This is a genomic window from Actinomadura sp. WAC 06369 (assembly GCF_003947565.1).
GTDB classification, from domain to species: Bacteria; Actinomycetota; Actinomycetes; order Streptosporangiales; family Streptosporangiaceae; genus Spirillospora; species Spirillospora rifamycini.
The window spans coordinates 1-57,671 of the sequence record NZ_QHJN01000004.1; the positions used below are offsets into that span (position 1 = coordinate 1).

Annotated in this window: 48 protein-coding genes (1 of these 48 running past the window's edge); 28 read left to right on the plus strand and 20 right to left on the minus strand. The window is 73.8% G+C overall.

The window, feature by feature from the left end; genetic code table 11:
• From DMH08_RS01890 to DMH08_RS01905, 4 genes are all read right to left on the minus strand, one after another.
• Positions 1-1,860: DUF4132 domain-containing protein (locus tag DMH08_RS01890; protein WP_148108576.1), on the minus strand; the 1,860-nt coding region annotated here is incomplete at its 3' end.
• A gap of 26 nt (positions 1,861-1,886) precedes the next feature.
• Positions 1,887-4,091 carry a DUF4132 domain-containing protein gene (locus tag DMH08_RS01895; RefSeq protein WP_125611248.1) on the minus strand — a complete coding sequence of 735 codons (2,205 nt, stop codon included), beginning with the start codon at positions 4,089-4,091 and terminating at the stop codon, positions 1,887-1,889.
• Entirely contained in the window at positions 4,088-5,986 is a 1,899-nt protein-coding gene (locus tag DMH08_RS01900) for a DUF4132 domain-containing protein (RefSeq protein WP_125611250.1), read from the minus strand. Before DMH08_RS01900 ends, DMH08_RS01895 begins: the two co-directional genes overlap by 4 nt.
• The gene (locus DMH08_RS01905; RefSeq protein ID WP_158642236.1) at positions 5,986-8,208 is read right to left on the minus strand and encodes a DUF4132 domain-containing protein; all 2,223 of its coding nucleotides are present in this window, start codon (positions 8,206-8,208) and stop codon (positions 5,986-5,988) included. The genes DMH08_RS01900 and DMH08_RS01905 overlap by 1 nt, the downstream gene beginning before the upstream one ends.
• A 125-nt stretch (positions 8,209-8,333) precedes the next feature.
• Here DMH08_RS01905 and DMH08_RS01910 point away from each other — a divergent pair, with 125 nt between their 5' ends.
• Positions 8,334-9,722, plus strand: a complete 1,389-nt coding sequence (locus DMH08_RS01910; RefSeq protein WP_125611254.1) for an alkaline phosphatase PhoX — start codon at positions 8,334-8,336, stop codon at positions 9,720-9,722.
• A 170-nt stretch (positions 9,723-9,892) separates the two neighbouring features.
• Here the strand turns inward: DMH08_RS01910 and coaA are convergent, their stop codons facing one another.
• A complete protein-coding gene (gene coaA, locus DMH08_RS01915; protein ID WP_199747570.1) occupies positions 9,893-10,831 on the minus strand; it encodes a type I pantothenate kinase in 939 nt (312 codons plus the stop codon).
• Between the two features lie 122 nt (positions 10,832-10,953).
• Here coaA and glmS point away from each other — a divergent pair, with 122 nt between their 5' ends.
• Both glmS and DMH08_RS39930 read left to right on the plus strand, forming a co-directional pair.
• Positions 10,954-12,798 carry a glutamine--fructose-6-phosphate transaminase (isomerizing) gene (gene glmS / locus DMH08_RS01920; RefSeq protein ID WP_125611256.1) on the plus strand — a complete coding sequence of 615 codons (1,845 nt, stop codon included), beginning with the start codon at positions 10,954-10,956 and terminating at the stop codon, positions 12,796-12,798.
• 140 nt (positions 12,799-12,938) lie between these two features.
• The gene (locus DMH08_RS39930; protein ID WP_158642237.1) at positions 12,939-13,649 is read left to right on the plus strand and encodes a DUF6082 family protein; all 711 of its coding nucleotides are present in this window, start codon (positions 12,939-12,941) and stop codon (positions 13,647-13,649) included.
• Between the two features lie 90 nt (positions 13,650-13,739).
• Here the strand turns inward: DMH08_RS39930 and DMH08_RS01930 are convergent, their stop codons facing one another.
• On the minus strand, positions 13,740-13,958 hold the full coding sequence (locus tag DMH08_RS01930; protein ID WP_026404106.1) for a DUF397 domain-containing protein: 219 nt from the start codon (positions 13,956-13,958) through the stop codon (positions 13,740-13,742).
• Positions 13,959-14,000: 42 nt separating this feature from the next.
• A complete protein-coding gene (locus DMH08_RS01935; protein WP_034519614.1) occupies positions 14,001-14,861 on the minus strand; it encodes a helix-turn-helix domain-containing protein in 861 nt (286 codons plus the stop codon).
• A gap of 225 nt (positions 14,862-15,086) precedes the next feature.
• On the opposite strand from DMH08_RS01935, the gene DMH08_RS01940 reads away from it, so the two are divergent.
• The 8 genes from DMH08_RS01940 (at position 15,087) to tsaD (ending at position 23,186) form a co-directional block, all read left to right on the plus strand.
• Positions 15,087-16,562, plus strand: coding sequence for an NAD(P)H-hydrate dehydratase (locus DMH08_RS01940; RefSeq protein ID WP_125611260.1), 1,476 nt, complete (start codon positions 15,087-15,089; stop codon positions 16,560-16,562).
• Positions 16,563-16,617: 55 nt separating this feature from the next.
• A complete protein-coding gene (gene alr, locus DMH08_RS01945; protein WP_026404108.1) occupies positions 16,618-17,742 on the plus strand; it encodes an alanine racemase in 1,125 nt (374 codons plus the stop codon).
• A 13-nt stretch (positions 17,743-17,755) separates the two neighbouring features.
• A complete protein-coding gene (locus DMH08_RS01950; RefSeq protein ID WP_125611262.1) occupies positions 17,756-18,838 on the plus strand; it encodes an alpha/beta fold hydrolase in 1,083 nt (360 codons plus the stop codon).
• A 95-nt stretch (positions 18,839-18,933) separates the two neighbouring features.
• A complete protein-coding gene (gene tsaE / locus DMH08_RS01955; RefSeq protein WP_051301117.1) occupies positions 18,934-19,362 on the plus strand; it encodes a tRNA (adenosine(37)-N6)-threonylcarbamoyltransferase complex ATPase subunit type 1 TsaE in 429 nt (142 codons plus the stop codon).
• 131 nt (positions 19,363-19,493) lie between these two features.
• Complete coding sequence (locus DMH08_RS01960) at positions 19,494-20,894, plus strand: hypothetical protein (protein ID WP_125611264.1); 1,401 nt, start codon at positions 19,494-19,496, stop codon at positions 20,892-20,894.
• Positions 20,895-20,956: 62 nt separating this feature from the next.
• Positions 20,957-21,619, plus strand: a complete 663-nt coding sequence (tsaB, locus tag DMH08_RS01965) for a tRNA (adenosine(37)-N6)-threonylcarbamoyltransferase complex dimerization subunit type 1 TsaB (protein ID WP_026404112.1) — start codon at positions 20,957-20,959, stop codon at positions 21,617-21,619.
• Positions 21,616-22,152, plus strand: coding sequence for a ribosomal protein S18-alanine N-acetyltransferase (rimI, locus tag DMH08_RS01970; protein WP_125611266.1), 537 nt, complete (start codon positions 21,616-21,618; stop codon positions 22,150-22,152). Before tsaB ends, rimI begins: the two co-directional genes overlap by 4 nt.
• Complete coding sequence (tsaD, locus tag DMH08_RS01975) at positions 22,149-23,186, plus strand: tRNA (adenosine(37)-N6)-threonylcarbamoyltransferase complex transferase subunit TsaD (protein ID WP_233617353.1); 1,038 nt, start codon at positions 22,149-22,151, stop codon at positions 23,184-23,186. The genes rimI and tsaD overlap by 4 nt, the downstream gene beginning before the upstream one ends.
• 28 nt (positions 23,187-23,214) lie before the next feature.
• On the opposite strand, the gene DMH08_RS01980 is transcribed toward tsaD, so the two are convergent.
• From DMH08_RS01980 to DMH08_RS01990, 3 genes are all read right to left on the minus strand, one after another.
• A complete protein-coding gene (locus DMH08_RS01980) occupies positions 23,215-24,216 on the minus strand; it encodes an aminoglycoside phosphotransferase family protein (protein ID WP_125611268.1) in 1,002 nt (333 codons plus the stop codon).
• Positions 24,217-24,469: 253 nt separating this feature from the next.
• Positions 24,470-26,032, minus strand: a complete 1,563-nt coding sequence (locus tag DMH08_RS01985; RefSeq protein WP_051301113.1) for a hypothetical protein — start codon at positions 26,030-26,032, stop codon at positions 24,470-24,472.
• Positions 26,033-26,715: 683 nt separating this feature from the next.
• Positions 26,716-27,951, minus strand: a complete 1,236-nt coding sequence (locus DMH08_RS01990) for a class I SAM-dependent methyltransferase (protein ID WP_125611271.1) — start codon at positions 27,949-27,951, stop codon at positions 26,716-26,718.
• 256 nt (positions 27,952-28,207) lie between these two features.
• Here DMH08_RS01990 and groES point away from each other — a divergent pair, with 256 nt between their 5' ends.
• From groES to DMH08_RS02015, 5 genes are all read left to right on the plus strand, one after another.
• A complete protein-coding gene (gene groES, locus DMH08_RS01995; protein WP_026402970.1) occupies positions 28,208-28,516 on the plus strand; it encodes a co-chaperone GroES in 309 nt (102 codons plus the stop codon).
• Positions 28,517-28,598: 82 nt separating this feature from the next.
• Positions 28,599-30,224 (plus strand): chaperonin GroEL, encoded by a 1,626-nt coding sequence (gene groL, locus DMH08_RS02000; protein ID WP_026402971.1) that lies wholly within the window; start codon positions 28,599-28,601, stop codon positions 30,222-30,224.
• 196 nt (positions 30,225-30,420) lie between these two features.
• Positions 30,421-31,068: a sigma-70 family RNA polymerase sigma factor gene (locus DMH08_RS02005; RefSeq protein WP_425248258.1), complete on the plus strand. Its 648-nt coding sequence runs from the start codon at positions 30,421-30,423 to the stop codon at positions 31,066-31,068.
• Positions 31,069-31,199: 131 nt separating this feature from the next.
• Positions 31,200-31,823, plus strand: coding sequence for a hypothetical protein (locus tag DMH08_RS02010; protein ID WP_125611273.1), 624 nt, complete (start codon positions 31,200-31,202; stop codon positions 31,821-31,823).
• Positions 31,824-32,035: 212 nt separating this feature from the next.
• Positions 32,036-33,331 (plus strand): FAD-binding oxidoreductase, encoded by a 1,296-nt coding sequence (locus tag DMH08_RS02015; protein ID WP_125611275.1) that lies wholly within the window; start codon positions 32,036-32,038, stop codon positions 33,329-33,331.
• A gap of 41 nt (positions 33,332-33,372) precedes the next feature.
• On the opposite strand, the gene DMH08_RS02020 is transcribed toward DMH08_RS02015, so the two are convergent.
• Positions 33,373-33,759, minus strand: a complete 387-nt coding sequence (locus tag DMH08_RS02020) for a DUF5319 domain-containing protein (RefSeq protein WP_026402974.1) — start codon at positions 33,757-33,759, stop codon at positions 33,373-33,375.
• 243 nt (positions 33,760-34,002) lie between these two features.
• Here DMH08_RS02020 and guaB point away from each other — a divergent pair, with 243 nt between their 5' ends.
• The 3 genes from guaB to glpD all read left to right on the plus strand — a co-directional run bounded on the left by guaB (position 34,003) and on the right by glpD (position 38,641).
• Positions 34,003-35,499, plus strand: coding sequence for an IMP dehydrogenase (guaB, locus tag DMH08_RS02025; RefSeq protein ID WP_026402975.1), 1,497 nt, complete (start codon positions 34,003-34,005; stop codon positions 35,497-35,499).
• Between the two features lie 122 nt (positions 35,500-35,621).
• Positions 35,622-36,734: a GuaB3 family IMP dehydrogenase-related protein gene (locus tag DMH08_RS02030; protein WP_026402976.1), complete on the plus strand. Its 1,113-nt coding sequence runs from the start codon at positions 35,622-35,624 to the stop codon at positions 36,732-36,734.
• Between the two features lie 167 nt (positions 36,735-36,901).
• Entirely contained in the window at positions 36,902-38,641 is a 1,740-nt protein-coding gene (glpD, locus tag DMH08_RS02035) for a glycerol-3-phosphate dehydrogenase (RefSeq protein ID WP_034518355.1), read from the plus strand.
• 39 nt (positions 38,642-38,680) lie between these two features.
• Here glpD and DMH08_RS02040 read toward each other — a convergent pair whose 3' ends face one another.
• Entirely contained in the window at positions 38,681-39,382 is a 702-nt protein-coding gene (locus DMH08_RS02040) for a TetR/AcrR family transcriptional regulator (RefSeq protein WP_125611277.1), read from the minus strand.
• Between the two features lie 267 nt (positions 39,383-39,649).
• Between DMH08_RS02040 and DMH08_RS02045 the strand changes: the two genes are divergently transcribed.
• Genes DMH08_RS02045 through DMH08_RS02055 form a run of 3 tightly spaced genes read left to right on the plus strand, consistent with a single transcriptional unit; the run spans position 39,650 to position 43,798 of the window.
• Positions 39,650-41,230, plus strand: coding sequence for a succinic semialdehyde dehydrogenase (locus DMH08_RS02045; protein WP_026402978.1), 1,581 nt, complete (start codon positions 39,650-39,652; stop codon positions 41,228-41,230).
• A 15-nt stretch (positions 41,231-41,245) separates the two neighbouring features.
• Entirely contained in the window at positions 41,246-42,997 is a 1,752-nt protein-coding gene (locus DMH08_RS02050) for an FAD-dependent oxidoreductase (RefSeq protein ID WP_125611279.1), read from the plus strand.
• 60 nt (positions 42,998-43,057) lie between these two features.
• On the plus strand, positions 43,058-43,798 hold the full coding sequence (locus DMH08_RS02055) for a DNA alkylation repair protein (RefSeq protein WP_125611281.1): 741 nt from the start codon (positions 43,058-43,060) through the stop codon (positions 43,796-43,798).
• A 16-nt stretch (positions 43,799-43,814) separates the two neighbouring features.
• Here the strand turns inward: DMH08_RS02055 and DMH08_RS02060 are convergent, their stop codons facing one another.
• On the minus strand, positions 43,815-44,804 hold the full coding sequence (locus DMH08_RS02060) for a zinc metalloprotease (RefSeq protein ID WP_051300802.1): 990 nt from the start codon (positions 44,802-44,804) through the stop codon (positions 43,815-43,817).
• Between the two features lie 264 nt (positions 44,805-45,068).
• Between DMH08_RS02060 and guaA the strand changes: the two genes are divergently transcribed.
• A complete protein-coding gene (guaA, locus tag DMH08_RS02065) occupies positions 45,069-46,643 on the plus strand; it encodes a glutamine-hydrolyzing GMP synthase (protein WP_125611283.1) in 1,575 nt (524 codons plus the stop codon).
• Between the two features lie 105 nt (positions 46,644-46,748).
• Here guaA and DMH08_RS40770 read toward each other — a convergent pair whose 3' ends face one another.
• The 3 genes from DMH08_RS40770 to DMH08_RS02080 form a co-directional block, all read right to left on the minus strand.
• Positions 46,749-46,988 (minus strand): hypothetical protein, encoded by a 240-nt coding sequence (locus DMH08_RS40770; protein WP_199747571.1) that lies wholly within the window; start codon positions 46,986-46,988, stop codon positions 46,749-46,751.
• 353 nt (positions 46,989-47,341) lie between these two features.
• Positions 47,342-47,884: a carboxymuconolactone decarboxylase family protein gene (locus tag DMH08_RS02075; RefSeq protein WP_026402983.1), complete on the minus strand. Its 543-nt coding sequence runs from the start codon at positions 47,882-47,884 to the stop codon at positions 47,342-47,344.
• A gap of 138 nt (positions 47,885-48,022) precedes the next feature.
• A complete protein-coding gene (locus DMH08_RS02080) occupies positions 48,023-48,583 on the minus strand; it encodes a peroxiredoxin (RefSeq protein ID WP_026402984.1) in 561 nt (186 codons plus the stop codon).
• Positions 48,584-49,447: 864 nt separating this feature from the next.
• Between DMH08_RS02080 and DMH08_RS02085 the strand changes: the two genes are divergently transcribed.
• From DMH08_RS02085 to DMH08_RS02100, 4 genes are all read left to right on the plus strand, one after another.
• Complete coding sequence (locus DMH08_RS02085) at positions 49,448-50,734, plus strand: helix-turn-helix domain-containing protein (protein ID WP_125611285.1); 1,287 nt, start codon at positions 49,448-49,450, stop codon at positions 50,732-50,734.
• A gap of 93 nt (positions 50,735-50,827) precedes the next feature.
• Positions 50,828-51,472 (plus strand): toll/interleukin-1 receptor domain-containing protein, encoded by a 645-nt coding sequence (locus DMH08_RS02090; RefSeq protein ID WP_125611287.1) that lies wholly within the window; start codon positions 50,828-50,830, stop codon positions 51,470-51,472.
• Positions 51,469-53,778 carry a hypothetical protein gene (locus DMH08_RS02095; RefSeq protein WP_125611289.1) on the plus strand — a complete coding sequence of 770 codons (2,310 nt, stop codon included), beginning with the start codon at positions 51,469-51,471 and terminating at the stop codon, positions 53,776-53,778. The genes DMH08_RS02090 and DMH08_RS02095 overlap by 4 nt, the downstream gene beginning before the upstream one ends.
• Positions 53,778-54,542 carry a hypothetical protein gene (locus tag DMH08_RS02100; RefSeq protein ID WP_125611291.1) on the plus strand — a complete coding sequence of 255 codons (765 nt, stop codon included), beginning with the start codon at positions 53,778-53,780 and terminating at the stop codon, positions 54,540-54,542. The genes DMH08_RS02095 and DMH08_RS02100 overlap by 1 nt, the downstream gene beginning before the upstream one ends.
• Before the next feature lie 50 nt (positions 54,543-54,592).
• Here the strand turns inward: DMH08_RS02100 and DMH08_RS02105 are convergent, their stop codons facing one another.
• The 4 genes from DMH08_RS02105 to DMH08_RS02115 all read right to left on the minus strand — a co-directional run bounded on the left by DMH08_RS02105 (position 54,593) and on the right by DMH08_RS02115 (position 56,893).
• The gene (locus DMH08_RS02105; RefSeq protein WP_125611293.1) at positions 54,593-55,627 is read right to left on the minus strand and encodes an ABC transporter permease subunit; all 1,035 of its coding nucleotides are present in this window, start codon (positions 55,625-55,627) and stop codon (positions 54,593-54,595) included.
• On the minus strand, positions 55,624-56,001 hold the full coding sequence (locus DMH08_RS42570; RefSeq protein WP_325052902.1) for a hypothetical protein: 378 nt from the start codon (positions 55,999-56,001) through the stop codon (positions 55,624-55,626). Before DMH08_RS42570 ends, DMH08_RS02105 begins: the two co-directional genes overlap by 4 nt.
• 83 nt (positions 56,002-56,084) lie before the next feature.
• Entirely contained in the window at positions 56,085-56,504 is a 420-nt protein-coding gene (locus DMH08_RS42575) for an ATP-binding cassette domain-containing protein (protein WP_325052903.1), read from the minus strand.
• Positions 56,501-56,893, minus strand: coding sequence for a GntR family transcriptional regulator (locus DMH08_RS02115; protein WP_026402990.1), 393 nt, complete (start codon positions 56,891-56,893; stop codon positions 56,501-56,503). The genes DMH08_RS42575 and DMH08_RS02115 overlap by 4 nt, the downstream gene beginning before the upstream one ends.
• A gap of 109 nt (positions 56,894-57,002) precedes the next feature.
• Between DMH08_RS02115 and DMH08_RS02120 the strand changes: the two genes are divergently transcribed.
• Positions 57,003-57,671 carry the 5' portion of an ATP-binding cassette domain-containing protein gene (locus DMH08_RS02120; protein WP_125611295.1) on the plus strand. Its footprint extends 72 nt past the window's final position, so 669 of the gene's 741 nt are visible here — the first part of the coding sequence; its start codon is at positions 57,003-57,005; the stop codon falls past the right edge of the window.

Sequence of the window (57,671 nt, forward strand, 5' to 3'; positions counted from 1 at the left end):
GCCCCACGGTGCGAGGTCGAAGCGGAGCGGGTGCGGGATCGTCACCCGGGCGTCCTCCGGTAGGACGAACGCGTTGTCGTGGACGTCGGCGCACGTGCCGTCCTCGGCGACGCGGAAGGCGGTCGCGTCGGCGGCCCACACGAGGCGGCGCACGACGTGGCGGAGCAAGGGGTGCTCGGCGAAGATCGTGCGGAATTCGTCGGGGGTCCACGACCGTCCGCCGATCATCGCCTGTTCGAGGCGCTTGATCTGCTCGGACGCGACCGCCCGGGCCCCCTTCTTCAGTTCGGCGAAGCGCTTGTAAGCGGCGGGTGCCAGCTCCGGGTCGTCCTTGACGCCCGGCTTCGGCAGGGTCTTGCGGCCCTTGCCCGCTTCGTCCGTCACGAACGGTTTGAGGTGCTCGTCGAACCCGACGACGAACGAGCGGCGCCCGTAGTCGAGCGTCATCGTGCCGTCGGCGTCCAGTCCCAGGGGCGGGACGAGCCGGTCGGCGAGCTGCTCGGTGGTGTAGCCGCGCTCCTTCGCGACCCGCTCCAGGGCCGACTTCGCGAACCGCCGGAGCCGCTTCTGGTCGGCGGCCTTCTCGGCGAGGATGTCCAGGTGCCGCAGGGCGGTGGGTGTGCCGAGGCGGGTGAACAGGCTCAGCACCTCCGTGCCGCCCCGGTTCCAGGTGTCCCAGTTGTCCCAGCGCTTGGCGATCGGGCCCATCAGGTCGGCCGCCCGGTCGTCCCCGAACCGGACGATCGCGTACCCGGCCGCGGGGGACGCCCACGACTTCGTGTACCGGTCGGCGACGTACAGCGCGTAGGCGAAGTCGGCGAGCGACCCGGGATCGAGCGCCTCGACGACCGGCTCGATCCCCGGATAGGTGTTGTCCACGGCGGCGATGGCCAGCAGCGTGATGAAGTGCCGGGTCGCGGACGCGGGCAGCGCGTGCTCGCGGCCGCGCAGCAGCACCTGCGGCAGCTGCCCGGGGTCGAGTTCCGCAGGGACGTCCGGCAGCGGGTCGGGGTAGAGGTCGAGCGGGTCGGTGGTCAGGGCCGAGATGGCGGCCGCGGCCTCGTCCCCGTAGGACCGCGCCGCCTCCACGATCGCCTCGTGCCCGTGCTCCTGCGCGACGAAGCGCAGCAGCTCCTCCGCGCGCCGGCGGGTGGGGCCCGGCTTGCGGAGCGCGGCCGGGACGGTCACGCGCGCGGCGTCGACCCCGTGCAGCTCGCACCAGGTGCGGACACGGTCGCCGTTCCTCCACTCCCCGAAGTGCTTGACCATGACCTGGGCGACCTTGGCGTCGAGGAAGGGCTCGATCCCGTGGAAGAGACTCCTGTTCTTCGCCCCGTGCAGAAGGAACGGGTAGGCGTCGAGCTCGTGGCGGGCCGCGACTCCCCGGTACAACAAGTGGGACGAGTAGGCGTGGCCCCGCCAGGCGACGTACTTCTTGAAGTCGCCGTGGTACGCCTTGTCGAAGCGTGTCACGACGTCCCAGTAGCGCTCGTCGGCGAAGAGCCGCTTCCCGTACTCCGTCGGCGCCTGCATGGCGAGGGCGATGAACGCCCGGTACGTCTCGGCGGGGTCCTCCTCCAGCGCGGCGCCGCTCGCGAACGTCTCGGCGAGCGCTGCCCAGTCGGTGTCGTCCGGCAGCGCCTTGCCACCGAACAGTTCGTCCTCGGGGTTCAGCCATTCCTCGCGCATGCCCGGGGCCCAGCGCACCGTCGTGGGCTCCTTGGACGCCTTGACCTTGAGGACGACCGGTTCCGCGGGGGCCTGCGGACGGGCGCCGTCGCCGGCGGCCCAGGGCGGCCGGACCAGCAGGGGCGGAAGGGCGCTGTCGGGGGCTTCGGGGAAGCTGGGCGTGTCTGTCATGTTTCCTGTTTCGTGGTCGGGAGCGTTCACAGGCGGGTGCCGGTGAGGCGGGCGAGGTCGGCGAGCACCTCGGACGCGGCGACGGGATCGAGGTCGCCGAACGTGACGACTTCGCGGGAGTGGGTTCCGGACAGCGCGATGACCTCGCGGAACGTCTGCTCGGGGTAATCGGCGGGGCTGAGGACGCAGATGCCGGGGCTGAAGAACGCCATCACCCGCCGGCCGTCGCCGGTCGTGCAGATGATCTGGCGCCGGAACCCGCCGTCCTCCGTCTTGCCGAGCTCCCAGCCGCGCGACGTCATGCCCATGACCTGGCCGAAGTGGGCGGTCGCGCCCTCGAATCGCTCGAGCTGCGTCGCGCCCCGCTCGTCCTCGGTCAGGGTGTGGACGGGACGGGCGAGCTGCTCGAACGGCTGCAGGAGCTCGTAGTCGGCGAACACCCCGTCCCACGGTGCGAGGTCGAAGCGGAGCGGGTGCGGGATCGTCACCCGGGCGTCCTCCGGTAGGACGAACGCGTTGTCGTGGACGTCGGCGCACGTGCCGTCCTCGGCGACGCGGAAGGCGGTCGCGTCGGCGGCCCACACGAGGCGGCGCACGACGTGGCGGAGCAAGGGGTGCTCGGCGAAGATCGTGCGGAATTCGTCGGGGGTCCACGACCGTCCGGTGACCATCGCCCGTTCGAGGCGCTTGATCTGCTCGGACGCGACCGCCCGGGCCCCCTTCTTCAGTTCGGCGAAGCGCTTGTAAGCAGCGGGGGCCAGCTGCGGGTCGTCCTTCACGCCCGGCTTCGGCAGGGTCTTGCGGCCCTTGCCCGCTTCGTCCGTCACGAACGGTTTGAGGTGCTCGTCGAACCCGACGACGAACGAGCGGCGCCCGTAGTCGAGCGTCATCGTGCCGTCGGCGTCCAGTCCCAGGGGCGGGACGAGCCGGTCGGCGAGCTGCTCGGTGGTGTAGCCGCGCTCCTTCGCGACCCGCTCCAGGGCCGACTTCGCGAACCGCCGGAGCCGCTTCTGGTCGGCCGCCTTCTCGGAGAGCATCTTCAGGTGCCGCAGCGCGGTGGGCGTCCCGAGGCGGGTGAACAGGCTCAGCACCTCCGTGCCGCCCCGGTTCCACGTGTCCCACCCGTCCCAGCGCTTGGCGATCGGGGCCATGAGGTCGGCGGCCCGGTCGTCCCCGAACTGCAGCAGCGCGGTCTCTGCGGCCGGGGACGCCCACCGGTCCGGGTACCGGTCGGCGACGTACAGCGCGTAGGCGAAGTCGGCGAGCGACTCGGGATCGAGCGCCTCCACGACCGGCTCGATCCCCGGGTAGGACGGCTGGGCCTGCGCGATGGCCAGCAGGGTGATGAAGTGCCGGGTCGCGGACGTGGGCAGCGCCTGCTCGCGGCCGCGCAGCAGCACCTGCGGCAGCTGCTCGGGGTCGAGCTCCGCCGGGACGTCCGGCAGCGGGTCGGGGTACCGGTCGAGCGGGTCGGTGGTCAGAGTCGAGATCGCCGCGGCGGCCTCCTCCCCGTAGGACCGCGCCGCCTCCACGATCGCCTCGTGCCCGTGCCGCTGCGCGACGAAGCGGAGCGCCTCCTCGGCGCGGCGCCGGGTCGGGCCCGGCTTGCGGAGCGCGGCCGGGACGGTCAGCCGCGCGGCGTCGGCCCCGTGCATCTCGTACCAGGCCGTCGCCTGGCGGTCGTTCGGCCACTCGCCGAACGACTTGACCATGAGCTGGGCGACGGCGGGGTCGAGGAACGGCAGGAGCCCGAAGAACTGCCGGTGCTTCTTCGCCCGGTGCATGATGAAGCCCAGGGCCGCGAGGCCGTGCCGGGCGGCGGCGCCCTCGTACAGGAGGTGCGAGGGATGCTCGGTCCAGGTGTCCCAGTAGCGCTCGTCCGCGAGGAGCCTCTCCCCGATCTCCAGGGGCGCCTGCATGATGAGCGCGACGAACGACAGCCGCCGCCGAGGGAGGTCCTCCTCCAGCGCCCCGCCGCTCTCGAAGATCCCGGCGATCCACTCCCAGTCGGTGTCGTCGGGCAGCCGCGGCAGCCGCTTCAGTCGTTCGGGGTCGGTCAGCCACTCCTCGCGCACGCCCGGGGCCCAGCGCACGGCCGTGGGCTCCTTGGGGGCCTTCAGCTTGAGGACGACCGGTTCCGCGGTCCGGGACGCGCGCGCCCACGGCGGGTCGGCGAGCAAGGGCGGAAGGGCGCTCGCGGGGGCCTCCGGGAGGCGGGGCGTTTCCGTCATGTCTCTGCTTTCGGGTTCTGGACGGCCGGTGGCGTCGGGTCGGTCGTGAGGGCGGTGAGGAGCTCGGACACGGCGACGGGGTCCACGTCGCCCCACCGCGCCTGCCGCGCGCCCACCAGGAGGACGGCGTGGAGCTCCTGCTCCGCGTACCGGTGGGGATGCCTGACGTGGATCCCGGGTTCGAACGTGACCATCAGTGCGTGCCCGTCGGGTGTCGTGCGGTGCAGCTGCCGCTGCCGGACCATGCGCAGCGGCGGGGCCGGGAGGCTCCAGCCGCGCGCGGTCAGCGCGACGATCCGGCCGGTCGGGACCCTGGTGCCGCGGAGCCGGCCCAGCGACACCGACGCCCGCTCGCCGTCGGTCAGGACATGGGCGGGACGGGCGAGCTGCGCGAACGGCTGCGACACGGCGTGCCCGGCGAAGACGTCGGCCCACGCCTCGGCGCCGTCCAGGCGGACCGGGTGCGGCAGCGTGATCCGGGCGCCCTCCGGCGGGACGAACGGGACGCCCCGGACATCGGCGAACGCGCCGTCGTCCAGGACGCGGAACGCCGCCGAACCGTCCGGGCCGGGCGGGCTCGCGGACCAGACGAGCCGCCGGGCGAGGCGTCCGAGCAGCGGATGCGCGACGAGCACCTCGCGGAACTCGTCCACCGCCCACGAACGCCCGGACAGCATCGCCTCTTCGAGGCGTCCCGCCTGCTCGGCGAGGACGGCGCGGACGTCGTCCGCGGGGGCGTCCGGGCCGAGCCGCGGGACCAGCCGGTCCGCGAGCTGCTCGGGCGTCAGCCCGCGGACCCGCGCGGCCGTGCCGAGCCGGTCCCGCGCGGCGGCGCGCAGCTCCGCGGCGGCCGCGGTGCGGGCGAGCCGGTCCAGGTGGGCGGGGGCGTCGTCCGGCGCCATCACGGCCAGCACCTCGACGGCCTCGTGCCCGGCCCCCGGCGGGACCGCCGCGCCGTCCCAGCCGCCCATCTCGCGGGCGAGCCGCGCGGCCGTCCGGCCGTCGCCGAGCCGCTGCAGCGCGTACCGGACGTCCGGCGCGGCCCAGCGGCCGTCCGCGCGGTCCCGGTGCTCGTACAGGGCCCAGGCGAGGTCGGCGAGGGACGCGCGGTCGAGGCGGGGGAGGACCTGCTCGCAGCCCCCGTACGGCTCCTCGACCGTCGACATCCGCAGCATCGTGACCAGGGCCCGGACCGCCGGGACGGGCAGCGCCGCGGCCCGCCCGCGCAGCAGCACCCGCGGGAGCCGCTCGCGGACGAACGCCTCGTCCGGTTCGGGCGGCGGGTCGGGGCACTGCAGCAAGGGGTCGAGGCCGAGCGCCTCCACCGCCGCGGCGGCCTCCGCGCCGTACTCCCGCGCCGCCGCGACGACGCACCGGACGCCGTGCACCCGCGCGATCAGCGCCAGCGCCCGTCCGGCCCGGTCGCGCTCGGGGCCGGGGTCGCGCAGCGCGTCCGGGACGACGAACACCGCGGCGTCCCGGCCGTGGCACATGAACCAGACGCGGGCCTGGTCCGCGCGGGCGGAGTCGCCGTCCAGCGCGCCGACCATGACGCGGGCGACGGCGGCGTCCCGGAAGGGCGCGAGAGCCGTCACGAGGCCGTGCCGCTCGGCCGCGTGGAGCAGCAGCGCGAGCGCCGCGAGGCCGCGGCGGGCCGCGATCCGCAGGAGGGCCGCCTCGGACTCCGCGCCGGACCAGGCGTCGAAGTACCGCTCGTCCCGGAGCAGCTCCCGCGCGAGATCGTCCGGGCCGCGCATGACCAGCCAGTAGTACTCGCGGCGCGACCCGGCCGGGTCGCCGCGGAGGCGTTCCGCGACCTCCGCCCAGTCGGTGGCGGCGGGCGGCGCCGGCAGCAGGCCGTGCAGGGCGGCGTCCGGCACGGGGGGAGCGTCCATCACGCGTCCCGGTCCGCTCCGGTCAGCTTCGTCAGCGCGGCGAGCACCTCCGACGCCAGGACGGGCCCGAACTCGTCCAGCGTGCGGGGGCTCCCGTACCGGGAGGCGCCGAGCCGCACCTGGGCGATCTCCTGGACGGGCGCGTCCTCGGGGGTGAGGACGCGGATGCCCGGCTCGATGTGGACGGTGACGAACCGGTCCTTCACCAGTTCGAGCGAGACGTCCCGCTGGTACCCGCCGGTCTCCTTCGCCCCGAAGACCCAGCCCGCGCGGACGAGCCCGAAGATCGGCCCGTTCGGGACGCGCGCGCCCTCGAACCGGGCCAGCCGCGACGCCGCCCGCTCGTCCGGCGCGGGCTCGTGCACGACCCGTCCGAGCTGGGGGAACGGCTGGAGGATCTCGTAGTCGGCGAACACCTCGGCCCAGCCCGCGCGGTCCTTGACCAGCAGCGGGTGCGGGAGCGTGACCGAGGCGTCCGCGGGGAGGGCGAACGCGTCGTCGCGGACGTCGGCGAACGTGCCGTCCTCCGCGATGCGGAACGGGTCGGGCCCGGCGGACCAGACGAGCCGGCGGGCGAGGTGCCGCATCAGCGGATGCTCCGCGAGCACCTCGCGGAACTCGTCCGCCGCCCACGACCGTCCGGTGACCATCGCCCGCTCCAGCCGGGTGATCTGGTCGGCGGCGACGTCCCGGACCTCCTTCCTGAGGTCGCCGAACCGCCGGTACGCGGCCGGGGCGAGGGCGCCGTCGTCCTTCGCGCCCGGCTTCGGGAGCGCCGCCCGCCGTCCGCCGCCCTCGTCGAGCACGTACGGTTCGAGCTCCTCGTCGAAGCCGACGCGGAAGCGGCGCGGCCCGTAGTCGAGCGTCATCCCGCCGTCGGCGTCGAGGCCGAAGTCCGGGACGAGCCGGTCCGCGAGCTGCTCGGTCGTGATGCCCCGCCCCTGAGCGACGGCCTGCAGCCGCCAGTGCGCGTGCACCTGCATCCGCTTGACGTCGGCCGCCTTGCGCGCGAGCCGGTCGAGGTGCCGCAGCGTGTCGGGGGAGTCGATCGCCGTCAGCACGTCCAGCGCCCGCAGCCCGCCCGAATAGACCCGGTTCTTGCTCCACCGGACCATCGCCGCCGCGAGCCGCGCGGCCGTTCCGGCGTCCCCGAGCCGCTGCACCGCGTACTCGGTGCCCGGCGACGCCCAGGCGTTCGGGACGTACCCCTCCGCGAGGTACATCGCCCAGGCGAGTTCCGCGAGCGACGCGGGATCGAGGTGCTCGAAGACCTGCTCGCAGCCCGCGTACGGGTCCTTGACCGAGGAGATCCGCAGCATCGTCACGAGGTTCCGGACCGCCGGCACCGGCAGGGCCGCCTCCCGGCCGCGCAGCAGCACCGGCGGCAGCTTCTCGCGGACGAACTCCTCGTCGGGCTCCGGCAGCGGGTCGGGGAACCGGTCGAGGGGGTCGAGGCCGAGCGCCTCCATCCCCGCGACGGCCTCGTCGCCGTACTCCCGCGCCGCCGCGAGGACGCAGTCACCGCCGTGCTCGCGGACGATGACCGCGATGGCCTCCTCGGCGTGCGTCCGCTTCGGGCCGGGCTTGCGCAGCGCCTCCGGGACGAGGAACGGCACCGCGGCCGGACCGTGCCACGCCGCCCAGGCGCGCCCCGCCGCCTCGTTCCGCTTCCAGCCCTTCAGCATGAGCTGGGCGGTCGCGTCGTCGACGAACGGGACGAGCGCCGCCGCGCAGGTGATGTGCTCCTTCGCGGCGTGCAGGAGCAGCCGGTGCGCGGCGAGCCCGTGCCGGGCGGCGACCCGTTTGAGGTCGTCGACGTACACCCAGCCGGAATGGTCGTCGAAGTACCGCTCGTCCGCGAGCAGCTCGACGGCCAGGTCGTCCGGCCCGTCCAGGACCAGCCAGCGCCACCGGATGCTGCGGTCCCCGCCGCGCAGGCCCTCCAGGGCCTCGCCGCCGCGGTAGTAGTCGGCGACCGCCTCCCAGTCGACGTCGTCCGGGACGGACGTCTCCGACGCCCCGTACGGGCTCGGCGCGCTCGCGAACTCCTCCCGCAGCCCGGGCGGCCACGACTCGGCGGCGGGCGCCTTCGGGCGCTTCAGGCCCTTCACGACGACCGGTTCGGCGGGCGGCGGCGTCCGGCGGCGGGTCCACGGAGGCTCGGCCAGCAGGGCCGGGACATCGCTCGCGGCGGCCTCGGGGACGCGGGGTGTTTCCGGCATCGTTTCCGTTTCATGGTCGGGTCCGGCGGCGACAAAGTGAGCAGGCGGTCGCACACCGTGGGAGATCATGCAGATTACGACGACCGGGTGACAGCGGATCGTTCCGTGGAAATGGGGATTCGGGCATGGCAGTGACGCGTCGGCAGGTCCTCGCGGGGACGGGCACGTTCGGAGCGGGCATCGCGGTCATCGGCGCCGTCGACCACCTGTTCGGCGGCACCACGTTCGGGGACGGCGCCGACGCCGTCGTCGGCCCCGCCCGCGAGACCGGGTACGGGCCGCTCGTCCCCGACCCGGACGGCCTGCTCGACCTGCCGCGCGGCTTCCGGTACACCGTCGTGTCCCGCGAGGGCGACCCGCTGCGGTCGGGGGAGGGCCCGGTCCCGGGCCACTTCGACGGCATGGCCGCGTTCCCCGCGCGCGGCCGGAACGTCCGGCTCGTCCGCAACCACGAGAACCGGCAGGACGCCGAACGGCGCGTCCCCGTCGTCCACGGCCTCACCTACGACCCCGAGGGCCCGGGCGGCTGCACCGTCGTCGAGGTCGACGCGGCCCACCGGGTCCGCGAGGAGCGCGTCGCGATCGCCGGGACGGCCGTGAACTGCGCCGGCGGCCCCACCCCCTGGCGGAGCTGGCTGACCTGCGAGGAGACCGAGGACAAGGCGGGCGACAACGGCTACACCAAGGACCACGGCTTCGTCTTCGAGGTCGACCCCTACCAGCACGGCCGCACCGTCCCCGAGCCGCTCACCGGCCTCGGACGGTTCCAGCACGAGGCCGTCGCGATCGACCCGCGCGACGGCACCGTCTACGAGACCGAGGACGCGTTCGACGAACCGTTCGGCCTGTTCTACCGGTTCCTCCCGAAGAACCCGCGCGGCGGCTTCGGCAGCCTCCGCGCCGGCGGGCGCCTCGAAGCCCTGCGCGTCCCCGACGTCCCGGACCTCTCCGTCGTCCAGGAACCCGGCACGGTGTTCGAGCACGTCGAGTGGGTGGAGGTCCCCGACCCGCTCGCCCGCGAGACGCCCGTCCGCCTCCAGGACTTCGGCACCGGCGTCACCCACGCGCAGAAGCTCGAAGGCTGCTACTGGAGCGGCGACCGCGTCCACTTCGTGTCCAGCTACGCCCGCAGCGAGGAAGGCTCCCACGCCGACCACTACGGGCAGGTCTGGTCGTACGAGCCGCACGCCGGCCGCCTCACGCTCGTGATCGTCTTCGGCCCCGGCGCGGACACCGGAACCCCCGGCGACGCGCCCGACAACATCTGCACGGCCCCGCAGGGCGGCCTGATGATCTGCGAGGACGGCGACGGCGCCCAGCACGTCTTCGGCGTGACCCGCCGCCGCACCGTCTACCCGATGGCCCGCAACCGCCAGAACATCGGCGGCACCGGCACCCCCGAATGGGGCGAGTTCGCCGGCATCACCTTCGCCCCCGACGCCCGCACCATGTTCGTCAACGTCTACACCCCCGGCACCACCTTCGCCATAACCGGCCCCTGGCACCCCCTCTGACCCCGGCGCCCACCCGCGCGGGCGCCCCCGAGCAGGCCGTGGGTCGTTCCGCGCGCGTCGGCCGCCCGCAGCGCGCGTGGCGGCCGGGCGGGTGTCCCTGCGTGGGGGCGGGACTTCCCCCGCGCGGCCGTAGGGCGCTCGGCGCCCGGAGGCCGTGCGGGAGGGGTGGGTCAGATTCGGCGGAGGCGGACTCGTTGGACCGCGTGGTGCTTGTCCTTGTGGAGGACGAGCGTGGCGCGGGCGCGGGTCGGGAGGATGTTCGACACGAGGTTCATCTCGTTGACGTCGCGCCACACGCGCTGCGCGAACGCGGCCGTCTCGTCCTCGTCCAGTTCGCTCGCGTACTTGTGGAAGTAGGAGCGCGGGTCGGTGAAGGCGGTGCGGCGCAGGGCGAAGAACCGGTCGATGTACCACTGCCGGATGTCCTCGACCCGGGCGTCCACGTAGATGGAGAAGTCGAAGAAGTCGGACACGCCGAGGGCGCCGGGCGGCGGCGGCTGGAGGACGTTCAGGCCCTCGACGATCAGGATGTCGGGGCGCCGCACGGTCTGCCGGGCGTCCGGGACGATGTCGTACTCCAGGTGCGAGTACACCGGGATCGACGCCTCCTCCGCGCCCGCCTTGATCGACGAGACGAACCGGACGAGCGCCCGCCGGTCGTACGACTCCGGGAACCCCTTCCGCTCCATCATGCCGCGCTCGGTCAAAATCGCGTTCGGATGGAGGAAACTGTCGGTCGTGACCAGCTCCACGCTCGGGTGCTCGGGCCAGCGGGCCAGTAGCGTGCGCAGCAGCCGCGACGTCGTCGACTTCCCGACCGCGACGCTGCCCGCCACACCGATGATGAACGGTGTGGGCTTCACCTCGTCCCCGAGGAACTCGCTGACGGTGCCGCGCAGTCCGGTGTCGGCGAGGAAGAACAGGTTCAGCAGCCGGGACAGCGGCAGGTAGACCTCCTCGACCTCGGTGATGTCGATCGGGTCCCGCACGCCGCGCAGGGCGTCCAGCTCGCCGGCCGTCAGCGGCAGCGGCGTGCTCTCGCGCAGCCGGCGCCACGCGTCGCGGGAGAGTTCCACATAGGGGCTCGGCACGCCGTCCCATCCGTTCATGCCAGTAACGTAACGGCCTGTTCAGGTCCGTTCCGGGATTTCATCGGGCGTCCACGCTAGCGTCACCCTCCTACGGCGGACGCAGGTAGGGCGGACGTCGCGCAGCGAATAGAGTTGCGGCCATGTGCGGAATCGTGGGGTACGTAGGCGCGCGGTCGGCGCTCGACGTCGTCGTCGAGGGGCTCGCCCGGCTGGAGTACCGGGGCTACGACTCGGCCGGTGTGGCCGTGCTGGCCGACGGGAAGCTGACGACGGCCAAGCGCGCGGGCAAGCTGGTGAACCTGCGCGGGGCGCTGGAGGAGGAGCCGCCGCCGGACGGCACGCTCGGGATGGGCCACACCCGGTGGGCGACGCACGGGGCGCCGACGGACCGCAACGCGCACCCGCACGTCGACTGCACCGGCTCGGTCGCCGTGATCCACAACGGGATCATCGAGAACTTCGCGGCGCTGCGCGCCGAACTGGCCGAGGCCGGGCACGGGCTGGAGTCCGACACCGACACCGAGGCCGTCGCGCACCTGCTGGAGGACGAGCTGAAGGGCGGCGGCGGCCTCGCCGACGCGATGCGCCGCGTCTGCCGCCGCCTGGAGGGCGCGTTCACGCTCGTCGCGATGCACACCGGCGACCCCGACCTGGTCGTCGGCGCCCGCCGCAACTCGCCGCTGGTCGTCGGCGTGGGGGACGGCGAGAACTTCCTCGCCAGCGACGTCGCCGCGTTCATCGCGCACACCCGCGACGCGATCGAGCTCGGCCAGGACCAGGTCGTCGAGCTGCGCGCCGGCGGCGTGACGGTCACCGACTTCGAGGGCCGCCCCGCCGAGGTCAACGAGTACCACGTCGACTGGGACGTGTCGGCCGCCGAGAAGGGCGGCTACGACTACTTCATGCTCAAGGAGATCGCCGAGCAGCCCCGCGCGGTCGCCGACACGCTCCTCGGCCGCATCGGCACCGACGGGCGCCTGCACCTGGACGAGATGCGCCTCGGCGACCGGGAGCTCCGCGAGGTCGACAAGGTCGTCATCGTGGCGTGCGGCACCGCCAACCACGCCGGGATGATCGCCAAGTACGCGATCGAGCACTGGGCCGGCCTGCCGTGCGAGGTCGAGCTGGCGCACGAGTTCCGCTACCGGGACGCGATCCTGTCGCCGACCACGCTGGTCATCGCGATCTCCCAGTCGGGCGAGACGATGGACACGCTGATGGCCGTCCGGCACGCCCGCGAGCAGAAGGCGAAGCTGCTCGCGGTCTGCAACGTCAACGGCTCGACGCTGCCGCGCGAGTGCGACGGCGTCCTGTACACGCACGCGGGCCCCGAGATCGCCGTCGCGTCGACGAAGGCGTTCCTCACCCAGCTCGTCGCCGTCTACCTGATCGCCCTCTACCTCGCGCAGGTCCGGGGCACCAAGTGGGGCGACGAGGTGTTCGCGATGATCCAGCTCCTGGAGCGGATGCCCGAGAAGGTGGACAAGGTCCTCGAGACGATGGAGCCGGTCCGCGAGCTGGCCCGCTCCCTCGCGGGCGAGCGGTGCGTCCTGTTCCTCGGACGGCACGTGGGCTTCCCCGTCGCGCTCGAAGGGGCACTCAAGCTCAAGGAACTCGCGTACATGCACGCGGAGGGCTTCGCCGCCGGGGAGCTCAAGCACGGCCCGATCGCCCTCATCGAGGAGGGCCTGCCGGTCGTGGTGATCGTCCCGCCGCGCGCCCGCGACGTCCTGCACGACAAGATCGTGTCGAACATCCAGGAGATCCGCGCGCGGGGCGCCCGCACGATCGTGATCGCCGAGGACGGCGACGAGTCGGTCGAGCCGTACGCGGACACGCTGATCCGGCTCCCCGCCGTCCCGACCCTGCTGCAGCCGCTCGTCGCGACCGTCCCGCTGCAGGTGTTCGCGTGCGAACTCGCGACGGCGAAGGGCCACGACGTCGACCAGCCCCGCAACCTCGCGAAGTCCGTCACGGTCGAGTAGGCCCCGCGCCGGGCGGGCCCACGTGAACCGGCATTGACCTGACGTGAGGGCTGACGTTCAATCACTTTGTTGATCGGACATCAATCCTTGCGGGGGTCGTGTTGCGTTCTGTCGGGCTTGCCCGGTTTTGGTCGCCGATGATGACGGTGGCGTTCGGTGTCGCGGCCACGATCGTCCTGGTCATTCTCTCGCCTTTTGCGCTGCGCGAGTTGTTCGCGGGGTCCGCTGTCGATTGGCCGTTGCTGAGCAATATCGGCCAGACCTATGGAGCGGTGTCGGCGCTGCTGGCGGCGGGCGCCCTGGCCCTGCTCGGGTTCTCGGTGGCGCTCCAGGCCAGGGAGGTACGCCATGCCCGGGAACAGGCGGCGCGCACGGCGCAATTCGAGTTGATGCGAGTGATGCTGGACGATCCGGTTTATCGAGAGGTGGTCGGCTGGAGTGCCCGGGACGGTCTCGCCCCCGACGATTTTCGGCGAGATCTGTATATCAATCTGCTGCTGAACTGGTGGCGGATGCGCTGGGAGTTCAAGGACATGTCCGAGGCGGAGGTGCGGTACGCCGCTCGGGGGGATCTCTTCTCCGGTAACGCGGGGCGCGACTATTGGCGCCGGCGGGGGGAGGCGCGGCTGTCGTTCGTCGCGAACCGCCGGGCCCGACGGTTCGAGAAGATCTTCGCCGAGGAGTACGAGGCGGCGGTGGCCGCCGGTCCGGTCGGGCCGACGCCGGCCCGGTCGGAGGCCGCCCGCGGGGCCGCGAGCCGGCGGGCGGGGGCGGCGGTGGTCGCCCTGGGGGCGGGCGCCGTCGCGGGGATGGCCTGGCGCGTCCTCGCGCGGCGTGCGCGCGGAGGGTGAGACCCGTGGGCGGAGCCGAGGTCTTCGGTCGAGGACCCCGGCTCGCTTCGCCGTCCTGAAGGGTCTGCGAAGTGCCTGTCGTTCACCTGCTCATCGGGGCAGGTCGAACGCCCCCTCCTTCAACCGGTTGATGAAACCGCTCCAGACGGCGCGGTCGAAGGTCAGGACCGGGCTGCGGTCGCCGTACGCGGCGTCCCGTGCCGCGACGAGTTCGGACGGCGACAGAACGGCGACCTCGACACAGGTTCCGTTCGCGTTGCAGTGCGTGCTTCGCCGCCAGCCGCGCCCGATGACATCAAAATCGGACAATTCACGCCTTTCGCTACTATGTAGGCGCCACTGGCCGATGTGTTACCACAGGTCCCGGGCTTCGCTGATCCGCTGCCGGGTTTCGGCGGGAGTGAGCGCTTGGGTCGCGAGGCTGTTGTGTGCGAGGCGATACATGTGAGTGAATCGCTCATCGGCCGAGTGGCTGATGGTGATGCTTTCGATGTGCACGATATCAGGGAACGTGACGTCGTACGCCGGTGGGAACTGCAAGATGGTGAACGACTCGACGACCACGCTTCGCGGTGCCCCCAGCGGGAGGACCTGCAGGGTGACGTGCGGCAGGTTTCCTATATCGAGCAAGTGGTCGAGTTGCTCGCGCATCACATCGGCGCCGCCGACCCGGCGCCGCATTACGGCTTCGTCGATGACGAGCAGCAACTGAGGCGGTTTAGTCCAATGTAGGAGTTCTTGCCGCTTTATTCGCACCTCGATGCGGCGGGTTATTTCCTGCGGCGGCATGGTGGTTATCTCGTTAAATCCTTCGGTGATCCGCCGCGCATACGCCTCGGTTTGCAGCAGACCGGGGACGCAGTTGCTCTCCCATTGCCGGATGGTGCCCGCTTCGGATTCGAGGGCGATGAAGTCGGCGAGGGGGCGCGGCAGGTCGCGGTAGTCCTCCCACCAGCCGCGCTCGCCGGCGTCGCGGGCGAGGGCGAGGAGGTCGTCGCGGCGGTCGCCGCGGACGTCGTACAGGTCGAGCAGGCGCTGGACGTCGGGGATCTTCGCGCCGGTGCGGGCGTTCTCGATGCGGCTCACCTTGGCGGTGGACCAGGCGAGCCGGTCGGCGACCTCGTCGCCGGTCAGCCGCCTGCTCTCGCGGAGCCGGCGGAGCTCGGCGGCCAGGCGCCGCTGCCGGACGGAGGGACCTCGGGAACCGCTCATAGCACGGGCCTCTCCAGCCCTGACGGACTGCTCTGGGGCGCATCCCGCCGCGGGGGGCGCCGCGGCGCGAATACATCTGGACCGATGCGGAAGATTCTACGGCCGGAGATCCTTACCCGCACATGACGTCGCAAGTTGCACTGCAAGCGTCGAATCGGTCGGGGGCGGGTGCCGGGCGCGTCCGCGTGGCACGCTGGGCATGGTGATCGACTCGAGGAGCCGCGAATGAGGTACGCGCACGAGGTCGGCAAGGTGCGGGAGGCCGAGCACGCGCTGATGGCGCGGCTGCCCGAGGGGACGCTGATGCAGCGCGCCGCGGCCGGGCTGGCGTCGGTGTGCGCGCGGCTGCTGCCCGCGGTGTACGGCGCCCGGGTGGTGCTGCTGGTCGGCGGCGGGGACAACGGCGGGGACGCCCTGTACGCGGGGGCCCGGCTGGCGCGGCGGGGCGCCCGGGTCGTCGCGGTGCAGGCGGGTTCGAAGATCCACGAGGCGGGGCTCGCGGCGCTGCGGGCGGCGGGCGGGCGGCTGCGGGACGGCGCGGACGCCGAGCGCGCGGTGCGCGGCGCGGACCTGATCATCGACGGGCTCACCGGCATCGGCGGCACCGGCGGCCTGCGGGAACCGCACGCGCGGCTCGCGGCGCTCGCGTCGGAGGCGACGGGGTTCGTGGTGGCGTGCGACGTGCCGAGCGGGGTGGACGCGAGCACCGGGTGCGTCGAGGGCGCGGCCGTGCACGCGGACGTGACGGTCACGTTCGGCACCTACAAGCCGGGGCTGCTGATCGATCCCGGGGCGGCGCACTGCGGCGTCGTCGAGCTGGTCGACATCGGCCTCGGCGGCGACCTGCCGGACCCGGACGTCGTCGCGGCGCGGCCCGCGGACGTGCAGCCGCCCGAGCCCGGCGCCGAGTCCGACAAGTACCGGCGCGGGGTCGTCGGCGTGCTGGCGGGCGGGGACGCGTTCACCGGCGCGGCGGTGCTGTGCGCGGGCGGCGCGGTGCGCGGCGGCGCCGGGATGGTGCGGTTCGCGTCGGTGGCGCATCCGGTGGAGCTGGTGCGGCGGCGGTGGCCGGAGGCGGTCACGACCGTGCTGGAGCCGGGGACGCCGGGCGACAAGGCGCTGGAGCAGATCGGACGGGTGCAGGCGTGGGTGGTCGGCCCGGGGCTCGGCACAGGGGAGGCCGCCGCGTCGCTCGTCGCGGCCGTGCTGGCGACCGAGCTGCCGGTCCTCGTCGACGCGGACGGCCTGACGATCGTCGCGCGGCGCCGCGCGCTGCTGCGCCGTCCGGCCCCGACCGTCCTGACCCCGCACGCGGGCGAGCTGGCGCGGCTGCTCGGGGCGGACCGGGACGCCGTCGAGGCGCGCCGCCTGGAGCACGTGCGGCGCGCGGCGGACGAGCTGGGCGCGACCGTCCTGCTGAAGGGGTCGACGACGCTCGTCGCCGAGCAGGACCGCCCGGTGCGGGTGAACCCGACGGGGACGCCGCGGCTCGCGACGGCCGGGACGGGCGACGTCCTGTCGGGGCTCGTCGGGGCGCTGCTGGCGGGCGGCATGTCCGCGCTGGACGCGGCGGCGGGCGGCGCCTACCTGCACGGACTCGCCGGACGCCTCGCGTCCGCGGGCGCGGACGGGCGGGAGGCGCCGATCACCCCGCAGGACGTCGTCGAGGCGATCCCGGCGGCGTTCCGCACGCTCGTGTAGCGACTCACCGTGATCGTGCCCGGTCATGGCCGGGTTGGCGGCACACTGGGTAACCATGAGGGTTCCTGCGGAGGCGCGCGTCGGCCTGGACGCCATCGGCCACAACATCGGGGTGCTGCGCGAGCGTGCGGGCGGCGCCGAGGTCATGGCGATGGTGAAGGCGGAGGCGTACGGGCACGGGCTCGTGGAGGCGGCCCGCGCGGCGCTCGCCGGCGGGGCCGGGTGGCTGGGCGTCGCGAAGCTCGCCGAGGCGCTGCGGCTGCGCGAGGCGGGGGTGCAGGCGCGGACGCTGGCGTGCGTGCTGGTCCCCGGTGAGCCGTTCGCCGACGCGGTCGCCCGCGACATCGATCTCACCGCGGGCTCGCCCGGGCTGGTGGCGGAGATCGCCGCGGCGGCCGGACGGGCGGGACGTCCGGCGCGCGTCCACCTGAAGGCCGACACGGGCATGACGCGCGGCGGCGCCGCCGGGGAGGACTGGGCGGCGCTGGTGGAGGCCGCGCTGAAGGCGGAGGCCGACGGGCTGGTGCGGGTCGCGGGCATCATGTCGCACCTGGCGTGCGCGGACGAGCCGGGCCACCCGTCGATCGCGCGGCAGGTCGCGGCGTTCACCGACATGGTGGCGCTCGCGGAGCGGGCGGGCGCGCGGCCGGAGGTGCGGCACCTGGCGAACTCGGCGGCGACGCTGACGCTCCCCGAGGCCCGCTTCGACCTGGTCCGTCCGGGCATCGCGACGTACGGGCTGACGCCGGTGCCGGCGGCGGGGACGTTCGGGCTGCGGCCCGCGATGACGCTGGTCGCGGACGCCGCGCTGGTCAAGCGCGTCCCGGCGGGCAGCGGCGTGTCGTACGGGCACACGTACGTGACGGAGCGGGAGACGAACGTCGCGGTCGTCCCGGTGGGCTACGGGGACGGCGTCCCGCGGCACGGGTCGAACCTGCTGGAGGTCCTCGCGGGCGGACGGCGGCGGCGGATCGCCGGGCGGGTCTGCATGGACCAGTTCGTCATCGACCTCGGCGACGACGCGATGGCGGCGGGGGACGAGATCGTCCTGTTCGGCCCCGGCGACCGGGGCGAGCCCACGGCGCAGGAGTGGGCGGACGCGCTGGGGACGATCTCGTATGAGATCGTCACCCGAATCGGATCACGCGTGCCGCGGGCGTACTCCGGCGGCGGGGCGTAGGGAAGGCGCGGGGATGGAGAGCAGGACGAGGCGCAGGGTCGGCATCGCGGGCGCGGTGGCGGGCGCCGCGGCCGGCGCGGGCGCGGCGGCGGTGGGGCTGCGGCACCTCGCCGTGGGCCGCAAGCGGTTGCGGCCGGATCCGGACGCGGGCGAGCAGTTCGGCGAGCTGCGCGGCCGGGAGCTGGTCGTGGAGGGCGACGACGGGCTCGCGCTGCACGTCGAGGTGGAGGGCCCCGACGACGCGGACCTGACGGTCGTGTTCTGCCACGGCTTCGCCCTCAACCAGGACGCGTGGCACTACCAGCGCCGCGACCTGCGCGGCCGGGTCCGGATGGTGTTCTGGGACCAGCGCAGCCACGGGCGGTCCGGGCGGAGCGTGCCGACCCGCGCGACCGTCGACCGGACGGGCGCCGACCTGGAGGCGGTGCTGGCCGCGACGGTCGGGCCGGACGAGCCGGTGGTGCTCGTCGGGCACTCGATGGGCGGCATGACGATCATGGCGCTGGCGGAGCGGCGGCCGGAGCTGTTCGCGCGGCAGGTCGTGGGCGTCGCGCTGGTGAACACCTCGTGTGGGAACATGGCGGAGCTGACGCTGGGCCTGCCGATGGTGGTGGCGAAGGCGGTGCGGCCGCTGGCGCCGGGCGCCCTGCGGGGCCTCGGGCGGCGGGCCGCCCTGGTGGAGCGCGCCCGCGGGCTGGGCACCGACCTGGCGTTCGTCGTCACCCGCAAGGTGGCGTTCGCCGACCGGCGCGTCAGCCCGAGCGTCGTCGCGTTCCTCGACGACATGATCCGGGACACGCCGATCGACGTGATCGCGGAGTTCTACCCGGCGCTGATCGGCCACGACAAGTCGGCGGCGCTGGACGTCCTGGCGAAGGTCCCGGCGCTGGTGCTGGTGGGCGGCCGCGACAAGCTGACCCCGGCCGCGCACGGCCGCCGCATCGCGGCGGCGCTGCCGGACGCGGAGCTGGTCGAGGTGGAGGAGGCGGGGCACGTGCTGCCGCTGGAGTACCCGGGCGTGGTCACCGGGGGGCTGCGGCGGCTGCTCGGGCGGGTCCGGCCGGAGAGCGGAGACGTGGAGGAGCGCACGGCGTGAGCGGACGGGATGCGGGCGGACGGGACGCGGGCGGACGGGACGCGCGGGAGCGGGCGGTGACCGAGCGGACGGCGACGGTCCCGACGTCGGCGGACATGCACCGGCTGGGCGTCCGGCTGGGCGGCCTGCTGGCGCCCGGGGACCTGCTGGTCCTGTCGGGCGACCTCGGCGCGGGCAAGACGACGCTGACGCAGGGCATCGGGGAGGGGCTGAAGGTCCGCGGGCCGGTCACCTCGCCGACGTTCGTGATCGCGCGCGTCCATCCGTCGCTGGTGGACGGCCCCCCGCTGGTGCACGTGGACGCCTACCGGCTGGGGGGTTTCGCGGAACTGGACGACCTCGACCTGGACGCGTCCGTCGACGAATCCGTGACGGTCGTGGAATGGGGAGAAGGGCTCGCGGAGGGGCTCGCGGAGGAGCGCCTGGAAATGATCATTTCGCGGGGCGGCGGGACCGATGAGACGCGCGAAGTAAGGATCGTCGGGGTCGGTCATCGCTGGTCCGACCTGGAGCGGGACCTCTGAAGCGGCGAACCTGAAAAGTCTTCACTTTTTGCCGGAATCAGTTGGTTCACTTTACGGCGACATGTCGTACTCTTTGCCGGAACAACCTCTCTGCGCGACTAATCGATTTCCTCATGCGGGAGTGGGATCCGGTGAGTGGTAGCCATCGCAGCGGTGATGACCGCGACAGCTACCGCGGCCCGGGCGGTGGCCCCAGCGGCGGGCACCGCGCGGACGGCGGTGGGTACGGCACGGGCGGTTCCGGTGAGCGGGCCGTCCGCCCCGGCACGGGCGGGTACCCCGAGGACCCCCTCACCTCCCCGATCGGATCCCCGACGTCCGGGTATCCCACGGTCGGCGGCGGCTCCGAGACCGGCCGCTACTCGTCCGGCCGCTATTCGTCCGGCGGGTCCCCGTCCGGCGGGTACGGCACCGGCGGTTACGCGACCGGCGGTTACGCGACCGGCGGTTACGCAACGGGCGGCTACTCCCAGGCGAGCGGCTCCGGCCAGTACACGTCCGGCGGCCAAGGATCGGGCGGCTACGCGCAGGGCGGGGGCGGCTACGGCCAGGAGCCCGCGAGCTCCGCGTCCGGCGGCTACCCGCAGGCGGACGACTCGGGCCGGTACGCGTCGGGCGCCCGGTACCCCTCCGCAGGGTACGAGCGGACGAGCGGAACCGGCGGCCGCCCGCAGACCGGCGGGTCCGCCGGGTCCGCCGGGTACGAGGCCGACGCCGGACGGTACGCCGACTCCCGCCGCTCGGACGGCGGCGGCGAGGACGCGCGCGGCGCGCGGAGCCCGCGGGACTCGTCCGGGCGCGGCGGGTCCCGCACGGGGACCGGCAGCCACCGCATCGTGCGCGAGGAGCGCCGCGGGCGCCGCTGGGGGATCGTCCTCGCCGGGGCCTGCGCGGGCATCGCGGCGTGCGTGCTCGCCGTGTTCGTCGTCATGTCCGGGAGCGGGACGGACGGCGGGGACGGCACCGGGCGGATCGTCGGCAGCGGCGCGTCCGAGAGCGCGTCGGCCGGGACGACCGAGTTCACGGGCGTCCCGGACTCGTGCGCCATGATCGACGCGGACCTCATCGAGAAGCTCGCGCCGGACGCGGAGCGCAACGAGGCCGACAACTACCAGGGCAACGACCGGCAGACGCAGTGCGTGTGGGGCGTCTACACCGGCGACCAGAAGCGGCAGATCACCGTCGAACTGCGCGCGGTCGAGGCCGCGGGCGGGCAGCCGGCGACCGCGGCGGCGCAGCGGACGTACGCGGCGGAGCAGAAGGCCGACGAGGCGGGCGAGGCGCTGCTCGCGGGGCAGGAGCTCACCGACAAGCGGCGGCTCGACGGCGTCGGCGACGAGGGGTACGTCGTCTACAGCGTCGACGACCAGCACGGGACGGGCGAGGCGATCGCGAACGTCCGGTTCGTCAACGTGCTCGTGACGATCCACTACGGCGGGTCGGCGGGCGACGACCCGCTGAGCTACGACGCGGCGGGCGACGGCGCGGTCGAGGTCGTCGAGGCGGTGCTGGCGAAGCTCGCGGAGTCGTGAGCCCGCGCCGGGGCGGGCGGAGGAGTCCCGGGGGCGTCCGGCCTGCACTACCCTTGTAATCCGTGCTGGTCTTGGCTTTCGACACCGCGACCGCCGCGGTCACCGTGGCGCTGTACGAGTGGGTTCCGGGCGAGGGCGCCGCGTGCCGCGCCGCGTCCGAGGCCGTCGACCGGCGCAAGCACACCGAGCTGCTCACCCCGTCGATCGCGCGGGTGATGGCGGACGCGGGCGCGGCGCCGGACGACCTGAGCGCGATCGCCGTCGGGGTCGGCCCCGGCCCCTACACGGGCCTGCGGGTCGGGCTCGTCACGGCGCGCGCCATGGGCGACGCCCTCAAGGTCCCCGTGCACGGCGTCTGCACGCTGGACGTGCTCGCCTGGGCGACCGGACGCGACGAGCCGTTCGTCGTCGCGACGGACGCGCGCCGCAAGGAGCTGTACTGGGCGCGCTACAACTCGGCTCGCGCGCGCGCCACGGAACCCGCGGTCGGGCCGCCGGCGGAGGTGGAGGCCGAGGGGCTTCCGGTCGTCGGCGAGGGCGCCGCACTGTACTTCGGGGACGCCGCGCAGGAGCCGATGCTGCCGGACGCGAAGGCGCTCGCCGAACTGGCCGTCACGCGGCTGTCCGGCCGCCGTGGCCCCGACCTGCTGCCGCCCGAGCCGCTGTACCTGCGCCGACCCGACGCGAAGGAGCCGGGCCCGCGCAAGAAGGTGACGCCGGTATGACCGCCGCCGGTCCGGGCGGCCCCGCGGCCGGCGGGCCCGGGGCGGAGATCGTCCTGCGGGACATGACGGACGCCGACCTCCCGGCCGTCCACCTGCTGGAGCAGGCCCTCTTCCCCGACGACGCGTGGACCGAGCAGATGCTGCGGGAGGAGCTGGCCGGGCAGCCGGGCACCCGCCGGTACGTGGTCGCCGAGACGCCCGGCGGCGAGGTCGTCGGCTACGCGGGGCTCGCGAGCGCGGGCGGGCAGGCGGACGTCCAGACGATCGGCGTCGCGCCCGGCCGGCGCGGCGCGGGGATCGGCGCGCTGCTGCTCACCGAGCTGATCGACGAGGCGGTGCGGCGCGGCAGCGAGGGCCTGTTCCTGGAGGTGCGGGTCGACAACGCCCCGGCCCGCCGGCTCTACGAGCGGTTCGGGTTCGAGCAGATCGGCATCCGCGAGCGCTACTACCAGCCCGCGGACGTGGACGCGGCGGTGATGTTCCGCAGGCTGCGGGAGCGTCCGCCCGTGGGCTTCACCAGGGAGGACACGTGATCGGGGACTCCGAGCCGCTGGTGCTCGGCATCGAGACGTCGTGCGACGAGACCGGCGTCGGCATCGTCCGGGGGCGCACGCTGCTGGCGGACGCCATCGCGTCCAGCGTCGAGCAGCACGCGCGGTTCGGCGGCGTCGTGCCCGAGGTCGCGTCCCGCGCGCACCTGGAGGCGATGGGCCCGACGGTCGAGCGGGCGCTCGCCGACGCGGGCGTCGCGTTCGCCGACGTGGACGCGTTCGCCGTGACCGCCGGGCCGGGCCTGCCGGGCGCGCTGATGGTCGGCGTCGCGGCGGCGAAGGCGTACGCGCTGTCGCTCGGCAAGCCGCTGTACGGGGTGAACCACCTGGCCGCGCACGTGTGCGTCGACCAGCTCGAGCACGGCCCGCTGCCGAAGCCGTGCGTGGCGCTGCTGGTGTCGGGCGGGCACTCGTCGATCCTGCTGGTGCCGGACGTCGCGTCGGACGTCCGGTCCCTCGGCAGCACCGTGGACGACGCGGCCGGGGAGGCGTTCGACAAGGTCGCGCGGGTCCTCGACCTCGGGTTCCCGGGCGGCCCGGTGATCGACCGGATGGCCCGGGACGGCGACCCGGCGGCGATCGCGTTCCCGCGCGGCAAGTACAACGACGGCACCTACGACTTCTCGTTCTCCGGCCTGAAGACGGCCGTGGCGCGCTGGGTGGAGGCGCGGCAGCGGGCGGGCGAGCCGGTGCCGGTCGCGGACGTCGCGGCGTCCTTCCAGGAGGCCGTGGTGGACGTGCTCGTCCACAAGGCGCTGAAGGTCTGCAAGGACAACGGCGCCCGCGACCTGCTGATCGGCGGCGGCGTCGCGGCGAACTCGCGGCTGCGGGCGCTCGCCGCGGAGCGCTGCGAGATGGCGGGCGTGCGGCTGCGCGTGCCGCGCCCGAAGCTGTGCACCGACAACGGCGCGATGGTCGCGGCGCTCGGCTCGGAGCTGGTGTCGGCCGGTCTGGCGCCGTCCGAGCTGGCGCTCCCGGCCGACTCCAGCCTTCCGATCGAGTCCGTGACGCTGTAGCGGCGCGGCGGCGCCGCGGGCGGGGCGGTCAGCCGCGCAGCTCGGCGAGCAGCGCGGCCAGGTAGTCCTCCAGGAGCGGGACGGTCGCCTCGTCGATCGTCCGGTCGCCGTCCTCGGGGAGCAGCTCCAGCACGCACCGGACGTCCCAGTACGGGTCGTGCGCGTGCCCGCCCGACACCATGTCGAACGTCGACCGGAACCGGTCGGCGACGGACCGGCCGTACCGGACGGCGAGGCCGAGCCGCATGCGCGCGACGTCGACCGCGACCGGCCCGGACGACGCGTCGGACCAGTCGACGACGCCGGTGAGCCGCCCGTACGTCCACAGCGTGTTGTCGGCGTGGTAGTCGCGGTGGATGAACCGGGCGGGCGCCTCGGGGGCGGGCCCCGACGCCGCCTCGAACGCGCGCTCCCACAGTTCGGGGCGCAGCGCGTGCTCGGGCGGGACCCGCACGTCGAGCCGGTTGTGCGGGACGTACGGCGGCATCGTCCCGGCGCCGTTCACCCCGTGCACCAGCAGGAGCGCGGCGGCGAGCTGGATCAGGTACTCGGGGAGGTCGTCGGGGGAGGGGCGCGGAGGGTGGCCGTCCAGCCGGGAGATCAGCAGGGCGGGGGCGTCGCAGTGCGCGCCGGCCGGGTCGGCGGCGACCAGCGAGGGGGTCGCGAGGGCGGTGCCGGCGAGCAGGGCGAGTGCGGCGATCTCGCGCTCCGGGGAGAACTCGGCCTCGCCGAACGACCGCCGCGCCGCGTTCCCGCCCGCGCCGCCCGCGGGGGCGGCGGCGTCCGCGCGGGGGTCGCCGCCCGGCGCGTCCCGGACCGTCCAGCGGCGCAGCACGAGCCGGTGCGCGCTGCCGGACGGACTCTCGACCAGCAGCGCGTGGTTGGCGTGCGCGGTGCCGCCGGGGAGGGGGCGCACCATCCGCACCTCGGCGCCCTTCCCGAGGCACTCCTCGACCCAGCGCAGCGTGGCGTCGCCGGGCGGGGCGCCGAGCGGTTGGCTGAGAGCCTGAGTATGGGTCACGAGATCCATGAAAACGGATTCCGAACGGTATTGGGAGTGATTTTGCGAAGACGGAACGTAACAAACAGCACGTCATCGCCGTCTCGGCCCACCGGCCTTTCGGTCATCGAACCCATTTAACGGACGAACTTCGCAGATTCCGTTCGGTATCCACCCGTTTCCGAACAGTATTCGGCGTCCCGCGCCCGCCCGGAACGCGAAACGGGTGGGGCCCGGACGGCCCCACCCGCGATCCCCGACCGGACGCCCCGCCGCGCCCGGCTCAGTCCTTGCCGTCCCGCCGCGGCCGCAGCAGCGCCTCGGCCAGCGCCAGCATCGTCTCCTCCAGCGTCGACAACCGCTTCAGCACGTCCTCGTGCACCGCGCCGACCTGCTTCGACACGTCGTCGTGCACGCTCTCGACCTTCCGGCCCACCTCGTCCTCGACGTGCGAGAACCGCTTGGTGAACTCGGCCTGCACCGCCTCGGCGCGGCGGCCCACCTCGTGGTGCACGCCCTCCATCCGCCGGACGAAGTCGTCCTGGACGCCGCCGACCTGCCGGGCCACGTCCTCCTGCAGGTTGCCGACCTGCTTGGCGACGTCCTCGTGGATGCCGCCCACCTGCCGCGTGACGTCGTCGTGCACGCCGCTGACCTGCCGGGACACCTCGTGGTGCACCGACTCCACCTGCTTGGTCACGTCGATGTGCACCGACTCCACGCGGCGCGACACGATGTCGACCTGCGTGGTGAACTCCTCCAGCGCCCCCTCGACCTTCTTCGAGACCTCCTCGTGGATGCCCTCGATCCGCTTGCGGACGTCGTCGTGGACGTCGTCGAACCGGCGGCCGAACTCGTCCATCCGGCGGGCGACGTCGCTGTAGGCCGTCTCGGCGATCTCCGACATCGTCGCCTTGACCTCGTCGCGGTCGGGACGCGCCCGCAGCTCCTCGACGAGCGGGTCCACGGCGTCGGCGAGGTGCTTCTCCAGGGCGTCGAACCGGTCGCCGTGGTCGGGCGCCGGGCGCTGCACCAGCTCGGTCAGCATCCGGTGCACGCCGGTGATCTCCAGCGCGTCCGGGAGCCGGGCGATCCGCTCGCCCACGCCGTCGATCCGCCCCTCCAGGCTCTCGAACCGGCCGTCGACGCCCTCCAGCTTGCCCGACAGGCCCTCGAGCCGCCCGTCCACGCCGTCCAGCCGGCCGTCCAGCCCGTCCAGCCGCCCGCCGACGCCCTCGACGCGCCCGCTGACCGCCTCCAGCCCCTGCTCCATCCGCTCGGCCATCTCGCCGAGCGACTGGTCCACGCGCGCGGTGACGCCGTTGATCGAATGCTCCAGCCGCTCCGAGCGGTGCCCCAGCTCCGCGAGCGACTTGTCGAGCCGGTTGAAGCGGACGGACGCGGCCTCCATGCTGCCCTGCAGCTTGTCGAGCCGCTTGGTCATCTCGTCCATCCGCTGCGACGCCTGCTGCGTGACGTCGGTGATGTGCTGCGCGGAGTCGAGGATCGTCTGGAGGCGGTTCAGGCCCTCGTCGACGTGCTCGGCGACGACGCCGACATCGGCCCACAGCGCCGGGAGCTCGGCGACCGGCTTGACCTTCTCGCCGACGGACTCGATGTGCAGGGCGAGGCCCTCGGCCCACTCGGGGGGCTTGCCCGCGAGGTCGTCCACCTGGCCGCGGACGCTCTCGATCTGCCCGGTCAGCCCGCTGAGCTCCCGCTCCCGGACCTCCCGCAGCAGCCACTCCATCCCTTCCAGCCGCTGCCGTATCTCATCCAGGACCTGACCCTGCGAGCGCTGTTCGTAGACGTGGTCCTGCGCCGCACGGGCGAGCAACTCCCGCATCCGATCCGAGACCGGTTGACCCCCTGTCTGCAGGAAGTTGTGATTCGTTTCCACCGGAGCTCCTTCGTGTGCCGATGCGATGAAAAGGCGCACGGCAATGAATCGTGAAGCCGCCACTCTAGTGCGTGTAGAGCGCCGCTATAACGGGTAGCAGAGAACGTTGCGAGTTCCGTGGAATGCACGCGTTACCCGACTGGCGGAAAAGGTCGGAGATCGCCATTCTTGGCGGGAAATTCCCGGTTCGATGGCACTCGCCGCGAATGCGGGTGTGCGGCCTGGCTTGTCCGCCGGTCGGGCCGGGGGCGCCGTGGGGCGCCGTGTCCGTACATCTCGCCCAACATCGGCAGTTCCCGAGCCCCCGCCGGACGGCCGCGACCGGGCCCGCACGCGCCGCGCGCGGGCCCGCGACCGCTCGCCGCGGCGGCCGCGGACGGCATTCGACACCTCCGCCCCACCCGTTCCTGAACAACCCTTGGTGTTTCTCCGGGCGCCGATCCGCCCGCGCCGATTCACGGGGCCCGTTACCGCCTTGCCGCGCGTCCCGCGGTCCCCTGGGGAACGCAATGCCGGAATGCGCCGATGATTTGCACCGCCATGGTGCGCCGCCGGGGCGCGCTTGGACCGCCCGGGGCCCCCGGAAGATCTTTGGAATCGATTCCCGGCCGCCGCCCGCCCCGGGCGGGTCAGCGCCCTTGCGGCCCGGCGGGCGGGTCGGCCAGCGGACGGACGAGCAGCGCCACCGGGTCCCGCCCGACCCGCGTCACCACCACCGTCAGCTCGGCCCCGCCCCGCCGCCGGCGCCCGCCGAACCCCAGGTCGCGGCGCAGCTTGTCCACGTCCACGGCCGACCCGCGCTTCTTGACCGTCAGCACCCCGACGTCCCGCCGCCGCAGCTCCGCGCGCAGCCGCTTCACCGAGAACGGCAGCACGTCCTCGATCGCGTACCCGGACGCGAACGGCGTCGCGTGCGCCTCGTCCGACGTCACGTACGCGATGCGCGGGTCCGCGAGCCCGCCGCCGACCCGCTCCGCGACCTCCGCCACCAGGTGCGCCCGGATGACCGCGCCGTCCGGCTCGTACAGGTAGCGGCCCCACCCGCGGACGTCCGGGTCGCCGAGCCCGCGCGGCACCAGCGAGCCCGCCACCGCGCCGTCCCCGGCCAGCAGCGTCGCGCGCCGCGGGACGCCGCCCGCGAGCCCGCCGAGCCACAGCGCGGCCTCCTTCACGTCGCCGCCCACCGAGATCCACTCGGCCTCCGCGCCCGCCGGCACCGCCTCGTGCGGAATCCCCGGCGCGACCTTCACGCACGCGCCGCCCGTCCGTCCGGCCAGGTCGAGGACGGCGTCGAGCGGCGGCTCGTACGCGCGCGGGTCGAACACCCGGCCGCGCGCCGTGCGGCGCCCGGGATCGGCGAACACGGCCGCGTACCCGGCCGGGTCCTGCTCGACCGCGTCGCCCACCCGGACGGACGCGCGGTCGGCGACGCCGAGCGCGTCCACGTTCGCCTGCGCGACCTCCGCCGTCAGGGGGTCGAGCTCCATCCCGTCCCCGATGAGGCCCGCGCGCGCACGGGCGACCAGGTCGGCCCCGATGCCGCACCCCAGTTCCAGCACGCGCGCGCCCGCCAGCCGGTCCGCGAACCGTCCGGCCCGGTACGCGGCCACGCTCGCCCGGGTCGACTGTTCGAGCCCGGCCTCGGTGAAGAACATCCGCTCGGCGTCCGCGCCGAACTTGGCTTTCGCGCGTTCCCGCAGCCGGGCCTGCGTCAGCGCCGCCGCCACCAGATCGGGGTCGTGCGCCTCCCGCAGCCGCGCCGCCGTCGCGAGCAGCCCGTCCCCGCCGACGTCCGCCCCCGTCGCCGCCGCGAGGACGTCCTGACCGGAGGGGGCCAGCAGGCGGCGGAAGGAGACGGGGTCCATAGGGTGAAGTTAGCGCTCCGTGAACGTCGCGGAACCGTTGCCGGACGCTCGCCGCGGACGTTCGCGTTCGTGTTGACGAGCCACCGGGCACGGCATAGTTTCATGTCTGGCACTCTCCACGCTAGAGTGCCAACACAGCGACAAGGTCGGTCTGGCACCCGCGACGGCAGGCCGGTCCAGGGTCGCCTCTCTCTGTCACAGTTGCCGGTCGGCCGACCGTGGCCGGCCGAGGACCTATCGAAGGGGAGGTCAGATCGTGACGACCGCCACCAAGGTCACTCTCAAGCCGCTCGAGGACCGCATCGTCGTCCAGCCGCTCGAGGCCGAGACCACCACCGCGTCGGGCCTGGTGATTCCCGACACCGCCAAGGAGAAGCCCCAGGAGGGCACCGTCGTGGCCGTCGGCCCGGGCCGCGTCGACGACAAGGGCGACCGCGTCCCCGTCGACGTCAAGGTCGGCGAGGTCGTGCTCTACAGCAAGTACGGCGGCACCGAGGTCAAGTACAACAACGAGGAGTACCTCGTGCTCTCGGCCCGTGACGTGCTCGCGGTCATCGAGAAGTAATCAGCGAGACGTGATGCGCCCGCCCCGGTCCGCGCCGACTTCGGCGGGGCCGGGGCGGACCGCGTGAAAGAGGAGAATCCGCATGGCGAAGATCCTGGAGTTCGACGAGGACGCTCGCCGGGCTCTTGAGCGCGGCGTCAACGCTCTCGCTGACGCCGTCAAGGTGACGATCGGCCCGCGCGGCCGCAACGTCGTCATCGACAAGAAGTTCGGCGCGCCGACGATCACCAACGACGGCGTCACCATCGCCCGCGAGGTGGAGCTGGAGGACCCCTACGAGAACCTGGGGGCCCAGCTCGCCAAGGAAGTGGCGACCAAGACCAACGACATCGCGGGCGACGGCACCACCACGGCGACCGTCCTCGCGCAGGCGCTGGTCCGGGAGGGCACCCGCAACGTCGCCGCCGGCGCGTCGCCGCTCGCCCTCAAGCGCGGCATGGACGCCGCCGCCCAGTTCGTCTCCGACCAGCTCCTGAAGGCGTCCCGCGAGGTCGGGACCAAGGAGGAGATCGCGCACGTCGCGACCATCTCCGCGCAGGACCCGCAGATCGGCGAGCTGATCGCCGAGGCGTTCGACAAGGTCGGCAAGGACGGCGTCATCACCGTCGAGGAGGCCCACACGATGGGCCTCGAGCTGGAGTTCACCGAGGGCCTCCAGTTCGACAAGGGCTACCTGTCCCCGCACATGGTCACCGACCCCGAGCGCATGGAGGCCGTCCTCGAGGACGCCTACGTGCTCATCGTGGACGGCAAGATCTCCAACGTGCAGGAGTTCCTGCCGCTGGCGGAGAAGGTCGCCCAGACCAAGAAGCCGCTGCTGGTCGTGGCCGAGGACGTCGAGGGCGAGGCCCTCGCGCTGCTCGTCGCCAACAAGATCCGCGGCACCTTCACCTCCGTCGCCGTCAAGGCGCCGGGCTTCGGCGACCGCCGCAAGGCGATGCTGGGCGACATGGCCACCCTGACCGGCGGCCAGGTCGTGTCCGAGGCCCTCGGCCTCAAGCTCGACTCGATCGACATCGACGACCTGGGCCGGGCGCGCCGGATCACCGTCACCAAGGACAACACCACCATCGTCGACGGTGAGGGGTCCGCGGACGAGATCAACGCGCGCGTCAACCAGATCAAGGTCGAGATCGAGAACAGCGACTCCGACTGGGACCGCGAGAAGCTGCAGGAGCGGCTGGCCAAGCTGGCCGGCGGCGTCTGCGTGCTGCGCGTCGGCGCCGCCACCGAGGTGGAGCTGAAGGAGAAGAAGCACCGTCTCGAGGACGCCATCTCCTCCAGCCGCGCCGGCATCGAGGAGGGCATGGTCTCCGGCGGCGGCAGCGCGCTGGTGCACGTCGCCAAGGAGGGCTTCGACGCCCTCGGCCTGTCCGGCGACGAGGCCGTCGGCGCCGAGGCGCTGCGCCGCTCGCTCGACGAGCCGCTCCGGTGGATCGCCGAGAACGCGGGCCAGGAGGGCTACGTCGTCGTCTCCAAGGTGCGCGACCTGCAGGCCGGCCACGGCTACAACGCCGCCACCGGCGAGTACGGCGACCTGGTCGCCCAGGGCGTCATCGACCCGGTGAAGGTCACCCGTTCGGCCGTCACCAACGCCGCCTCCATCGCGGGCATGCTGCTCACGACCGAGGCGCTCGTGGTCGACAAGCCGGAGGAGGAAGAGGAGCCCGCCGGCGGGCACGGCCACGGCCACGGTCACGGCCACTGATCAACGGCCACGGCGAAAGCGCACGTCGGACGGCGTGTCGCGCGTCTTCGAGGGGCCCTCGTCCGTACGGACGGGGGCCCTTCCGCGCATCCCCCGGCCCGGAACTGTGACCATTCCGTTGTACGAGACGGTGGCGACACGCCCGGCGGCGCTGGGCATCATGCTTGACGTGACCGAGGGAAGCCACGCCCGGACCATGGCCGCGAGCGCAGCCGAGCTCTCCGGGGGACCGCCGCCCCCGCCCCGCGACGTCCGCCGTGGAAGGCGGCGGACGGCGAAGCCCGACGACGGTGATCTCAAGGAACTGACCGCGCTGGCGGTCCAGGGCGACCCCGCCGCGATCGAGGTGCTGATCGCCGAGGTCCGCCCCATGATCGTCCGGTACTGCCGGGCCCGGCTCGGCCGCGTCTCCGGGCAGTACCACATCGCCGACGACGTGGCGCAGGAGGTGTGCATCGCCGTCCTGTCCGCGCTGCCCCGCTACCGGGACATGGGCCGCCCCTTCGCGTCCTTCGTCTTCGGCATCGCCGCGCACAAGATCGCGGACGCGCTGCGCAGCGCGGTCCGCGCGGCCGTGCCCACCGAGGACCTGCCGGACGGTCCGGACGACCGTCCCGGGCCCGAGGAGACGGTGGTGCGGCACATCGAGGCGCAGCGCGCCCGCGACCTGCTGACGCGGCTGCCCGAGCAGCAGCGCGAGCTGGTGCTGCTGCGCGTCGTGGCGGGTCTGTCGGCCGAGGAGACCGGTAATGTACTGGGCATGTCCGCGGGGGCGGTACGGGTCGCGCAGCACCGGGCGCTGGCCCGGCTTCGGGCGATGGCCAGAGAGGAGTCGATCGCTTGACGGAGCGGAGCCACGGCGCCCCGAATCCGGCCGAGCCATCACGCCCCCACGACGCCCCCGCAGCGGGGGGCGGGCCATCGGCCCCCGCCGACCTGAGCGCGGTGCGCCGTACCGACGCCATCATCGACGCCATGGCGGCCCGGCGCGCTGCCGGCTCCGCTGACCGCGCCGCCCCGCCCGACGAGACCGACCCGGCCGTCCGGCTGCTGACCGCGCTGATCAGCGACGTCGAGGAACCGGCCCCGCCGGTCCCGGCGGGCCCCGGCCCGCGCCGCCGCGGGCCCCGCACCATCGTCGCGCTCGGCGTCGCGGGCGCCGTCCTCGCCAGCACCGGCGTCGCCGCGGCCGGCGGCGGCGTGTCGGACCGGTCGTCCGCGGTCGCGCCCCCGGTCCCCGGCGCCGCGGGCCCGGCCGATCCGCCGCGCGACGCCGACGACGCGGTCGCCGCCACCCACGCGCGTCCCGCGCCGCCCGACCCGCCGGTGCGGCGCCCGTCCGAGCGCGCCCGTCCGACCACGGCGGCGCCCGCGACGTCCGCGGCGCCCGACCGGGGCGTCCCCGAGCCCGTCGAGCGCGAGTTCAAAGAGCGGCTGGAGCGGTTCCTCGAGTCCCGCCCGGAGCCGGACGCGCGCCCGTCCCTGTCGCTGTCCCGCGAGGACGACGACCGCGACGGCGATGGCGACGCCGAGCCGCCCACGCTCCGCGAGCTGCGCGACCAGGCCCGCGAACGCTGGAAACGGTTCACCCGCGACTAGGCGGCGCGGGCTCGACCGCGCACGTTTCGTGGGAGCGGTGTAGCCCGCGCCCAGACCTTTACCGCGACCCCTGGCTGCGCGCTGCGTCCCCTCCGTCGGCCGAATTGACCCATTTTTCTGGCGTGGGATTGCACCCTGTGGCCGGTCTCTTCGCTCCCTAGCCTCGTAACTGGACACGGAAGATCCAGAACCGTCCAGAATCGAGGCCGACCATGAACGACCTGCGCACCGCCGTCCGGGGCCGCGTCCTGCTCCCCGGCGACCCCGGCTTCGACGCCGCCCGCCGCCCCTGGAACCTCGCCGTCGAGCAGCCCGCCGACGCCGTCGTCGAGGCCGCCGACGCCGACGACGTCGCCGCGCTCGTCCGGTACGCCCGCGCCACCGGGCGCACGATCACCACCCAGCCCGGCGGGCACGGCGCCACCGGCCGCACCGGCGGCGCGATCCTGCTGCGCACCGGACGCCTCGACGGCCTGCACGTCGACCCGTCCGCCCGCCGCGCCCGCGCCGGGGCCGGCGTCCAGTGGGGCCGCGTCCAGGCGGCCGCCGCGCCGCACGGCCTCACCGGCCTGCCCGGCAGCTCCCCCGTCGTCAGCGTCACCGGCTACACCCTCGGCGGCGGCCTCAGCTGGTTCGGCCGCGCGCACGGCTGGGCCGCCGACTCCGTCACCGCGTTCGACGTCGTCGACGCCGCGGGCACCGCCCGCCGCGTCACCGCCGGCGACGACCTCTTCTGGGCGCTGCGCGGCGGCGGCGGCGACTACGCGATCGTCACCGCCGTCGAGTTCGACCTGCACCCCGCCCCCGCCCTGTACGGCGGCCGGATGCTGTGGAGCGGCGACCGCGCCCCCGAGGTCCTCGCCGCCTACCGGGAGGTCACCGCCGCCGCGCCCGACCGGCTCACCGCCTGGCTCGACCTCCTGCACTTCCCCGGCTCCGACCCGCTCGTCGCCGTGGACGTCACCTACCTCGGCGACGAGGCCGAGGCCCGCGACCTGCTGCGCCCCCTCGACGCCGCCGGCGCCCCGCTGTCGGACGGCCGCCGCCCCATGACGCCGGCCGAACTCGGCCCGATCACCGCCGAACCCACCGACCCGGGCGCCGGGATCTCCCGCGGCGAACTCCTCACCGACCTCGACGACCTCGCCGCGAAGATCCTCCTGGAGCCGATCGCCCCGCTCATGAGCGTGCAGGTCCGGCACCTCGGCGGCGCGTTCGCCCGCCCGTCCGACGGCCCGCACGGCCCCCTGGACGAGCCCTACTCGCTCTACCTGTTCGGCGTGCCGACCGGCCCCGGGTCGTCCGCCGCCGTCACCGCGAAGCAGCGCGACCTCGCCGAAGCGCTCGCCCCGCGCCTGTCCGGCCGCAAGCCCTTCACGTACCTGAACCCGGCGGAGACGGCCGCGGACGCCTTCGCCCCCGCGGCCCTCGCCCGCCTGCGGTCGGTCAAGCGGGCCCACGACCCCGAGGGGGTCTTCCGCAGCAACCACCCCGTCCTCCCGGAGTGACGCGGGCCATGCGGCCGTCCGGTGGGGGCGGGGGCGCGGGATCAGTCGTCGCGGCCCTCTTCGCTGTCGATGACGCCGTCGACGTAGCCGCGGGCGTACTCCCACGACACGTAGTCGACCGGGTCCGGGGAGAGGGCCGGCTCGTGGACGCGGGGAAGGCCCTCGTCGAGGAGGTGGCGCAGGTTGCCGTGCAGGAGTTCCCAGTCGATGTAGTGCGGCTTGCCGCAGTCGCCGCAGTCGACCGTGAGCCCGCGGACGCCCAGGGGCTCGAGGAGGGTGCGGAAGACTTCGAGGTCGGCGAGGTCGGCCAGGACGTCCTCGCGTTCGGTCACGCTGAGCGGGGCGGCGTCCTCGCCCGGGTCGCCGAGCGACGCCGCCGGGTCGTCCGGATCTCCGGCGAACGGGTCGAGCGGAGCGTCGTCGTGCACACTCCCACGCTACTGGTAGAGGCCCGGTGAGGTGCACCCCCCGGCGGGCGGTGCGTCGAAACGGTCGCGTGGCGGGGCGGTACGCGGGGGAATGTCGGTGCGGGGCGCGGTTGTTGTGCGGTGTCATCAAGCCCACTCGGGGACCGTCCCCAACCGCCCCTCGCGGCGCGGACGCACGCCCTACCATGGGTACAGGGTCGCCCTGACCTGGCCGGACACCGCCACCACGATCGGAAGGTCGCAATGAACCCCGCCGCCGAGCCCGCCAAGTTCCTCCCCCAGGGCCTCACCTTCGACGACGTCCTGCTGCTCCCCGGGTACTCCGACCTGCAGCCGGGCGAGGCCGACACGACGACGCGGCTGACCCGGGAGATCTCGCTGCGCATCCCCCTGCTGTCGGCGGCGATGGACACGGTGACCGAGGCCCGGACGGCGGTCGCGATGGCGCGGCAGGGCGGCATCGGGGTGCTGCATCGCAACATGCCGATCGAGGAGCAGGCCGACCAGGCCGACCGGGTGAAGCGGTCCGAGGCCGGGATGATCACCAAGCCGGTGACGTGCCTGCCGGACGCCACGCTCGCCGACGTCGAGGAGCTGTGCGCCCGCTACCGGATCTCCGGGGTGCCGGTCACCGACGTGCGGGGCGTGCTGGTCGGCATCGTCACCAACCGGGACATGCGCTTCGAGTCCGACCCGTCGCGCCCGGTGCGCGAGGTCATGACGGCGATGCCGCTGGTCACCGCGCCGGTGGACGTGACGCGGGACGAGGCGTTCGCGCTGCTCGCGGGCAACAAGGTCGAGAAGCTGCCGCTGGTCGACGGCGACGGCCGGCTCAAGGGCCTGATCACCACCAAGGACTTCACCAAGAGCGAGAAGTACCCCCACTCGACCAAGGACGCGGACGGGCGCCTGCTGGTGGCGGCGGCCGTGGGCGTGGGCGAGGACGCGGTGACGCGGGCGCGGGCGCTCATCGAGGCGGGCACGGACGTGGTCATCGTCGACACCGCGCACGGGCACTCCAAGGGCGTCGCGGACACGATCGCGGCGATCAAGGGCGGCTCGCGGGTGCAGGTCGTCGGCGGCAACGTCGCGACGTACGCGGGCGCGAAGCTGCTGGTCGAGGCCGGGGCGGACGCCGTCAAGGTGGGCGTCGGGCCGGGCTCGATCTGCACCACGCGGATCATCGCGGGCGTCGGCGTCCCGCAGCTCACGGCGATCTCCGAGGCGGCGCGGGCGGCGAAGGAGGCGGGCGTCCCGGTGATCGGGGACGGCGGCATCCAGTACTCCGGCGACATCGCGAAGGCGATCGTCGCGGGCGCCGACACGGTGATGCTCGGCAGCCTGCTGGCGGGCATCGAGGAGTCGCCCGGCGAGCTGATCTTCGTGCACGGCAAGCAGTACAAGTCGTACCGGGGCATGGGGTCGCTCGGCGCGATGCGCAACCGGGAGCGGGGCGGCTCGTTCTCCAAGGACCGGTACGCGCAGGCCGACGTGAGCAGCGAGGAGAAGCTGATCCCGGAGGGCGTCGAGGGGCAGGTGCCGTACCGGGGGCCGCTCGCGAACGTCGCGCACCAGCTCGTCGGCGGGCTGCACCAGTCGATGTGGTACGCCGGGACCCGGACGATCCCCGAGCTGCAGGAACGCGGGCAGCTCATGCGGATCAGCCCGGCGGGGCTGCGGGAGAGCCACCCGCACGACATCCAGATGACGGTCGAGGCGCCGAACTACCAGGGGCGCTGACCCCCCAGGGGCGTCCTGGCCCTGTCCTGGGCTGACGTAAGCTCTTCCGGGGCTTGTTTCCGCAGCGCGCGGGAACGCCCTGGACGTCCCGTGACCAGAGGAAGGGCGCAGTGGCCGCAGACGTGGAGATCGGCGCCGGCAAGAGCGGCCGGCGGGCGTACGCCTTCGACGACATCGGCATCGTGCCGTCCCGCCGGACGCGCGATCCGGAGGAGGTCAGCGTCGCCTGGCAGATCGACGCCTACCGGTTCGAGATGCCGCTGGTCGTGGCGCCGATGGACAGCGTCGTCAGCCCGGCCACCGCGATCGCGGTGGGGCGGCTCGGCGGGCTCGCCGTGCTCGACCTCGAAGGGCTGTGGACGCGGTACGAGAACCCGGAGCCGCTGCTCGCCGAGATCGCGTCGCTGGACGACGCCCGCGCGACCCGGCGGCTCCAGGACATCTACAACGAGCCGATCAAGGCGGAGCTGATCGGCCGCCGGATCGAGGAGGTCCGGGAGGCCGGGGTGACGGTCGCGGCGCGGCTGTCGCCGCAGCGCACCGCGCAGTTCCACCGGACGGTCATCGACGCGGGCGTCGACCTGTTCGTCATCCGCGGCACCACCGTGTCGGCGGAGCACGTGTCGGGGCGCGCGGAGCCGCTGAACCTCAAGCAGTTCATCTACGACCTGGACGTCCCGGTCATCGTGGGCGGCTGCTCCACGTACACGGCGGCGCTGCACCTGATGCGGACGGGCGCCGCGGGCGTCCTCGTGGGGTTCGGCGGCGGGTCGGGGCACACGACCCGCACGGTGCTGGGCGTGGCGGTGCCGATGGCGACGGCCGTCGCGGACGTGGCGGCGGCGCGCCGCGACTACCTGGACGAGTCGGGCGGCCGGTACGTGCACGTGATCGCGGACGGCGGCATGGTGAACAGCGGCGACATCGCGAAGGCGTTCGCGTGCGGTTCGGACGCGGTGATGGTGGGCTCGCCGTTCGCGCGGGCCACCGAGGCGCCGGGGCGCGGCTACCACTGGGGCAGCGAGGCGCACCACCCGGACATCCCGCGCGGCACCCGGCTGGAGGTCGGGACGATCGGGACGATGGAGCAGATCCTGCACGGCCCGTCGCACGTCGCGGACGGGTCGATGAACCTGATCGGGGCGCTGCGGCGCGCGATGGCGACGTCCGGGTACACGGAGCTGAAGGAGTTCCAGCGGGTGCAGGTGGTCGTGGCGCCGCGCCGCGGCGACTGAACCGGGTACTTTCCGGAAGCCCCGGGCCCGTGCGGGTCCGGGGCTTCCGCGCGTCCGGCGATCTGAGACCAGACACACCAGGGGAATCGGCCGATTCCGGGGTAGGTCCGTACCTACTGTGGGGTAGGTACTTGGCGTAGTCGATCCGTGTGTGGGGGGAATGTGCGATGACGGGATCACCGGTGACCGGCCTGGGCAGTTCGCGGCTGGGGCCCGCCGAGCGGGCCGCCGCCCTCGACCGCATGGCGCGCGAGGAATTCGACGTGGTGGTGGTCGGCGGGGGCATCGTGGGCGCCGGGGCGGCGCTGGACGCGGCGACGCGGGGGCTGTCGGTCGCGGTGGTCGAGGCGCGCGACTTCGCGTCGGGGACGTCGTCGCGGTCGTCGAAGCTGATCCACGGGGGATTGCGGTACCTGGAGCAGTACAACTTCGACCTGGTCCGCGAGGCGCTGACCGAGCGCGGCCTGCTCCTGCAGATCATCGCGCCGCACCTGGTGCGGCCCGTCCCGTTCCTCCTGCCGACGACCCACCGCGCGTGGGAGCGGGCGTACATCGGGGCGGGCGTGGCGCTGTACGACGCGCTCGCGTTCCAGATGGGCAGCACGCGGGGCGTCCCGCACCACCGGCACCTGACCCGGAAGGGCGCGCTGCGGCTGGCGCCCTCGCTGCGCAAGGACTCGTTCACCGGGGCGATCCAGCTGTGGGACGCGCAGGTGGACGACGCCCGGTTCGTCATGACGGCGCTGCGGACGGCCGCGGAGTACGGGGCGCAGATCGCGTCGCGCGTCCAGTGCGTCGGGTTCCTGCGGGAGGGGGAGCGCGTCACCGGGCTGCGGGTCCGCGACCTGGAGGCGAACACGACGGCGGAGGTCCGCGCGAAGCAGGTCGTGAACGCGACCGGGGTGTGGACGGACGACATCCAGGAGCTGGTGGGCGGCCGCGGGCAGATCCACGTGAAGGCGTCCAAGGGCATCCACCTGGTGGTGCCGAAGGACCGCATCCACTCGTCCACGGGCATCCTGCTGCGCACGGAGAAGTCGGTGCTGTTCGTGATCCCGTGGGGGCGGCACTGGATCATCGGGACGACCGACACCGCGTGGGACCTCGACAAGGCGCACCCGGCGGCGTCCCAGGCCGACATCGACTACGTGCTCGAACACGTCAACTCCGTCCTGACCACACCGCTCACGCATGACGACGTGGAGGGCGTGTACGCGGGTCTGCGCCCGCTGCTGACGGGGGAGACGGACGAGACGTCGAAGCTGTCGCGCGAGCACGTGGTGGCGCACCCGGTGCCGGGGCTGGTCCTGGTCGCGGGCGGGAAGTACACGACGTACCGGGTGATGGCGAAGGACGCGATCGACGCGGTGGCGCACGGGCTGGACGGCAAGGTCGCCGAGTCGTGCACGGACCGGATCCCGCTCGTCGGCGGCGACGGCTTCCAGGCGATGTGGAACGCGCGGCACCGGCTGGCGAGCCGGTCGGGCCTGCACGTGGCGCGGATCGAGCACCTGCTGCGCCGGTACGGCACGCTGGTGGACGACCTGCTGCGGCTGATCGCGGAGAAGCCCGACCTGGGCAAGCCGCTGGCGGGCGCGGACGACTACCTGCGCGCGGAGGTCGTCTACGCCGCGTCGCACGAGGGCGCCCGGCACCTCAACGACGTCCTGGCGCGGCGGACCCGGATCTCGATCGAGACGTGGGACCGCGGCGTCGGGGTCGCGCAGGAGGCCGCCGACCTGCTGGCGCCGGTGCTCGGCTGGTCGAAGAAGCAGCGCGACCGGGAGATCGAGTACTACCGCAAGCGGGTGGAGGCGGAGCGCGCCTCGCAGACGCAGGTCGACGACCAGGAGGCCGACGCGCACCGCCGCGGCGCGCCCGACATCGTCCCGACCGCCACCCCGTAACCGGGCGCCGGGCGGTGCTCGCTCGTCCGTGCTCGCCCGTCAGTGCGCGTCCGTCAGTGCGCCGGTGCTCTCCGCCGCGTCCGGGCGGACGAGCGCGCGGGCGGCGTCGTAGAGGCCGGCGGGCACCCGGGCCGGGTCGAGGAGGTGCTGGAACGCGAGGCCGACGTCGAGCGCGACGGCGAGCGCGGCGCGGTCGTCCGGGGCGATGCCGTCGCGTTCGGGCAGGTCGCGGGCCAGCCGGGCGCGGCGCTCGGCGTACCAGTCGGCGATCCGCCAGCCGGCGGCGTAGTCGCGCATGCCGTAGAGCCAGAACTCGACGAGGAGGAGGGCGATGCGGCGGGCGGCGTCCGGCGGTTCGGGGGACGGGCGGACGCGCCCGGCGCGGCCGCCCGCGTCCGGTTCGGGCAGGGCGGGCCGGGCGGCGTCGGGGGCGAGGTCGTCGCGCAGCTCGGTGCCGAGGCGGTCGCTGGTGAAGCGTTCCAGCAGGGCGAGCAGCAGGTCGGTCTTGCCGGTGAAGTTCGAGTAGACGGCGCCCTTGGTGAGCCCGGCGGCCGCGGCGACGTCGTCGAGGGACGCGCCGTGGATGCCGTGCTCGGCCCACAGGCGCTCGGCGGCGGCGAGGAGGGCGTCGCGGGTCTGCTCGCGGCGCTCGCGCCGGGCGGCGGGGCCGCCGCCGGCCCGGTGCCGCGGGGCGCCGTTCGCGGTGTCCGCGGACGGGTCGTCGCCGTGGGCGTCGGTCATGGGGTGGGTTCCCTTCGCGTGGGGGGCGCGTCGGCTCTATCTGTCCTGTCGGCTCTGTCGGTTCTGTCCGTGCCGTCTCCGCCGCTTCGTGCCAGTCGGCTCTGGCTTCGTCGGCGCCGCCTTTTCGGAATACACCGGTCGAGCATGGTCAGTCCGGGAGTTGCGGAAGTCCGCGCCGGTTGGAACGGTCCGTTCGGGTGGGCGCCGCGTGAAATCGCCGTTACTTGCGGGTAGCAAAAATGGCCGGGCGGTCATACCCTCTTCTGCATGGCATCTCCGACGGTCCGTGCCGACGGTGCGGCGGCGCACGAACTCCCCTCGAACCTCCTCGACCGGCTGGTCGCGCGCGTGGCGTCGGACGGCGCCGAGTCCGCGACGATCCCGGCCCCCTTCACCGGCAAGCCGCTGGCGACCGTCCCGCTGTCCACGGCCGGCGACGTCCGCCGCGCGCACGAGCGGGCCCGCGCCGCCCAGCGGGCGTGGGCGGCGCTGCCCGTCCGCGAGCGGGTCAAGCCGTTCCTGCGGCTCGCGGACGCGCTGGTGGCGCGGCGGGAGGAGATCCTCGACGTCATCCAGCTCGAGACCGGGAAGGCCCGGCGGCACGCGCTGGAGGAGTTCCTCGACGTGGCGCTGTGCTCGCTGTACTACGCCCGGCGCGCCGGGAAGCTGCTGAAGCCGCAGCGCAGGCAGGGCATGATGCCGGGGCTGACCCGCGTCCAGGAGCTGCGGCACCCGAAGGGCGTCGTCGCGCTGATCGCCCCCTGGAACTACCCGTTCGCGCTCGGCGCCAGCGACATCGCGCCCGCGATCATGGCGGGCAACGCGGTCGTCCACAAGCCCGACACCCAGACGTGCCTGTCCAGCCTGTGGGTGCTCGACCTGCTGGTCGAGCTGGGGCTGCCGGAGGACGTGTGGCAGATCGTCGTCGGCGACCCGGCGGAGATCGGCGACCCGCTGATCGGCGAGGCCGACTACGTGTCGTTCACCGGCTCCACCCGCGGCGGCACGGCCATCGCGGAGAAGGTCGCGCCGCGCCTGGTCGGGTACTCGCTGGAGCTCGGCGGCAAGAACCCGATGATCGTCAGGGCGGACGCCGACGTCGAGCGGACCGCGCGCGGCGCCCTCCGGGCCTGCTTCACCAACGCGGGCCAGCTGTGCATCTCCATCGAGCGCATGTACGTGCACGAGGACGTGTACGACCGGTTCGTCCCGCGGCTCGCCGAACTCGTCTCGGCCATGAAGCTCGGCACCGGGCTCGACTTCGACGCCGAGATGGGCTCGCTCACCCACGAGCGGCAGCTCGCGGCCGTCACCCGGCACGTGGACCAGGCCGTCGAGGCGGGCGCGACCGTCCTCGCGGGCGGGAAGGCCCGGCCGGACGTCGGCCCCCTGTTCTTCGAGCCCACGCTGCTCACCGACGTCACCACCGACATGGACCTGTGCGCGAACGAGACGTTCGGCCCGGTCGTGTCGATCTACAAGTACCGGGACGAGGACGAGGTCGTCGAGCGCGCCAACGACACCCCGTACGGGCTCAACGCGTCGATCTGGACGAAGGACGTCGCCGCGGGCCGCCGCCTCGCCGCCCGGATCCAGGCCGGCACCGTCAACATCAACGACGGGTACGGCGCCGCCTACGCGTCCTACGACTCGCCGATGGGCGGCATGAAGCAGTCCGGGGTCGGCCGCCGGCACGGCGCCGAGGGCCTGCTCAAGTTCACCGAGGTCCAGACGGTCGCCAGCCAGCACTACATGGACCTCGAACCGCCCGGAAGCATCGGCTACGACACCTTCGCCGGGTTCATGGCGAACGGGATCAAGCTGATGAAGAAGTTCCGGATCAAGTAAGGGCCACGAGCGCGAGTGAAGCACGACTACGACGTCCTGGTCATCGGGTCGGGGTTCGGCGGCAGCGTCACCGCGCTGCGGCTGACGGAGAAGGGCTACAAGGTCGGGGTGATCGAGGCGGGCCGCCGCTTCGACACGAACCCGTCCGGGGCGCCCGGCTCCCGCTACCCCGCCCTGCCGAAGACGAACTGGCGCGTCGCCCGCTACCTGTGGGCGCCCGCGCTCGGCCTCACCGGCATCCAGCGGCTGCACCTCATCCGCGGGACGAAGCAGAGCCGCGTCCTCGTCATGGCGGGGGCGGGCGTCGGCGGCGGGTCGCTCAACTACGCCAACACGCTGTACGTGCCGCCGGAGCCGTTCTTCAAGGACCGGCAGTGGGCGCACATCACCGACTGGCAGGACGAGCTCGCCCCGCACTACGAGCAGGCGCGCCGGATGCTCGGCGTCGTGCAGAACACCACCACGACCGCCGCCGACGAGGTGATCCGCCGGGTCGCCGACCGGATGGGCAAGGGCCACACGTTCGTCAAGACGCCCGTCGGGGTCTTCTTCGGGCGCGGCGCCGGGATCGAGAGCGCCGACCCCTACTTCGGCGGCGCCGGGCCGCGCCGCCGCGGCTGCCTCGAATGCGGCGAGTGCATGGTCGGCTGCCGGCACGGCGCCAAGAACATGCTCACCGAGAACTACCTGTACCTCGCCGAGAAGGCCGGGGCCCGGGTGATGCCGCTCAGCCGCGTCACCGAGGTCGCCCCCGCCGAGGGCGGCGGGTACGCGGTCGAGATCGTCCGGACCGGCTCGTTCGGCCGCAACCGCAAGGTCCTCACCGCCGGGCAGGTCGTGTTCGCCGCCGGCACCTACGGCACCCAGAAGCTCCTGCACAAGCTCAAGTCGACCGGGCGGCTGCCGCGCGTGTCCGACCGGCTCGGCGCCCTCACCCGCACCAACTCCGAGGCGATCCTCGGCGGCGGGCGGCCGAACGGGAAGCCGGGCCCCGACTACTCCCGGGGCGTCGCGATCACCTCGTCGTTCCATCCCGCCCCGGACACGCACGTCGAACCCGTCCGGTACGGGCGTGGCTCGAACCTGCTCGCCGGCCTGCAGACGCTCCTCGTCGACGGCGACCGGCCCGGCGAGCCGCACGTCCCGCGCTTCCGCAAGTTCCTCCGCGAGGTCGCCCGCAGGCCCCGCGACCTGGTGCAGCTGTTCGACGTCCGGCACTGGTCCGAGCGGACCGTCATCGCGCTCGTCATGCAGACCCGCGACAACTCGATCACCCTGTCGCCGAAGAAGGGCCCGTTCGGCTGGGACGTCCGCGCCGCCGCCGGGCACGGCGAGCCCAACCCCACGTGGATCCCGGAGGGGCACGAGGCGACCCGGCTGATCGGCGAGGAGGTCGGCGGCCTCGCCGGCGGCACCTGGGGCGACCTGTTCGACGTCCCGATGACCGCGCACTTCCTCGGCGGCTGCGCGATCGGCGACTCGCCCGCCACCGGCGTCATCGACCCCTACCACCGCGTCTACGGGCACCCCGGCCTGCACGTCGTGGACGGCTCGGCCGTCTCGGCGAACCTCGGCGTCAACCCGTCCCTGACGATCACCGCGCAGGCCGAGCGGGCCATGTCGCTGTGGCCGAACCGGGGCGAGCCCGACCCGCGCCCCGAACTCGGCGACGCCTACCGCCGCGTCGGCGCCGTCGCGCCGAAGAACCCGGTCGTCCCGGCGGACGCGCCCGCCGCGCTGCGGCTGCCGATCGTGGACGTGCGCTGACCGTCCCCCGATCGCGGAGGCGCGTCCCGGACGTCCGACCGCGGGCGTAGCGTGGCGCGCATGGACGTCGAAGGGGAGGTCGCGCGGATCCTCGCGGAGCTGCGCGACCGGGCCGACCCGGTGCGGGCGGAGAGCGAGCGGCGGTACCTGCGGAGCGCGTTCGTCCACATCGGCGTGCCCGTCCCGGCGCTCCGCAAGGTCGCCGTGTCCGCCGTGCGGACGCCGCCCCCGCGCGGCGACCTGCTCGCCCTCGCCGCCGCCCTCTGGACGGTCGAGGACGCGGGGCGGCCGGTGCACGAGGCCCGCATGGCGGCCGTCGAGGTGCTGGTCAGGCGGGTCGCGCTCCTCGACGCCCGCGACGTCCCGGTCGCCGAGCGGATGATCCGCGACTCGTCGAGCTGGGTGTACGTCGACAACCTCGCCGAACGCGTCGTGGGCGCGCTCGTCCTGCGGACGCCCGGCCTCGCCCCCGTCCTGGACGCCTGGGCGGCCGACGACCGCATGTGGATCCGCCGGTCGGCGCTGCTCGCGCTGCTGCCCGGCGTCCGGACCGGCGCGCCCGACCTCGCCCGCATCGACCGGTTCGGCGGCGCGCTGGCGGGCGAGACGGAGTTCTTCATCCGCAAGGCGCTCGGCTGGGTGCTGCGCGAGCAGTCGAAGAAGGACCCCGCGTGGGTCGTGCGCTGGGTGGAGGCGCACCTCGGGGAAATCTCGGGCGTGACGTTCCGCGAGGCCGTCCGCCGCCTGCCCGAGGGCGACGCCGCCCGGCTCACGGACGCCTACAAGGCGCGCCCCCGGTAGCCGGGCCCGTCCGGCGTCAGCGCCGGTAGGCCGCCCACACCTTGTGCATGCGGTCGCCCTGCCCCCGGGTGAACGACGACATGCAGGTGTCGTAGCTGTAGTTCATGAAGTTGTGGATCGGGTCGTTGCCGGGCTGCGGGCAGGTGTCCTTGCCCTCCGGGCACCCGTTGGACGGGTCGCGCTCCGGCGGGGTGTCGGCCACCCGGTCGCCCTGGCCGCCGCAGCCGTCCTGGAACGTGTGGTACAGCCCGAGCCAGTGCCCCACCTCGTGCGTCGCGCTGAACCCGCGGTTGAACTGGTCGATGTGGCCGCCCGGCATGCTGCCGTAGTGGATCGTGACGCCGTCCATCGCCGGGTCGTCCCGGTACTTCCACGGGAACGTCGACCAGCCGAGCAGGTCGCCCTCGATGTACGCGCTGTACAGGTTCAGCGTGCCCTTGCCGCCCTTGCGCAGCCGCGGCTTGTACGACCCCTCGTACTGCTCCGGGTACCGGTACCAGGCCGCGTTGTCGGACCGGGTGATGCCCTGCAGCCGGAACGACACGCTGGTGTCGTCGCCGCCGTACCGGCCGCCGTAGGCGTCGTTCATCACCTTGATCTGCCGCCTGACCGCGGCGCTCGACACGTTGCCGCGCGTCCCGTCGTGCAGAACGTGGAAGTACACGGGCACCGTGAACCGCTTCGCCGCCCGCCGCTCGGCCGGGTTCGCCTCCCGCGGCTCCTTCGGGCCGAGCGTCAGCCCGAGCCCGTCCAGGATCCGGTCGAGGTCCGACTCGACGGACGCCGACTCCGCCGGGCTCAGCTCCGCGTGGTCCTTGTGCCCGCCGTGGTCGCCGTGCCCGTTCGGGCCGGGCCGCATCCGCGCCGCCGCCGGAGCGCAGTCGTCCCGGACGGCCTCGCGCTGCCCGGCGGCGAGCCCGGCCGGAGCGGCGGCGCCGCCGGCGGGGGCTGCGGGGACGGCGGGAACCAGGGCGGTGAGCAGGGCGGCGGCGGTCAGCAGCTTCACGGCACTCCTACAGGGGCGGGCGCGGACGGGCGGCATGCGAACACAATGCGTCATCAACAGGTATCAGAGTGAAGTCATCGTGCGTGTGTGATCCAGGTAAACGGATGCCGACCGTTACCGTGCGCGTCCGGTCCGTCAACCCGGCCTCCGCCCGTCCACGGGAGAGGCCGCAGGGACGGGACGGGCGCGGTGCGCGGGCGCGGGCATCGGCGCAGGCCGGGGCCCGTAGACTGGGAAGTCCTTCCGGCCGTGGGAAAGGCGTATTTGTTGGTGGCCGCAGACCAGTCCTTCGACACCGTTCTCGTCGTCGACTTCGGCGCGCAGTACGCGCAGCTCATCGCGCGACGCGTCCGCGAATGTCACGTGTTCAGCGAGATCGTGCCGTCCACGATGCCCGCCGCGGAGATGCTCGCGAAGCGGCCCAAGGCGATCATCCTGTCCGGCGGGCCCGCCTCGGTCTACGAGGACGGCGCCCCCGCCGTCCCCGACGGCCTGTTCGACCTCGGCGTCCCCACCTTCGGGATCTGCTACGGCCACCAGGTGATGGCCCGCGCCCTCGGCGGCACCGTGGAGAACTCGCACGTCGCCGAGTACGGCGGCGCGACCGTCGCCGTCACCGCGCCCGGGATGCTGTTCGCCGGGCTGCCCGCCGAGCAGGCCGTCTGGATGTCGCACCGCGACTTCGTCAGCCGCGCCCCCGACGGCTTCACCGTCACCGCCAGCACCGACGTCACCCCGGTCGCCGGCATGGAGGACCGCGAGCGCGGCTTCTTCGGCGTCCAGTTCCACCCCGAGGTGCTGCACACCGAGCACGGGATGGAGATCCTGCGCCGCTTCCTCTACGAGGGCGCCGGCTGCCGCCCCACCTGGACGATGGTCAACATCGCCGAGGACTCGATCGAGGACGTCCGCGCCCGGGTCGCCGGCAAGCGCGCGATCTGCGCGCTGTCGGGCGGCGTCGACTCCGCCGTCGCGGGCGCGCTCGTCCAGCGCGCCATCGGCGACCGGCTGACCTGCGTGTTCGTCGACCACGGGCTGCTGCGCAAGGGCGAGGCCGAGCAGGTCGAGAAGGACTTCGTCGCCGCGACCGGCGTGAACCTGCACGTCGTCGACGCGCAGGACCGCTTCCTCGCGGCCCTGGACGGCGTCTCCGACCCCGAGCAGAAGCGCAAGATCATCGGGCGCGAGTTCATCCGCGTGTTCGAGGAGGCCGCGCGCGAGATCGTCGGCGAGGACGCCCCCGAACCGGTCGAGTTCCTCGTGCAGGGCACCCTCTACCCGGACGTCGTCGAGTCCGGCGGCGGCACCGGCGCGGCGAACATCAAGTCGCACCACAACGTCGGCGGCCTCCCCGAGGACCTCCAGTTCAAGCTGGTCGAGCCGCTCCGCACCCTGTTCAAGGACGAGGTCCGGGCGCTCGGCGAGCAGCTCGGGCTGCCCCCCGAGATGGTGTGGCGGCAGCCGTTCCCCGGCCCCGGCCTCGCCATCCGCATCGTCGGCGCCGTCACCCGCGAGCGCCTGGAGATCCTGCGCGACGCCGACGCGATCGCCCGCGAGGAGCTCACCCGCGCCGGGCTCGACCGCGACGTCTGGCAGTTCCCGGTCGTCCTGCTGGCCGACGTCCGCTCGGTCGGCGTCCAGGGCGACGGCCGCACCTACGGGCACCCGATCGTGCTGCGGCCGGTGACCAGCGAGGACGCCATGACGGCCGACTGGGCGCGGCTGCCCTACGACCTCCTGCAGCGGATCTCCACCCGGATCACCAACGAGGTCCGCGAGATCAACCGCGTCACCGTCGACATCACCTCCAAGCCCCCGGGCACCATCGAGTGGGAGTGACCGTTCCTCGGCAGGGTCCGGAAGCGGCATGTGACGCCGCCGCGGATCAGCGGTCGGCGCTGCCGGGACGCGGTCGGTAACCGGCGGCCGAAGCCCCGGGCGGCCTCAGTGCCGCCGGGGACGCGCCGCCCGCGCCCAGGAGTCCAGCAGCCGGGCCGCCGAGCCGCCGACCGGGCCGACCGCGTCCGCGAGCACGTCCGCGTCCGGCGGTCGGGCCCCGGCCACGGCCGGGACGGCCTCGGCCGCGTCCCCGATCGTGCCGGAGCACACCGACAGCAGGTGGTCCGGGACGGACAGGGCCGGGTCGGTGCAGCCCACCACGGGCGTCCCGACGGCCGCGATCACCGGGAAGACCGTGCCCGGGATGCCGATCGCGGCCTCCCGCGCGGGCGGACGCCCGCACGGTGGGGACGTCGCTGATCTCGTAGTCCTCCCACAGCGAGCGGTCCTCGCGCGGGTGCAGGCCGACGAGGATCCGCTTCCCCGCCGCCCGCAGCCGCTCGGCGGCCGCGAGCAGCAGCTCGGTGCCGAGCGCGCCGGTCAGCACCGCGCGGCGGCCGACGGTCCCTTGATCGTTCGTCACGTCCGTGACCGTAGAGCCTCGGGTGGGACGGCGAGTGAACGGCTCGGGAACACGGGCGGGAGCGCGTGCGGCCCGGGTGCGTTCGCACCCGGGCCGCACGTCGTGCGTGGCAGTGTCAGACGGTGGCGGGGGCGAGGGCGGCCTCGGCGTCGAGCGTCGCGGCGGCGGCGTTGACGACGGCGGCGATGCGCAGCGCCTCCTGGACCAGCTCGCGCGACAGCCCGGCCTCGCGGACGACCTTCTCGTGCGACTCCAGGCACCGGCCGCAGCCGTTGATCGCCGACACGGCCAGCGACCACAGCTCGAAGTCGACCTTCTCGACGCCCGGCTTCGCGATGACCGACATCCGCAGCTTCGCGGGCAGCGTCGCGTACGTGTCGTCGCCGATCAGGTGCGTGGCGCGGTAGTACACGTTGTTCATCGCCATGATCGACGCCGCGGCCTTGGCGGCCTCGAACGCCTCCGCGGACAGGTAGTCGCCGGCCTCCTCGGCCAGCTCGCGGATGACGACGGCGCTGCGGGTGGCGAGCGCGCACGCCAGGACCGTCCCCCACAGCTGCTGCTCGCTGAGCTGCGAGGTGGAGGTCAGCGAGCCCAGGTTGAGCTTGGTGTCCTTGGCGTAGCCCGGGAGGGCGCTCTTCAGCGCGTCAACGCTCATGATCGAAAAGTCCTTTCATGCGAACGGCCGGCCGCGCGTGCTCGTGCGCTCCGCGACCGGCCGCCGGTCCGGACGGCCCGTGCGGGCCGTCCGGCGGGGTGACTGGGGCGTCCGGGACGGGCCGGACGCGGGGTTGGATCAGGCGCCGGCGCCGGCCATCAGCTTGGCGGCGTCCAGGGTGTCCTCGCCCTTGTTCCAGTTGCACGGGCAGAGCTCGTCGCTCTGCAGGGCGTCCAGGACCCGCAGGACCTCCTTGACGTTCCGGCCGACGGAACCGGCGGTCACCATGGAGAACTGGATCTCGTTGTTCGGGTCGACGATGAACGTCGCGCGCTGCGCCACGCCGTCCGGGGTGAGGATGCCGAGGGCCTCGCACAGCTCGCGCTTGAGGTCGGCCATCATCGGGAACGGGATCTCCCGCAGGTCCGGGTGGTCCTTGCGCCACGCGAAGTGGACGAACTCGTTGTCGACGGACGCGCCGAGCACCTGGGCGTCGCGGTCGGCGAACTCCTCGTTCAGCCGGCCGAACTCGGCGATCTCGGTCGGACAGACGAAAGTGAAGTCCTTCGGCCAGAAGAACACCACGCGCCACTTGCCCTCGTACGTCTTGTGGTTGATCGTCTCGAAGGCGTTGTCCGCGTCCAGCGAGACACAGGCGGTCAGCTCGTACTCGGGGAACTGGTCACCGACAGTAAGCACGCATGCTCCTTTTTCGCGAGAAAGGGGACGCCTCCGCCGAGGCGCCGGAGTGCCGCCCGGGACGGTTCCTCGGGGGCTCGATGTCACTCAGCGTGCCGTACGGGGGTCGAGAAGAGAAATCGATCTATCCCACTGCACTGATAGGAGCTTCCTATCATTCGTGGCCATATGTGCGCTGACCAGCGAGAATGCTGGAGTGGTGAGAGGGTGGTCACAGTGGGGGTTGACCTAGATCACACGGAAACGCTCGGTTTGCCGTTAACTCTCCGTTTATCTCGCGGCGAGTGCATCAAGGTACACCCTCGCGATGTCCTGTCCGTCCCCGGGAGTCCGCTTGCTCGGCCGGGAGGGGGTGCCCGCCGGCGGTCGTCGGCGGGGGCGGCCCGGTCGGGGTGGCGTCCGGCTTGATCAATGGTGTTCGGGTCGTCCATAAAAGGGGCGATTTCATGATCCATAAAGGGGAGTCGGGCGGCCCTGCGGAAGGAGGAAACGGGAAACCCGTGTTTTTCGGTCGCCGCCTGTGAAAACAACACGCGAGACTTTACTTGCCCTTGATACTCTGGCGTTCGCGTGGAGGTGCCCGGAGTTCATGTCCGATCCTCGAAAGAACATGATCGCCAAGGAAGGCGCGCGCGGCGGACTCCGGCCGCCCTCCGCGCCGGAGGTGATCATGCAGGCCACGAGCTTCCACCCTCAGGCCGGCGCGACCAATCGCCGGCATTCCGCTCCCGTTTTCGGAACTTTGTCCCGTCGCGTGCACCGCGCGCCCCCCGCCGTCCGATCGTGAAACCGCGGCTCGTCCGGAACACCTGACCGGACGTTCCCTTCCGCCCGCGGGACCGACAACGGGAAACGGAGACCGGAATGCCGGAGACGATGGCAACATTCGGGGCGGAGCTTCGGCGAAGGCGCCTCGCGGCGGGCCTGTCCCTGGCCGAACTGGGCGGCCTGCTGCACTACAGCAAAGGCCACCTGAGCAAGGTCGAGCACGGGACGAAGCGGCCGTCGCCCGACCTGGCGCGCATGAGCGACGCGGAACTCGGCGCGGACGGCGCGCTCATCGCGCTCGCCGCCCGGCCGCCGCGCGGCGGCCGGCTCGCCGAACGGGCAGCGGACGACGAGGTGTGGCTGATGAACCTTCCACTCGGCGGAGAAGGCCGGTTCCACCCCATGAACCGGCGCGAGGCGCTCGCGGTGGCCTCGACGTCCGTGCTGGGCTTCGGCCTCGGCGCGCGGGGCCTGGCGGAGACCGCCGCCGAACCGGCCGCCCTGGACGGCTTCCGGGCGCTGCTCACCCAGTTCCGCAACCTCGGCCAGACGGCGAGTCCGGGCGCGGTGCTGCCCGCGGTCATCGCGCAGACGCACGTCCTGCGCGACCTGGCCGTCCGGGCGCCCGCGCGGACCCGGGACGACCTGCTCGTGCTCGCCGCGCGGTTCGCCGAGTTCGCGGGCTGGATGGCGCAGGAGTCCGGCGACGACGAGGCGGCCCTGTGGTGGACGGCCAAGGCCGTCGAGACCGCGGCGGCCGGCGGCGACCGCGACCTCGCCGCCTACGCGTTCGTCCGGCGGGCGCTCGTCACCCTCTACCGGGACGACGCCGCGCAGACCGTCGAGCTCGCGCACCGCGCGCGGACCGCGCGGGGCGTCCCGGCGCGGATCCGCGGCCTCGCGGCGCAGCGCGAGGCCCAGGGGCACGCGCTGGCCGGTGACGGCGCCGCCTGCATGCGCGGCCTCGACCGCGCCCGCGGGCTCCTCGCCGCCGACTCCGGGGAGGCGGTGGCCGGGCTCGGGTCCCGGAACCTGCCCGACCCGGTGGCCATGGTCACCGGCTGGTGCCTGTTCGAGCTGGGCCGGCCGCGCGACGCCGCCGCGATCCTGGACGCCGAGGTGGCGCGCATCCCGCCGGAGGCCCTGCGGTCCCGCGCGCGGTTCGGGGTGCGGCGGGCGCTGGCGCACGCGGCGGCGGGCGAGATCGACCACGCCTGCGCGCTGACGGCCCCGCTGCTGCCCGTCGCCGACACCGTCGGCTCGGCGACCATCGCGACCGACCTGCGGCGGCTGGCCCGGACGCTCGGCCGCCGCCGCGACCACGCGCCGGTGCGCGAGCTGTACCCGGCGCTCACCGCGTCCCTGCGGCCCGCGGAGACCTGACCCGGCGGGAGCCCGCGCGCGTCCCGCGCGTCCCGCGACGCTCACCGGCCCCCCGGGGCCGCACCACCACCGAACCACGGAACGGAGCACCCCATGCCCGAGATCTTCATCAACTACCGCACCGGCGACGGGGAGAACGTCGCCGCCTTCCTCGACCGCGAGCTGTCCGCCCGCTTCGGCTGGGAGACGATCTTCCGCGCGAGCAAGTCGATCCCGTTCGGCGACGACTACCGGCGGGCCCTGCTGGACGGCGTCCGCCGCAGCGACGCGCTGCTCGCGCTGATCGGCGTCCGCTGGCTGGAGGTCCTGGAGGACGGCCGGCGCCGGATCGACCACCCGGACGACTGGGTCCGCCGGGAGATCATCGAGGCGTTCGACAACGGTGTGCGGGTGATCCCGGTGCTGCTGAACAACGCGCACCTGCCGACGTCCGACCTGCTCCCGCCGGAACTGGAGAACCTGGCCTACTGCCAGCACACCCGCCTGGACGCCCGCAACCTGGACGCCGACCTCGGCCGGCTCGCGCGCGACCTCACCAAGATCGTCCCGGGCCTGGAGGAGGTCGCACCGGCGAAGCCGGAGCCCGAGCCCGAGCCCGGGACGCACGCCGGGCCGCAGTTCATCAACAACGACAACACGCGCGTCGGGTTCGAGGCGGGCGTCGTCCGCGAGGCGAAGATCGGCGCCGACTTCTTCCGCGACGGGGACGGCCGCACGGGCTCGGGAGACGGGCGGTGAGCCCGTCCGCGCGCCGTTCCCGCGCGCGCGAGGCGTTCGAGCGGGTCGAGGACCTGGTGAACGGCGCGGGCCGCACCGGCTCGCGGCGGGCGCCCGAGTCCGAGTCCGGGTCCGGGTCCGGGTCCGGGGCCCGGTTCGTCAACAACGACAACACGCGCGTCGGGTTCCAGGCGGGCGTCGTCCACGAGGCGAACATCTACGTCGCCCTCGACGACGACGAGCCCGACCGCAGGATCGAGGTCGCCGAGAACTGCCTCGCCGGCGACATGCCGCGCCGCGCCGAGGAGCTGCTCGGCGAGCTCGTCGCGTCGGGGCGGCTCGCCGACCCGCGCTGGCGGCACCTCGCCTGCCGCGCCGCGTACCGCTGGACGCTGGCCGTGCTGAGCGACCGCCCGATCGGGCGGCTGGACGACGACCGGCTCCGCGACGTCGACGCGGCCCGCACGTCCGCGCTCGGCGGCCCGGACGACGAGTGGCGCCGGGCCCTCGACGTCGTGTACCGGCTGCTCGCCCGGCTGCTCGCCGAGGACCGGACGGGCGAGCACGGCCCGGGCGTCCTCGACGACGTCCTCGCCGAGTTCGACCGGCTGCCCGAGACGCGCCGGGAGGAGATCCACCGCCACCTGGACCTCCTGATGAGCGGCGTCGCGCAGGACCGCGTCGACGCCCGCCGCGCCGCGCTCGTCCGCGCCCGGCGCAACGGGAACGGCCGCGAGGCGCGGGTGTGGAAGTTCTTCGAGCCCGTCCCGGCGGAACCGCGCCCCCTGGACGCCCGCCCCTTCGAGCCCGGGCTCTTCCGCTGGGCGCTGGCGGTCTGCGGGACGATCCTGGCGGCCGCCGGGCTCACGGTGGCGTTCGTGATGGTGGTCCAGATGAGCACGCGGGCGGCGATCACCGCGGGCGTGCTGCTGCTCGCCTCCGCCGGGCTCGGCTGCGCGTTCGCGCCGCGGCAGGCGCCGCGCCGCCACTCGCCGTTCCCGGCCCGCAGGCCGGTGGACGTGCCGACGCCGTTCAGCCGCCACGTCGCCCACCGCGTCGAGGCGGAGTTCGACAAGCGCGCCCCGGACGGGGTCGTCGAGCGGTCCGCGTGGACGCTCGGCACGCGGCAGCGGCGGTCCACCCTCGCCACCGAGGTCGCCAACCTGTACGCCGAGCCGAAGGTGGAGGCGGGCGCGATCGACTGGCTGATCGCCTGGCACGCCAAGGAGGCCGCGCGGGAGTGGAGCGAGAACGGCGGCCGGGCGCGGCTGCGGCGGCTGCCCGCGCGGCTGCTCACCATCGCCGAGATCATGATGGTCACCTACGCGGGGCTCACCCTGCTGACCACCGCGTCGCTCTACCACCCGGACATCGCGCTCGTCATGCTGGCGTGGGTCCTGGTCGGCGCCGTCCTCGCCGCCTTCGGCCGGGTGGACGTCCTCGTGGTGGCGCGGCTGCACGCGGGGCGCGCGGAGAAGGCCGCCGACCGGCGGCTGCGGGCGGAGCGGAGGGCGTACGCCGAGCGGGTCGCGCTGCTCCGCGACCGCCCCACCGACGGCGAGATGGCCCGCTGGCTGGACTTCGACAAGATCTACCTCAAGTCGCTGGCGATGAACCAGTACGGGCTCGGCAGCCGCGACGTCCTCCAGCACGCGTTCATCACCGAGGCCGCGCCCGCCGCCCGCCGCGCGCGCGTCCACCGGGGGCCGCCGCGCTTCTCGGCCTACACGGTGTGGGTGTTCCTGCTGACCGAGGCGGGGGTGCGGCAGGTGTCGGTCCACCTCGACTTCCCGACGGGCATCGCCAAGGACCAGCACCGCAGGGCGTTCCGCTACGACGCGCTCACCGCCGCCGAGGTCGTCGAGCGCGGCATCCGCTTCGACGACGGCCGGCGCCGGCCGATGCTGCCGCAGGCGGACGGGCGCGCCGAGCCGGACCGGTCGTCGTTCATCTACGACCAGCTGTTCCGGCTCACCCTCGGCAGCGGCCACCAGGTGGACATCCGGGTGGAGCACCTGGACGCGTGGCTCGCCCGGGACGCGGACCGGCGGGCCGACGGCGGCGACGACGACCTGCCGCCGCCCGGGGACACCGACCTGAGCGGCGCGCTCGGCCTGCTGGAGGCGGTGGCGGCCGACGGGCGCGACTGGATCAGGCAGGCCAAGGACCGCCGCCGGCGGCGGCTCCGCCACGAGCACGACCGCCCCGCCCCGGGCGGGGGCCCGGGCTCCGGCCGTCCGCGGCCCGGCCCCAACGGGGCGCAGGCGCCCGGCCCGCGGCCCGCCCCGGACGCCGACCCGCTCGGACACGGACGGGAGATCCTCTGATGCGGTGCCGCTACTGCGACAACGACAACATCGTGACCCGCCCGGTCTGCACCCACTGCGGTGAGGAGCAGCCCGAGCAGCCGGACGTCCCCGGACCGGACGAGGACGGCGCGGCGCGGGACGGGGCCGAGCCGTCGGCCGTCGCCGAGACGTGGAAGAGCGTGGGCGTGGCGGTGGTCATGTTCGTCGCGCTCGTCTGGGGCGGCCGGTTCACGGTCACGAACTGGCCCGAGACGTACGAGGCGCCCGAGGCCGGGGCGGCCGCACCGGCGGCCACCGGCGACCCGGCGATCGGCGGCGACCCGGCGATCGGCGGGGAGGTCCCGGAGGCGTCCTCGGCGGCCCCGGGCGTCCCCGCGGCCGACCTCCTCGCCGAGATCCAGGCGACCCGGTCGCGGCTGCCGGACACCCTGGGCGACTGCGTCACCCTCAACTCCGACCTGCCGGTGCTGCGGGAGGTGACCGAGGAGCGCAGGGCGCAGGCGGAGAGCGCGGCGAGCGCCGACTTCGGCGCCGCCGCGGACGCGGACGCCCTGCGGAGCGCGCTCATGGAGATGACGCGGGCGTCGCTCGCGGCCGACGAGGAGTACATCCGCTGGGCGGAGAGCTTCGTGGCGACCGACGCCTGCTCGCCCGCCTCGGCGGACGGGGGCGTCGCGTCCGCGAACACCGCCGCCGAGAACGCCAAGCAGGCGTTCGTCGTGCTGTGGAACGCGAACGCCGAAACGCAGGGCGGGCCGACGTACACGTGGTCGGACTTCTAGGGGCACGTCCGTCCGGGACTCCGCGGGGGCGGGTCCCGGACGGACGCCCGTCACGAGAGGCGCCGGCGGACCCAGAAGAAGCAGAAGCCCGCGAGGCCGGCGGTCAGGGCGGCGAAGACGCCCGTCTCGAGCCACTGGAACGCCCAGAAGCGGTCGCCGGAGTGCTGCCTGACGTGCTGCTTGTAGCCGAGGCGGGCGATCTCGGCGAAGCACTCGTCCCCGGGCCCCATCCGCTCCACGAGGTCCTCCGCCGGCCGCGGGGCGCACGCTCCGGCGGCCAGCGACTGCGGCAGCCCGGCCACCTCGCGTCCCGACGCGTCCACCGGGTGGTTGGCGAGCATCCACCCGCCCGGATCGTCCGGCCTCACCTTCACCTGCACGTTGCCCCCGGTCACGATGAACTGCTGCAGGTTGTCCCGCGTGATCGCGACCGTGGACTCCTCGGCCGGGAGCAGGTGCGGACGGACCAGCATCGGCATCGCGACCTGCACGGCCGCGAAGACGGCCAGGGTGACCGCCATCGCGGGCAGCGTCCGGCGGGCGAGGACGCCGACGGTGACGCCGAGCGTGAACGCGAACGCCGCGTACGCCATCGGGACGATGCCGCGCGCGGCGAACGGCATCGGATCGAGCCGGTGGAACTCGGCGCTCGCCGCCTGCTGCACCGGGTCGGACCACCAGGCCGCGGCGAGGACGGCGCCCTCGGTGACGGCCACGGCGGCCGCGCCGACGACGGCGAGCTTGACCGCGAGCCAGCGGGTCCGGGTGATGCTCTGGTTCCAGACGAGCCGGTGCGTGCCCGTTTCGAGTTCGCGGGCGACGAGGGGGGCGCCCCAGAAGGCCCCGAGGAGGGCCGGGACGGCCAGGACGAGCAGGATCAGCGCCTCGAAGAAGAACTGGTAGTCGTCCCGGAACAGCTCGTTGAACCGTTCGCAGTCGCCGCTCGTGCCGCAGGAGGCGAGGCCGGTCGCGTACTCGTCCGCGAGGCCGGGGCCGGTGAGCGCGAGGACGGCCGCGAGCGCGGCCAGCGCGGCGAGGCCCGCCGCCGCGGGCGCGCGGAATTGGCGGAGCGTCAGCCAGATCATCGGACGGCCTCCAGCGGTGCGCGTTCGGGCTTGCGGTCCATGTAGGCGAGGACGAGGTCCTCGAGGGTGACCCGCCCGACCGTCCACGCGGGGTCGAGGACCGGGCCGTCCGAGCGGACGAGGAACGTGCTCTGCCGGTCGGTGTGGCTCTCGGACACGACGTGCTGGTCGTCCGGCAGCCGCGCGGCGTCCCGGCGCGGCCCGCTCAGCCGGTGGTGGGACGCGAGCAGGTCGTCGACGTCGCCGCTCACCTGCACCCGGGACGCGGCCAGCACGATCAGGTGGTCGCAGACCCGTTCGAGGTCGGACACCAGGTGCGACGACAGGACCACGCTGAACGCGTGCTCGGCGACGGCCTCCATGAGCCCCTGCATGAACTCGCGCCGCGCCAGCGGGTCGAGGGCCGCGACCGGTTCGTCCAGGATCAGCAGCTCGGGCCGCTTCGCCAGCCCGATCGTCAGCGCGAGCTGCGCGCGCTGCCCGCCGGACGCCGTCCGGCGCGCTGCGACGGGTCGAGGCCGAGCCGGTCGATGCGCTCCCGGGCCAGGCCGGCGTCCCAGCCGGGGTTGAGGCGGGCGCCGAGCCGGAGGTGCTCCTCGATGGTGAGGCGCGCGTACGTCGGGGTGTCCTGCGCGACGAACCCGACCTTCGCGAGCTGCGCGGGCCCGCTCGCGGGCCGCCCGCCCACCACCGTGATCTCGCCCTCGGTCGGCGCGAGCTGGCCCGCGGCCAGGCTGAGCAGCGTCGTCTTGCCCGCGCCGTTCGGGCCGACGAGCCCGACGACCCTTCCGGTCGGCACGTCCAGCGTGCAGTCCGACAGGGCCGGGCGCTTCCCGTAGCTCTTGCCCAGGCCCCGCGCCCGGATAACGGCGGTCATGCTACGTCCTCCTGTGCGGCGGCCCGAAAGGTGTCCGAGAACAGGGCCTCGATGCTCTCGTCGTCCAGTCCGGCGAGGCGCGCCTTGGCGAGCCACCGGCGCAGGTCCTTGCGGAGCTCCCCGTGCGCGGCGAGCGACGCGTCCGCGAGCGTCCGGGTGACGAACGTGCCCACCCCGGGACGCGCGGCGACCAGCCCCTCGTGCTCCAGTTCCCGGTACGCCTTGAGCACCGTGTTCGGGTTGATGGCGAGCTGCGCCACGACGTCCTTCACGGTCGGGAGCCGGTCGCCCTCCCGCAGCAGCCCGAGCCGGAGCGCGTGCCGCACCTGCCGGACGAGCTGCTGGTACGGCGACACCCCCGAGCCGGGGTCCAGATGGAACTCGATCACCTCGAAACTCCATTCATCTAGTTCCCTAGTACTTTAAGACTCTCATACATCTCGGGCGGGCGCCGCGGTACGCCTTGCGGGGGGCGTGCGGGCCCTGCACAGTGGCCGGATGGTGACTGCCGAACTGCGCGGGCTGACCGTCCACATCGACACCGGCCGGTGGGCCGAGACGGTGCTCGACGCCGTCGACCTCGACGTCCCGGCCGGGCGGATCACGGCGCTGCTCGGCGAGTCCGGCTGCGGCAAGTCGATGGCCGCCGCGGCGCTCGCGGGCCGGCTGCCGGCGTCCGCGCGCAGCACCGGGCAGGTCCGCGTCGGCGGCGCGGTCGTCCAGGACGGCCGGTGGCGCGAGCTGCGCGGCCGGACCGTCGGGCTGGTGCCGCAGGAGGGCGTCACGGCCTTCGACGCGGACGAGACCGTGGGCGCGCAGCTGCGGAAGCTGGAGCGCCGGTACGGGCGGTGGAGCCTCGATCGCGCGTGCGCGGCCGCCAGGTATCCCGCCGAGTTGTTCGACCTCTACCCCCGCCAGCATTCCGGCGGCCAGATCCAGCGGGCCGCGCTCGCCGCGGCGCTGCTGCCCGCCCCGGACGTCCTCATCGCGGACGAGGCCGCAGCGTCGCTCGACCTCGAGACGGCGTACGAGGTGTGGAAGACCCTCCGCGCGTACGCCGACGGCGGCGCGGCCGTCCTGGCGGTCACGCACGACGTGCCCATGCTGACCGCGACCCGCGTCGCCGACCGCGTCGTGCTCATGCGCGCCGGCGGGGTCGTCGCGACG

Coding starts and splice junctions, on each gene's coding strand:
- coaA (WP_199747570.1), bottom strand. CDS start 10,831: ATGAACGGATGGGACGGCGTGCCGAGCCCCTATGTGGAACTCTCCCGC.
- DMH08_RS42575 (WP_325052903.1), bottom strand. CDS start 56,504: ATGACCGCCGTTATCCGGGCGCGGGGCCTGGGCAAGAGCTACGGGAAG.
- DMH08_RS01985 (WP_051301113.1), bottom strand. CDS start 26,032: ATGCGGGAGTTGCTCGCCCGTGCGGCGCAGGACCACGTCTACGAACAG.
- DMH08_RS01980 (WP_125611268.1), bottom strand. CDS start 24,216: ATGGATCTCGTGACCCATACTCAGGCTCTCAGCCAACCGCTCGGCGCC.
- DMH08_RS01905 (WP_158642236.1), bottom strand. CDS start 8,208: ATGCCGGAAACACCCCGCGTCCCCGAGGCCGCCGCGAGCGATGTCCCG.
- DMH08_RS01900 (WP_125611250.1), bottom strand. CDS start 5,986: ATGGACGCTCCCCCCGTGCCGGACGCCGCCCTGCACGGCCTGCTGCCG.
- DMH08_RS02105 (WP_125611293.1), bottom strand. CDS start 55,627: ATGATCTGGCTGACGCTCCGCCAATTCCGCGCGCCCGCGGCGGCGGGC.
- DMH08_RS02075 (WP_026402983.1), bottom strand. CDS start 47,884: ATGAGCGTTGACGCGCTGAAGAGCGCCCTCCCGGGCTACGCCAAGGAC.
- DMH08_RS02085 (WP_125611285.1), top strand. CDS start 49,448: ATGCCGGAGACGATGGCAACATTCGGGGCGGAGCTTCGGCGAAGGCGC.
- glmS (WP_125611256.1), top strand. CDS start 10,954: ATGTGCGGAATCGTGGGGTACGTAGGCGCGCGGTCGGCGCTCGACGTC.
- tsaE (WP_051301117.1), top strand. CDS start 18,934: ATGCACCGGCTGGGCGTCCGGCTGGGCGGCCTGCTGGCGCCCGGGGAC.
- DMH08_RS02090 (WP_125611287.1), top strand. CDS start 50,828: ATGCCCGAGATCTTCATCAACTACCGCACCGGCGACGGGGAGAACGTC.
- groL (WP_026402971.1), top strand. CDS start 28,599: ATGGCGAAGATCCTGGAGTTCGACGAGGACGCTCGCCGGGCTCTTGAG.
- DMH08_RS01935 (WP_034519614.1), bottom strand. CDS start 14,861: ATGAGCGGTTCCCGAGGTCCCTCCGTCCGGCAGCGGCGCCTGGCCGCC.
- rimI (WP_125611266.1), top strand. CDS start 21,616: ATGACCGCCGCCGGTCCGGGCGGCCCCGCGGCCGGCGGGCCCGGGGCG.
- DMH08_RS02010 (WP_125611273.1), top strand. CDS start 31,200: ATGGCGGCCCGGCGCGCTGCCGGCTCCGCTGACCGCGCCGCCCCGCCC.
- glpD (WP_034518355.1), top strand. CDS start 36,902: ATGACGGGATCACCGGTGACCGGCCTGGGCAGTTCGCGGCTGGGGCCC.
- DMH08_RS01950 (WP_125611262.1), top strand. CDS start 17,756: ATGGAGAGCAGGACGAGGCGCAGGGTCGGCATCGCGGGCGCGGTGGCG.
- DMH08_RS02055 (WP_125611281.1), top strand. CDS start 43,058: ATGGACGTCGAAGGGGAGGTCGCGCGGATCCTCGCGGAGCTGCGCGAC.
- DMH08_RS42570 (WP_325052902.1), bottom strand. CDS start 56,001: ATGCAGGGGCTCATGGAGGCCGTCGCCGAGCACGCGTTCAGCGTGGTC.
- alr (WP_026404108.1), top strand. CDS start 16,618: ATGAGGGTTCCTGCGGAGGCGCGCGTCGGCCTGGACGCCATCGGCCAC.
- DMH08_RS02005 (WP_425248258.1), top strand. CDS start 30,421: ATGGCCGCGAGCGCAGCCGAGCTCTCCGGGGGACCGCCGCCCCCGCCC.
- DMH08_RS02040 (WP_125611277.1), bottom strand. CDS start 39,382: ATGACCGACGCCCACGGCGACGACCCGTCCGCGGACACCGCGAACGGC.
- DMH08_RS01940 (WP_125611260.1), top strand. CDS start 15,087: ATGAGGTACGCGCACGAGGTCGGCAAGGTGCGGGAGGCCGAGCACGCG.
- DMH08_RS02100 (WP_125611291.1), top strand. CDS start 53,778: ATGCGGTGCCGCTACTGCGACAACGACAACATCGTGACCCGCCCGGTC.
- DMH08_RS01910 (WP_125611254.1), top strand. CDS start 8,334: ATGGCAGTGACGCGTCGGCAGGTCCTCGCGGGGACGGGCACGTTCGGA.
- guaB (WP_026402975.1), top strand. CDS start 34,003: ATGAACCCCGCCGCCGAGCCCGCCAAGTTCCTCCCCCAGGGCCTCACC.
- DMH08_RS39930 (WP_158642237.1), top strand. CDS start 12,939: ATGACGGTGGCGTTCGGTGTCGCGGCCACGATCGTCCTGGTCATTCTC.
- DMH08_RS01990 (WP_125611271.1), bottom strand. CDS start 27,951: ATGGACCCCGTCTCCTTCCGCCGCCTGCTGGCCCCCTCCGGTCAGGAC.
- DMH08_RS02015 (WP_125611275.1), top strand. CDS start 32,036: ATGAACGACCTGCGCACCGCCGTCCGGGGCCGCGTCCTGCTCCCCGGC.
- DMH08_RS02045 (WP_026402978.1), top strand. CDS start 39,650: ATGGCATCTCCGACGGTCCGTGCCGACGGTGCGGCGGCGCACGAACTC.
- DMH08_RS01895 (WP_125611248.1), bottom strand. CDS start 4,091: ATGACGGAAACGCCCCGCCTCCCGGAGGCCCCCGCGAGCGCCCTTCCG.